The organism is Rhizobium rosettiformans W3, from assembly GCF_004912135.1.
Taxonomy (GTDB): Bacteria; Pseudomonadota; Alphaproteobacteria; order Rhizobiales; family Rhizobiaceae; genus Allorhizobium; species Allorhizobium rosettiformans.
This window is the reverse complement of sequence record NZ_STGU01000011.1, coordinates 109,128-156,698: the sequence shown is the minus strand read 5'-3', so window position 1 is coordinate 156,698 and position 47,571 is coordinate 109,128. Positions and strand designations below refer to the sequence as shown.

At 61.5% G+C, this 47,571-nt stretch carries 48 protein-coding genes, 3 tRNA genes and 1 riboswitch; of the genes, 30 read left to right on the top strand and 21 right to left on the bottom strand.

The annotated features are described in order from the left end of the window. A partial coding sequence (locus FAA86_RS18680; protein WP_136542620.1) for a tyrosine-type recombinase/integrase occupies positions 1-1,254 on the bottom strand: 1,254 nt, incomplete at its 3' end. A gap of 396 nt (positions 1,255-1,650) precedes the next feature. On the opposite strand from FAA86_RS18680, the gene FAA86_RS18675 reads away from it, so the two are divergent. Next, positions 1,651-2,667 carry an extracellular catalytic domain type 1 short-chain-length polyhydroxyalkanoate depolymerase gene (locus FAA86_RS18675; protein ID WP_136542619.1) on the top strand — a complete coding sequence of 339 codons (1,017 nt, stop codon included), beginning with the start codon at positions 1,651-1,653 and terminating at the stop codon, positions 2,665-2,667. 23 nt (positions 2,668-2,690) lie between these two features. Here FAA86_RS18675 and FAA86_RS24655 read toward each other — a convergent pair whose 3' ends face one another. The 6 genes from FAA86_RS24655 to FAA86_RS18650 all read right to left on the bottom strand — a co-directional run bounded on the left by FAA86_RS24655 (position 2,691) and on the right by FAA86_RS18650 (position 7,896). After that, positions 2,691-2,840: a hypothetical protein gene (locus tag FAA86_RS24655; RefSeq protein WP_167495032.1), complete on the bottom strand. Its 150-nt coding sequence runs from the start codon at positions 2,838-2,840 to the stop codon at positions 2,691-2,693. 77 nt (positions 2,841-2,917) lie between these two features. Next, the gene (locus FAA86_RS18670) at positions 2,918-3,211 is read right to left on the bottom strand and encodes a hypothetical protein (protein WP_136542618.1); all 294 of its coding nucleotides are present in this window, start codon (positions 3,209-3,211) and stop codon (positions 2,918-2,920) included. Positions 3,212-3,280: 69 nt separating this feature from the next. Continuing rightward, entirely contained in the window at positions 3,281-4,516 is a 1,236-nt protein-coding gene (locus FAA86_RS18665) for an O-antigen ligase family protein (RefSeq protein ID WP_136542617.1), read from the bottom strand. After that, a complete protein-coding gene (locus tag FAA86_RS18660) occupies positions 4,513-6,066 on the bottom strand; it encodes an undecaprenyl-phosphate glucose phosphotransferase (RefSeq protein WP_136542616.1) in 1,554 nt (517 codons plus the stop codon). Before FAA86_RS18660 ends, FAA86_RS18665 begins: the two co-directional genes overlap by 4 nt. 108 nt (positions 6,067-6,174) lie before the next feature. Then, entirely contained in the window at positions 6,175-7,317 is a 1,143-nt protein-coding gene (locus FAA86_RS18655; protein WP_136542615.1) for a glycosyltransferase family 4 protein, read from the bottom strand. 3 nt (positions 7,318-7,320) lie between these two features. Continuing rightward, positions 7,321-7,896, bottom strand: a complete 576-nt coding sequence (locus tag FAA86_RS18650) for a polysaccharide biosynthesis/export family protein (RefSeq protein WP_113459361.1) — start codon at positions 7,894-7,896, stop codon at positions 7,321-7,323. A gap of 183 nt (positions 7,897-8,079) precedes the next feature. On the opposite strand from FAA86_RS18650, the gene FAA86_RS18645 reads away from it, so the two are divergent. After that, positions 8,080-10,272: a GumC family protein gene (locus FAA86_RS18645; RefSeq protein WP_136542614.1), complete on the top strand. Its 2,193-nt coding sequence runs from the start codon at positions 8,080-8,082 to the stop codon at positions 10,270-10,272. A 28-nt stretch (positions 10,273-10,300) separates the two neighbouring features. Here FAA86_RS18645 and FAA86_RS18640 read toward each other — a convergent pair whose 3' ends face one another. After that, positions 10,301-11,563, bottom strand: a complete 1,263-nt coding sequence (locus tag FAA86_RS18640) for a GNAT family N-acetyltransferase (RefSeq protein ID WP_136542613.1) — start codon at positions 11,561-11,563, stop codon at positions 10,301-10,303. 113 nt (positions 11,564-11,676) lie between these two features. Next, complete coding sequence (locus FAA86_RS18635) at positions 11,677-11,904, bottom strand: DUF2842 domain-containing protein (RefSeq protein WP_136542612.1); 228 nt, start codon at positions 11,902-11,904, stop codon at positions 11,677-11,679. A 116-nt stretch (positions 11,905-12,020) separates the two neighbouring features. On the opposite strand from FAA86_RS18635, the gene FAA86_RS18630 reads away from it, so the two are divergent. Next, positions 12,021-13,124 carry a COX15/CtaA family protein gene (locus FAA86_RS18630; protein WP_136542611.1) on the top strand — a complete coding sequence of 368 codons (1,104 nt, stop codon included), beginning with the start codon at positions 12,021-12,023 and terminating at the stop codon, positions 13,122-13,124. Between the two features lie 41 nt (positions 13,125-13,165). Here FAA86_RS18630 and FAA86_RS18625 read toward each other — a convergent pair whose 3' ends face one another. The 5 genes from FAA86_RS18625 to rplM all read right to left on the bottom strand — a co-directional run bounded on the left by FAA86_RS18625 (position 13,166) and on the right by rplM (position 17,113). Further along, positions 13,166-13,951 (bottom strand): DODA-type extradiol aromatic ring-opening family dioxygenase, encoded by a 786-nt coding sequence (locus FAA86_RS18625; protein ID WP_342774144.1) that lies wholly within the window; start codon positions 13,949-13,951, stop codon positions 13,166-13,168. Positions 13,952-14,095: 144 nt separating this feature from the next. Continuing rightward, on the bottom strand, positions 14,096-15,028 hold the full coding sequence (gene argC / locus FAA86_RS18620; protein WP_136542610.1) for an N-acetyl-gamma-glutamyl-phosphate reductase: 933 nt from the start codon (positions 15,026-15,028) through the stop codon (positions 14,096-14,098). Between the two features lie 68 nt (positions 15,029-15,096). After that, positions 15,097-16,050: an agmatinase gene (gene speB, locus FAA86_RS18615; RefSeq protein WP_136542609.1), complete on the bottom strand. Its 954-nt coding sequence runs from the start codon at positions 16,048-16,050 to the stop codon at positions 15,097-15,099. A 131-nt stretch (positions 16,051-16,181) separates the two neighbouring features. Beyond that, entirely contained in the window at positions 16,182-16,646 is a 465-nt protein-coding gene (rpsI, locus tag FAA86_RS18610) for a 30S ribosomal protein S9 (RefSeq protein ID WP_113378149.1), read from the bottom strand. Positions 16,647-16,648: 2 nt separating this feature from the next. Next, entirely contained in the window at positions 16,649-17,113 is a 465-nt protein-coding gene (gene rplM / locus FAA86_RS18605; RefSeq protein ID WP_136542608.1) for a 50S ribosomal protein L13, read from the bottom strand. A 435-nt stretch (positions 17,114-17,548) separates the two neighbouring features. Here rplM and FAA86_RS18600 point away from each other — a divergent pair, with 435 nt between their 5' ends. Together FAA86_RS18600 and FAA86_RS18595 are read left to right on the top strand one after the other, a co-directional pair. Continuing rightward, positions 17,549-17,980, top strand: a complete 432-nt coding sequence (locus FAA86_RS18600) for a VOC family protein (RefSeq protein ID WP_136542607.1) — start codon at positions 17,549-17,551, stop codon at positions 17,978-17,980. Positions 17,981-18,094: 114 nt separating this feature from the next. Next, on the top strand, positions 18,095-18,559 hold the full coding sequence (locus FAA86_RS18595) for a CoA-binding protein (RefSeq protein WP_136542606.1): 465 nt from the start codon (positions 18,095-18,097) through the stop codon (positions 18,557-18,559). A 15-nt stretch (positions 18,560-18,574) separates the two neighbouring features. Here FAA86_RS18595 and FAA86_RS18590 read toward each other — a convergent pair whose 3' ends face one another. Then, positions 18,575-18,919 carry a hypothetical protein gene (locus tag FAA86_RS18590; protein WP_136542605.1) on the bottom strand — a complete coding sequence of 115 codons (345 nt, stop codon included), beginning with the start codon at positions 18,917-18,919 and terminating at the stop codon, positions 18,575-18,577. A gap of 115 nt (positions 18,920-19,034) precedes the next feature. Between FAA86_RS18590 and FAA86_RS18585 the strand changes: the two genes are divergently transcribed. Continuing rightward, positions 19,035-19,466, top strand: a complete 432-nt coding sequence (locus tag FAA86_RS18585) for a CoA-binding protein (RefSeq protein WP_136542604.1) — start codon at positions 19,035-19,037, stop codon at positions 19,464-19,466. A gap of 4 nt (positions 19,467-19,470) precedes the next feature. Here FAA86_RS18585 and FAA86_RS18580 read toward each other — a convergent pair whose 3' ends face one another. Then, positions 19,471-19,902, bottom strand: coding sequence for a DUF6455 family protein (locus tag FAA86_RS18580; RefSeq protein ID WP_136542603.1), 432 nt, complete (start codon positions 19,900-19,902; stop codon positions 19,471-19,473). A 170-nt stretch (positions 19,903-20,072) separates the two neighbouring features. Between FAA86_RS18580 and FAA86_RS18575 the strand changes: the two genes are divergently transcribed. The 4 genes from FAA86_RS18575 (at position 20,073) to FAA86_RS18560 (ending at position 22,855) form a co-directional block, all read left to right on the top strand. Beyond that, positions 20,073-21,359 carry an O-acetylhomoserine aminocarboxypropyltransferase gene (locus FAA86_RS18575; RefSeq protein ID WP_136542602.1) on the top strand — a complete coding sequence of 429 codons (1,287 nt, stop codon included), beginning with the start codon at positions 20,073-20,075 and terminating at the stop codon, positions 21,357-21,359. Between the two features lie 96 nt (positions 21,360-21,455). Further along, positions 21,456-22,067: a flavodoxin family protein gene (locus FAA86_RS18570; protein WP_136542601.1), complete on the top strand. Its 612-nt coding sequence runs from the start codon at positions 21,456-21,458 to the stop codon at positions 22,065-22,067. A gap of 104 nt (positions 22,068-22,171) precedes the next feature. Beyond that, the gene (locus FAA86_RS18565) at positions 22,172-22,516 is read left to right on the top strand and encodes a cupin domain-containing protein (protein ID WP_113459375.1); all 345 of its coding nucleotides are present in this window, start codon (positions 22,172-22,174) and stop codon (positions 22,514-22,516) included. Between the two features lie 102 nt (positions 22,517-22,618). Further along, a complete protein-coding gene (locus FAA86_RS18560) occupies positions 22,619-22,855 on the top strand; it encodes a hypothetical protein (RefSeq protein WP_167495031.1) in 237 nt (78 codons plus the stop codon). A 25-nt stretch (positions 22,856-22,880) separates the two neighbouring features. On the opposite strand, the gene FAA86_RS18555 is transcribed toward FAA86_RS18560, so the two are convergent. Continuing rightward, positions 22,881-23,537: a glutathione S-transferase family protein gene (locus tag FAA86_RS18555; RefSeq protein WP_136542600.1), complete on the bottom strand. Its 657-nt coding sequence runs from the start codon at positions 23,535-23,537 to the stop codon at positions 22,881-22,883. Positions 23,538-23,655: 118 nt separating this feature from the next. Between FAA86_RS18555 and FAA86_RS18550 the strand changes: the two genes are divergently transcribed. Continuing rightward, entirely contained in the window at positions 23,656-24,639 is a 984-nt protein-coding gene (locus tag FAA86_RS18550; RefSeq protein WP_136542599.1) for a helix-turn-helix transcriptional regulator, read from the top strand. Here the strand turns inward: FAA86_RS18550 and FAA86_RS18545 are convergent. Continuing rightward, positions 24,629-25,873: a cytochrome P450 gene (locus FAA86_RS18545; protein WP_136542598.1), complete on the bottom strand. Its 1,245-nt coding sequence runs from the start codon at positions 25,871-25,873 to the stop codon at positions 24,629-24,631. The genes FAA86_RS18550 and FAA86_RS18545 overlap by 11 nt on opposite strands. A 48-nt stretch (positions 25,874-25,921) precedes the next feature. Then, positions 25,922-27,166 (bottom strand): GGDEF domain-containing protein, encoded by a 1,245-nt coding sequence (locus FAA86_RS18540; RefSeq protein ID WP_136542597.1) that lies wholly within the window; start codon positions 27,164-27,166, stop codon positions 25,922-25,924. Positions 27,167-27,536: 370 nt separating this feature from the next. On the opposite strand from FAA86_RS18540, the gene FAA86_RS18535 reads away from it, so the two are divergent. The 6 genes from FAA86_RS18535 to FAA86_RS18510 all read left to right on the top strand — a co-directional run bounded on the left by FAA86_RS18535 (position 27,537) and on the right by FAA86_RS18510 (position 36,716). Next, a complete protein-coding gene (locus FAA86_RS18535; RefSeq protein WP_113459380.1) occupies positions 27,537-28,172 on the top strand; it encodes an ATP-dependent Clp protease proteolytic subunit in 636 nt (211 codons plus the stop codon). Positions 28,173-28,459: 287 nt separating this feature from the next. After that, complete coding sequence (gene clpX, locus FAA86_RS18530) at positions 28,460-29,737, top strand: ATP-dependent Clp protease ATP-binding subunit ClpX (RefSeq protein WP_113459381.1); 1,278 nt, start codon at positions 28,460-28,462, stop codon at positions 29,735-29,737. Between the two features lie 448 nt (positions 29,738-30,185). Then, positions 30,186-32,603: an endopeptidase La gene (gene lon / locus FAA86_RS18525; protein WP_113459382.1), complete on the top strand. Its 2,418-nt coding sequence runs from the start codon at positions 30,186-30,188 to the stop codon at positions 32,601-32,603. A 206-nt stretch (positions 32,604-32,809) separates the two neighbouring features. Beyond that, entirely contained in the window at positions 32,810-33,085 is a 276-nt protein-coding gene (gene hupB / locus FAA86_RS18520) for a DNA-binding protein HupB (protein WP_006727558.1), read from the top strand. A 141-nt stretch (positions 33,086-33,226) separates the two neighbouring features. Next, positions 33,227-33,380, top strand: a riboswitch (FMN riboswitch). Between the two features lie 136 nt (positions 33,381-33,516). Continuing rightward, positions 33,517-34,419: a DMT family transporter gene (locus FAA86_RS18515; protein ID WP_136542596.1), complete on the top strand. Its 903-nt coding sequence runs from the start codon at positions 33,517-33,519 to the stop codon at positions 34,417-34,419. A 98-nt stretch (positions 34,420-34,517) separates the two neighbouring features. Continuing rightward, complete coding sequence (locus FAA86_RS18510; RefSeq protein WP_136542595.1) at positions 34,518-36,716, top strand: esterase-like activity of phytase family protein; 2,199 nt, start codon at positions 34,518-34,520, stop codon at positions 36,714-36,716. Positions 36,717-36,796: 80 nt separating this feature from the next. On the opposite strand, the gene FAA86_RS18505 is transcribed toward FAA86_RS18510, so the two are convergent. Next, positions 36,797-37,783 (bottom strand): aldo/keto reductase, encoded by a 987-nt coding sequence (locus FAA86_RS18505; protein WP_136542594.1) that lies wholly within the window; start codon positions 37,781-37,783, stop codon positions 36,797-36,799. 136 nt (positions 37,784-37,919) lie between these two features. On the opposite strand from FAA86_RS18505, the gene FAA86_RS18500 reads away from it, so the two are divergent. The 7 genes from FAA86_RS18500 to FAA86_RS18470 all read left to right on the top strand — a co-directional run bounded on the left by FAA86_RS18500 (position 37,920) and on the right by FAA86_RS18470 (position 44,679). Continuing rightward, positions 37,920-38,084 carry a DUF2256 domain-containing protein gene (locus FAA86_RS18500; protein WP_136542593.1) on the top strand — a complete coding sequence of 55 codons (165 nt, stop codon included), beginning with the start codon at positions 37,920-37,922 and terminating at the stop codon, positions 38,082-38,084. 31 nt (positions 38,085-38,115) lie between these two features. Then, the gene (locus FAA86_RS18495) at positions 38,116-39,441 is read left to right on the top strand and encodes an MFS transporter (protein ID WP_136542592.1); all 1,326 of its coding nucleotides are present in this window, start codon (positions 38,116-38,118) and stop codon (positions 39,439-39,441) included. Positions 39,442-39,647: 206 nt separating this feature from the next. Beyond that, positions 39,648-40,964, top strand: a complete 1,317-nt coding sequence (locus FAA86_RS18490; RefSeq protein WP_136542591.1) for a UDP-glucose dehydrogenase family protein — start codon at positions 39,648-39,650, stop codon at positions 40,962-40,964. 2 nt (positions 40,965-40,966) lie between these two features. Further along, positions 40,967-41,983: an NAD-dependent epimerase/dehydratase family protein gene (locus FAA86_RS18485; RefSeq protein WP_136542590.1), complete on the top strand. Its 1,017-nt coding sequence runs from the start codon at positions 40,967-40,969 to the stop codon at positions 41,981-41,983. 89 nt (positions 41,984-42,072) lie between these two features. Then, positions 42,073-42,804: a GntR family transcriptional regulator gene (locus FAA86_RS18480; RefSeq protein WP_136542589.1), complete on the top strand. Its 732-nt coding sequence runs from the start codon at positions 42,073-42,075 to the stop codon at positions 42,802-42,804. Positions 42,805-42,902: 98 nt separating this feature from the next. Beyond that, positions 42,903-43,805: a dihydrodipicolinate synthase family protein gene (locus FAA86_RS18475; RefSeq protein WP_113459391.1), complete on the top strand. Its 903-nt coding sequence runs from the start codon at positions 42,903-42,905 to the stop codon at positions 43,803-43,805. Positions 43,806-43,956: 151 nt separating this feature from the next. Next, positions 43,957-44,679: an NYN domain-containing protein gene (locus tag FAA86_RS18470; RefSeq protein WP_136542588.1), complete on the top strand. Its 723-nt coding sequence runs from the start codon at positions 43,957-43,959 to the stop codon at positions 44,677-44,679. Positions 44,680-44,698: 19 nt separating this feature from the next. On the opposite strand, the gene FAA86_RS18465 is transcribed toward FAA86_RS18470, so the two are convergent. Then, positions 44,699-44,774: transfer RNA gene (locus tag FAA86_RS18465), tRNA-Val, on the bottom strand. A gap of 337 nt (positions 44,775-45,111) precedes the next feature. Between FAA86_RS18465 and FAA86_RS18460 the strand changes: the two genes are divergently transcribed. The 6 genes from FAA86_RS18460 (at position 45,112) to FAA86_RS18435 (ending at position 47,547) form a co-directional block, all read left to right on the top strand. Beyond that, positions 45,112-45,188: transfer RNA gene (locus FAA86_RS18460), tRNA-Asp, on the top strand. 62 nt (positions 45,189-45,250) lie between these two features. Continuing rightward, positions 45,251-45,327, top strand: a tRNA-Asp gene (locus FAA86_RS18455). A 231-nt stretch (positions 45,328-45,558) separates the two neighbouring features. Then, complete coding sequence (locus FAA86_RS18450) at positions 45,559-45,924, top strand: NADH-quinone oxidoreductase subunit A (protein WP_069043838.1); 366 nt, start codon at positions 45,559-45,561, stop codon at positions 45,922-45,924. Continuing rightward, positions 45,915-46,496, top strand: coding sequence for a NuoB/complex I 20 kDa subunit family protein (locus FAA86_RS18445; protein WP_136542587.1), 582 nt, complete (start codon positions 45,915-45,917; stop codon positions 46,494-46,496). The genes FAA86_RS18450 and FAA86_RS18445 overlap by 10 nt, the downstream gene beginning before the upstream one ends. A gap of 18 nt (positions 46,497-46,514) precedes the next feature. Next, positions 46,515-47,117, top strand: coding sequence for an NADH-quinone oxidoreductase subunit C (locus FAA86_RS18440; RefSeq protein WP_136542586.1), 603 nt, complete (start codon positions 46,515-46,517; stop codon positions 47,115-47,117). A gap of 52 nt (positions 47,118-47,169) precedes the next feature. Continuing rightward, a complete protein-coding gene (locus FAA86_RS18435; protein ID WP_281281755.1) occupies positions 47,170-47,547 on the top strand; it encodes a four helix bundle protein in 378 nt (125 codons plus the stop codon). Positions 47,548-47,571: the final 24 nt, after the last annotated feature.

The window sequence follows — 47,571 nt, the reverse complement described above, 5'->3', positions numbered from 1 at the left end:
GGAAGCTTGGCCATCGCCGCCTCCAATGGCACTCGCGATCTGATTCGCGATTAGGTCAGCGGCTCGCCGCGCCGGGTCGTCTGCGATATGGGCGTATCGTTGTGTTGTCTTGGCGTCGGCATGACCTAGGAGCTTCCCGATGACGGGAAGCCCTAGACCAGACCACGCTCCGACACTTGCGAACGAATGTCTGAGGTCGTGAATCCGAAGGCCATCCAATTCAGAGCGTTTGCAAATCGCAGCCCATGGCCGCTTAAGGTCAGCGCGCGGCTTTTCGTTTTTTTGTCCCGCAGATTCACTGGCGATAACAAATTGCCCGATGCGCGGAATGTCTTTCAGCACTGAAACCGCAGCAGTGGAGAGGATAACCGCTTTTTTGCCGGTTTTGCTGTCAGGGAGAAAGGCGATACCCCTTTCAAGATCCACCTCCGACCACCGCAAATGCAATATCTCGCGCAATCGGCATCCAGTGAGCATTATGAGACGAATAGCGGCGGTCACAGAAGAAGAGAATACTACACGCTGCCCCTTCGGTGCATGCTTTGAATCAGTCACGTTCGCCGCGAAACCAACTGTCTCCGCTTCTCTCAATGCCTCACCAAGCCTGACCATTTCCGCCTCGGTAAGGTATCTCTCGCGAGCGCTCTCCTTGTTCAGGTCCACCCCTTGCGCAGGGTTAAGCCCCTCCGGAATGTGTCCATTCTTCGAGCCCCACGAATAAGCGGCGGCGAGCAGTTTCATGGCTCGATTGGCGGAAATCCGAGCCTCTTTTGACATCACGGCATGAGCGCGTTGCACTTCGACGCGGGTGAGTGTTAGCGCTCGTGATGAGCCCAAGGTTGGCGCAATGTGCTTCTTCAGCATGGTTCGGTAAAACTCTGCCGACGACGCCTTCTTCTTCTCCGCTACGGACTCTTCAATGTAAGCGGCGACGAGATCTTTCACGGTGATTGACGCCCGCTGATCAGCGCGATCTTTGGCTAGATCTTTGCCTAGTGCGGCGTTGGCGATTGCACGTCTTGCAGCTTCGCGAGCGTCGTTCGCCTTGAGTGTGCCCACGCGGCCGAGTTTTATGCGTTTTTTTGAGCCGCCAGCAATTGGTCGAAATTCAGCAAAAAATGTTCCGACGTTGCCAGGCGTTCGGTAGAGGCCAAATCCGGCAATGTCCTCGTCAAAGAAATAGGTGGTTTTGTCCGGAGCCGGCGAGGCCATAACCTCGGCAACGGTCGTCGCGGTAATCTTAAGGCTTGCCATCTTGAGTTCCCGTGTAGCCACTATATAGCCAGAATATTGTCGGCTGCGGCGCGATAGTCAAGTGGACGCCGGTTTCTTTATGTTTCCAAGTCAGTAGGTTGCGCTCTGGATGGAAACATGAGAAATAGCCAGGATACGCCTATTTCTTGACTGGGGGTCAAGGGGTCGTGGGTTCGAATCCCGCCATTCCGACCATTTTCGTAGACACGTCAACACGTTGACCACGTCGAACGATCTCGAGGACCGGGTGTCGTAAGACATCCGGTCTTTGTTTTTGGTCCCGGCTCGACCGTTTCCTCGAATTCATCCTCGACGACCGCTTTTCTCAATCCATGTCCTATGATTGCTGCAATGCAGCATTATATTGGGAGAAGGTTCGAAGGGAGCCGGTTTTCCATGCGCTTCAAGTTCTCGATGTCACCGCTGTCTGCCTTTCTCAAGGGACAGAGACGCCTGCAGCGCCGGCTGGAAAAGGCGTTGCCGAAGATGCGCCTTCCCGATCCGCCCAAGGCGGCAAAGCCGCGCAACCCGCGCTCGGGCCTCGTGCAGGTGCATGCCTTCGGCAGCAATCCCGGGCGCCTGCGGATGATGGAATATGCCCCGCCCACGCGACGTGAGCCTCAGACACTGGTGGTGGTCCTCCACGGCTGCCTGCAGACGGCTGTGCAGTTCGACCGGGGCAGCGGCTGGAGCCGGATGGCGCGGGAGAAGGGTTTCGTGCTGCTCTATCCGGAGCAGACCAAGGCGAACAACCACAATCTCTGCTTCAACTGGTTCCGCCCCAGCATGGTGGCGCGTGATCGCGGAGAACTGATGTCGATCCGCCAGATGATCGAACATGCCATCGATCGACATGGGATCGATCGGAGCCGGGTCTTCATTCAGGGACTGTCCGCCGGCGGCGCGATGGCGAACGCGCTGCTGGTGACCTATCCTGAGCTCTTCGCAGCAGGACAGGTGGTGGGGGCCTTGCCATATGGTGCAGCCCGCGACGCGATGACGGCCCTGCAGGTCATGAAGTCGGGAAGCCGCCGGAGCCGCAAGGATTGGGGTGATCTGGCGCGCGCTGCCGCCAGTGGGGAGGGGGGCGAAAAGCCTGCGGTCTCCATCTGGCAGGGAAGGGCTGACCGGGTGGTCGCGCCGGCCAATGGCGAAGCGCTTCTGGCGCAATGGCTTGATCTGCACGGACTGGACGAGAATGCCGGGGAACGGGAAAACCGGCTCGAGGGGCCGGTGGTCGTCTGGCGCGGCGGAGATGGCAAAGTGCTGGTCGAGTATCGTCTTCTCGAGACCCTCGAGCACGGCCTCCCGGTGATCGCCCGCCGTGCCGGTGCGGAGCGCCAGCCTTACATGCTTGAGGGCGCCATCGGCGCCCCCCAGCAATTCTATCAGGCCTTCATCAAGCGTCGCTGACGCGGCCGAGAAGCCTCAATGGCTCAGTTTTCCTCGATCGAGACGCCGTTCTCGCCGATCTTCAGCTCGACGCCGCTCGGCTCCTGCTCTTCCTGATAGACGTAGATGCCAAGCCCGATGACGGCAACGACGAGGGCGCCAATGATGAGGTAGAGGCCATTGTTTCGGCTCATGAAAATCTCCTGTCTGACTGTGTCGGACAGGAAAAGCCGCAGCCGCGACTATTGTTCCATCGCCATATTGGAAAAACTCAATCGTCGTTGGCGGCAGTCAGTTCTTCCGGTCGCAGCCCGTCGTCGCTGACCCTCGCAACAAGCCGAAGACCTTCACCCCCATTGCCGCCTTCGCCGGCATCGAGGAAGGCCACGCCCATGCGTTCCAGCGTCAGCTTGAGCGCCGCATAATGTTGTGGGGTGGCATCATAACCATGTCCTGACTCGATCTGCAGGATCAGCAGGGCGGCAACCCCGCTTTCTTGCGACAGCTTGTCGATGGTTATGTCGAGCATCGCGCGTGCGGCGCGGATCTGAGCGGGTGTGATCATATGAAAAGTATGGGGCGCGGCGGCTGAAGATCAACCCCTTGAGATCAACGCACGGCGAACGGGCCTTTGTCACCCCTGGCGACGGGCGCGCTGGTAGCGCCACTCCGCCGCCCCGCAACCCCAGACGATCCCGAGCACCAGATAGAAATGCCGCCAGTGATCGGTGTCGATGACGGCGCCGATCAGCATGTGCCCGACAAGCACGATCCAGGCAATCATCAGATTGGGCTGCCATGGTCTCTCCCGCAGCAGATAGCGGAAGCCCATCGACACGGTCCAGACGATCATCGCGAGGTAGGAGAGGAAGCCGATCCAGCCATAGCTCATCAGCGACTTGAGATAGATGTTGTGCTCGTCCTCGGGGAAGATCTTGCCGAACATCATCGGACCGATGCCGAGCGGCTTTTCCATGGCCATCTCGAAGCCGAGCTTGTGGCGGGCGAAGCGTCCGAGATGGCCGCCATCATATTCCTGCACGAGCTGCGTGCGGGTCTCGAAGAGCCCGCGGACCTTCTCGAACTGCAACGCGATCAGAAGCGCGATCACCATTGCAATGACGGCGGTCAGCGACAAGACAAGGATCTTGAGGCGGAAGGCGTTGGTGCGCTCCTTGAGCAGCATGACGAAGACCAGCGCGACCGCACAGAAGAGAAAGAGCCCCCAGGCGGCACGCGAAAACGACAGGAAGACGGCGAAGGAGAGGATCAGGATGCCGAGGATCCGCAGTGGCGATTCAAGCAGCCGCCCCTTCAGCAGACCATGCAGCAGGTAGAGCATAGGCGCGACCAGGAAGGGGCCGAACACGTTCGGATCCTGGAATGCGCCCATGGCGCGGTCGTAGCGCGTGAAGACTTCCGAACCGGGAAAGGCGTGGAAATAGCCGAGAATGCCGAGCATGCCGGTGATGATGGCGGCTGCCACCCAGGCCTGAAAGATCAGTTTGAGCCGCTGCGGCCTGTCTTCGATGACTGCGGCATAGAATACGGCGGTGAGCGCCAGGAAGAGCGAGACCGCGACATAAAGCACCTGCTCGGTCAGGATGATCGGCATCACGGTCAGCGCCAGAAGCCCGCCGACATTGAAGATAAGGAGCAAAGCGAGAAGCGGCGCGACAGCGCGCGAGATCTTCAGCCCGAACAGGAACCACAGGGCCACTTGGCCCACCATCAACAGTTCATAAGGTGCCGGTTCGGAGATGACGAAACCGGACAGAAACACGCCGAAGGCCATGATCCAGGAGACCATCAGCTGGACGGCGGCCGCCTGCGGATTGAACGGCCGGATCTGGGCGTCGACCGCGCTCAATAGGCGTTTTCCGTGTTGAGGAGCTTGATCGGCGTCAGGAACAGGATCTTCAGGTCGAACCAGAGCGACCAGTTCTCGATGTAATAGAGGTCGTAAGCCGTGCGGAACTTGATCTTGTCGTCGGTGTCGATCTCGCCGCGCCAGCCATTGATCTGGGCCCAGCCGGTGACGCCGGGCTTCACGCGGTGGCGGGCGAAATAGCCCTCGACGATCTCGCCGAAGGTCTTGTCGCGCGTCTGGCCGAGCACGGCATGCGGGCGCGGACCCACAAGCGAGAGGTCGCCACGCAGAACGTTGAAGATCTGCGGCAGTTCGTCGATCGAAGTCTTGCGGATGAAGCGGCCGACCTTCGTCACGCGCGGGTCGTTCTTGGTCACCGCGTTCTTCGCCGTCGGATCGCTCATCTCGGTATACATCGACCGGAATTTCAGGACGTTGATGACCTCGTTGTTGAAGCCGTGGCGCTTCTGAACGAAGAAGACCGGTCCCTTTGACGTCGTCTTCACAGCGATCGCGGTGGCGATGAAGACGGGCCAGAGCAGGACGAGCGCGAGCACGCTGAAGAAGATGTCGAAGGCGCGTTTGGCGACCGAATCCCAGTCGCGGATCGGCTTGTCGAGAATGTCGAGGAGCGGCACGGCGCCGACATGCGAATAGGCGCGCGGCCGGAAGCGCAGATTGTTGGAATGCGCGGCAAGACGGATATCGACCGGTAGAACCCAGAGCATCTTGAGAAGCTGCATGATGCGCGCCTCGGCGCTCAAGGGCAGCGAAATGATCAGCATGTCGATATGGGCAAGACGGGCGAACTCAACGAGTTCCGCAACATTGCCAAGTTTGGGGTATCCGGCAACGACATCCGGCGAGCGCGCGGCGCTGCGATCGTCGAAGATGCCGCAGATGCGGATGTCGTTTTCTGGCTGCTGTTCTAGCGCGCGGATGAGATCCTTGGCAGGCTTGCCGCCGCCCACGATCACGGCGCGCCGCTCCATCACGCCATTGCGGCCCCAGCGGCGAATGCCGAAGCCGATCAGATTGCGCTCCACCAGGAGATAGAGCGCTCCGAATCCAAACCATGCGGCCAGAACGCTTCGATATTGCGGATCGTGATCGACGAAGAGCAGGTTGACGAGCGCGACGAGCCCGACCGAGGCCATCCAGCTTCCGAGCACCCGCGCCATGGATCCCATCGGGGACCTGAGGATCGAGACGTGATAGCAGTCGCTCGCCTGCATGAAGAGCAGCGCCAGAACCGCACCGGCAAAACCGCTGATGCCGGTATCCAGGAGGTGCTCGCCAGGGTTCTGGGCAATGAAATAGTTGGTCGCGAGCGCGATCCCGAGAAGGCTGAAGAATTCGAGGAAACGCAGCTGGCCGATCACGATGGACGGCGAATAATTGGCCATGGCGTATTGGCCGGCAATCTGCCGCGCGAGCGCGCTGATCTCGGCCTTGCGCTCGCCGCCCACCTGGTCGGTTGAAGCGCCAGCCGTCTGACCGCGACGCAAGGCGTCAAGATCGAATGCCTCGGGTTTGTCGACCTTGTTCATGGCAAATCTCGCAGATGAATGGGCGAAGACTAGTGCCAAGGTCCTAAGAAACGCTTTAGGAACCCCTCAGAAACGGGGTGGGACTGGATCAATCCGGGACATTCCGCCTCAAATCCGTGCAAGTTGGGCACGGTAGAGCGCTTCCGCCTCTCTTGCCATCACGACGGCCGAAAAGCGCGAGCGGAAGGCATCCGCCGTCGGCATGGTGCGCTTCGACCAGGATGGATCGGTGAGCGCCTTTGCCATGACCGCGCCGAAGAGATCGGCCCGTCCGGCTTCCACAAGCGCTTCGCTGTCGCTGCCCAGGATTTCGGGAATGCCGCCGACGCGGGATGCAATGACTGTCTTTTCGGCAGCGAGTGCTTCGAGCACGATGTAAGGCATGGCTTCGGCGCGCGATGGCACGGCGACGATGTCCGAGAGCGCAAAGGCCTGGGCGATGGGCATGGCGGGCCGGAAACCGATCCGGCGCCCGAGACCCTTCTGCTCGACCATCCGCTGGTAACGCTCGAGATCGGGTCCGTCGCCGATGATCAGGCCGCTCAAGGGCCGTCCGACGAGCCGTTCTGCCTCTGCAAAGGCGTCGATGAAGACGTCCGGGCCCTTCAGGTCGCGCAGCATGCCGATATAGGCGAAGTCGACGCCGTCTTCCGTGACCGGAATGCGGCCGAAATCCCGCTCGCTGATGCCATTGTAGATCCGCGTCGTCGCACAATGCGGTTTGCCGATCTTGGTCTCGTAGGTCGTGCGCTCGTAGTCGCAGACGAAGGAGATCGACTCCGTCATCCGCTCCAGAATGCGCTCGGCCATGAACACGCCCCGGCCGGACAGGGACCTGCGCGAAAAGTGCAGGCTGCCGCCATGCGGCGAATAAAGGCGGGCGACGCGATACCTTCGAACCCGCAGCAGTGAGCCGATCAACCGCGCGATCACGCCGCCCTTGGCGCCATGACCATGCAGGATATCCGGCTGCAATTCCTTGATGAGTTTGTAACTTTCGGCGAGCGCCGCCATGTCCTTCAGGCCGACGGACCGGCCGATCGGAAAGCGCGTCACGCCGAGCTTGAGAAACGGCATGATCTGGTCGAACAGCCGGTCCTCATGTGCGCCGCCCGTCGAGCTGTCACAGAGGATGCCGACCTCGTGACCGGCCGCGCTGTGCAGTTCCGCCAGATCGCGCACATGGCGGAATATTCCGCCGATGGGCGATCGGAAACAATGCACGATCCTCAGGGTTTGGGCGTCTGCCATCGATCAGAACAGCCGCTCGCGAACATAAACGGTGTCGCCGGCGAGAATCGGATCGGTAATCGGCACGCGGCCCGTGATGATCTGTCCGTTGATCTTGCGGGTCACGTCGACATCGCGCTGGTTGGCGCGGCCGTTGAAGCCGCCGGAGACGGCGATGGCGTTGAGGATCGTCATACCCGGCACATAGGCATACTGACCGGGCTGGCCGACCTGACCCATGACGAAGATCGAGCGGTAGCGATCGACTTCGATGGAGACATCCGGATCGCGCAGGAAGCCCTGCTTCAGCTTCTGGGCAAGCGCGCCTTCGAGCTGGGTGAGGGTGGCGCCGCGTGCGGCGACCTGGCCCACCAGCGGGAAGGCGATGTAGCCCGCCTGGTCGACGGTATAGGTGTTGGTCAGGCTCGGCTGCTCGAACACGGTGATGCGCAACCGGTCACCGCTGTCGAGCCGGTAGGGCTGGATCGTCGCCTCGTGAAAGACCTTCGGGGCAGGGCGGTAGCTTGCGCATCCGGAGAGCCCGAGCGACAGGACCGCACTCGCGACCAGAACCATCGCCTGTTTTCCGACCATCGACATGCGCCGCTGCGCTCCCAATAAATTCGTAATCCTTGCCCTGTTATCGAATGGTTAGGGTTAATGCCGGGTAAACGACCGGTTGCCTTTTGGCTTTTGCTGCGGGCAAAACCGGGGGGATCAGGATTAACCCTTGAGTTACCATGATCCTTTACTTTCTCGGGCGAGATGTACCGGGAGTCTGTAATGTCGAGTGTGGACCGCGATCAACATGACGTCGATATCGACCTGGCCCAGCTCTTTCGTGCCGTATGGCAGCGGAAGGGGAGGATCCTTGCGGCGACCGCGCTCGTTGGCGTCCTGGCTTTCGTTGGCGCCAATGCCATTTCCCCGAGCTACAAGAGCGACGCCAAGCTGTTGATCGAGCCACGGGAACCCAATTTCTCCGCGTCCGGCACAGGTTCTGCGACCGCTGAACCCTTGCCCGACGAGCTCAATATCGCGAGCCAAGTCCAGCTTCTCCAGTCCGTCGACCTCATCAAGCAGGTCGCCCGCGACCTGAAACTGCATGAGCGGACCGAATTCGACCCGGACTCCAGCCCGTCGGCCATAACGGATTTCCTGGTTCTCTTCGGCTTGAAGAGCAATCCGCTGGAACTGCCGCCGGAAGAGCGCGTCATCAACGCCTTCAAGGAAAAGCTCAGTGTCTATCAGGTCGACAAGTCGCGCGTGATCGGAATCGAGTTCACCTCGAAGGATCCGAAGCTTGCTGCCGCCGTGCCGAATGCGATGATGGACGTCTATCGCTCGCTCCAGAGCGGCGCCAAGCTCGACAGCAATTCCGATGCGGTGCGCTGGCTGGAGACGGAAATTGCAAACCTGCGCGAAAAGGTGCGGGATGCCGAGCAGAAGGTCGCCGAGTATCGCTCATCTGCCGGGCTGATGTCGCTCGGTTCGGACCAGAGCTCCTTTTCCGGGAAACAACTCTCCGACATCTCGACCGAACTCGCCCGCGTCCGCGCCGAGCGCGCCAATGCTGAAGCGACGGCGGAAAACCTGCGCGCCAGCATCAAGGCCGGCAAGTCGACCGACACGCTCGATGCCATCGCGCGCTCGGAATCGATCCAGCGCCTGAAGGCGACGGAATCGCAGATCCGCGCGCAGATCTCCGACCTCTCCACGCGCCTGCTCGATGGTCATCCCCAGATGAAGGCGCTGCGCGCCCAGCTCGCCGGCATCCGCGAGCAGGTGCAGTCCGAATCGCTGCGGGTCGCCGCCAGCCTCGACAACCAGGCCGCCGTTGCGCGCGAGCGCGAAACGCAGCTCCTGGCCCAGCTGAACACGCTGAAGGCCGATACGGCGCGGGCTGGGGAAGACGAAGTCGGGTTGAAGTCCCTGGAACGCGAGGCGACGGCGCAGCGCCAGCTGCTGGAAACCTATCTCGCCCGCTATCGCGAGGCGTCTTCCCGTCTCGACAAGGATGCAAGCCCCGCCGATGCGCGCGTGATCTCGACGGCCATCGAGCCGCAGGAGCCGAGCTTCCCCAAGGTTGTGCCGATCACCATCGTTGCCACACTCGCGACGCTGATCCTCTCTGCCGTCGCGGTTATGCTGGCCGAACTTTTTAGCGGCCGCGCCCTGCGACCGACGGGTGCTGTAGTGCCTGTTGCAACACGTCGGGAAGACGCTGAAGCGGAAGACATGGAGACGGCGAACGAGGCGCCGCGTGCCCGTCCTGCGCAGGATGTGCCGGCAAGCCTCCTCGACGTCGCACCCGATGCCGATCTGGTGGAGGAGATGGAGCAGGCCGTCGCTGAAGATGTGCCAGCCTCTGAGCCGACCGAGGAGCCGGACGAATTCTCCGTCGCTTCCGTGGCCGATTACCTTGTCGAGCAGCAGACGCGGATTGCCTTTGCCATCTCGCCCTCGGGTGACGATGGCTCGGCCGGTACCGTCGCGCTGGCCCGTGAACTCGCGGACCGCGGTTCCCGAACGGTACTCGTCGACATGACCGGCTCGGCCTGCCCGACGAGGCTCATGGCATCCTGGCGCGATCTCCCGGGCATCACCGACCTGTTGACTGGCGAGGCAGCCTTTGCCGATTGCATTCATCCGGACCGCCTGTCCGCCGCCGACATCGTGCCGCAGGGCAATGCCGATATCCGTCAGGCCATGCGCGGTGCCGACCGTCTCTCGATGATCGTCGACGCGCTCTCCGACGTCTATGATCTGGTGCTGGTGGAATGCGGTCCGGCTAAGGCCGAAGGCGTGGCCCGACTGAGCCGCAACGACCGCCACGAGATCATCCTCTCGGCGCCCGAGCCGGAAGCGAAGGAACTGGCGGAGATCATGATGGCGTTCGAGGATGCAGGCTACAACGACCTGATCCTTCTCTCGATGAAGACACCGCCGGCGCGAAACACCCTGAACGCCGCCTGAGAGTCTCGGAACAGTTCGATCCGGGCGCTCAGTCTTCCGGCTTGGCTGCTGCCGTCGTACCGCCTTGGGCGCGCAGCCGCTGGATCAGCGCATAAAGATGTGGGTTGCCCTTGATCAGGGTCTTGGTCCGCGTAACGCCCCGATGCGTCATCGCCGCGAGATGCCCCGCAGGCCGCAGCGGCAGAAGGATGTCGTGATGGGCGGTTTCGATCGTGCACCAGCGGCGCTTGTAGTCCTGATCCCCGATGCCGAAGTCGAAGAGCGTAGCACCGTTTAGCGCGCTGCGTTCGATCACCAGCCAGAACAAGAGCTCCCCGGGGCTCGCCTCGGCCATCAGGCTGTCATCGATCGAGCCGAACTGGCAGATGACGTGATCGCCCTTGCGGGAAAGACCGGTGATGGCCGCGATCTTTCCTTCGTGCTCGCCCTTCAGCCGAATTGCATGCAGTTCCAGAGGAACGTCATCCGCGCCACGGTCATGTTCGAGAAGCATGTGGAAGAAGGCCTGGGTCTCCGCCGCCTGGAAGACGTTGGGCAGGCCACCGGCTGCGAACCGAGCGGCTTTCTGGCGGAAGAAACATTCGAGCAGCGCCTTCTGCTCGGAAAGAGAAACCGGTCGGATGTGCTCGAAGCCGCCGGCGGCCTCCAGCTTCCGGACTTGGGCGCGATACTTCTTGCGGCGGCTCTTCGCGTTGAGCGGTGCGATCGTCTCTTCCATGGTCGGGGCGAGCGGCAGCTGGAAGGAGGCGTTCTGGTTGCGGATGCTGGGCAGGCCGGCAAGCGGGTGACGCTCACCTCGCCAGTCGAAGGGCACGTTGGTCAGGCTGAGCAGATCGGCATGATCGCCCAAGGTCTTCGCCAAAAGCAGTTCAAAATCTCTGCCGGGGATGTCCGCTGCGATCTGACGGAAAGCGGCGCTGAAGAGGCCGCTGTTGAAATTGGTGAAGGCGGAGGCGATGAACTGGGCGCTCCGCACCAGGAAGTGACGCTCGATCTCCAGCGGAAGAAGGAAGGCGATCTCGCCGTTTAGCCGGCCTTCGACGATGGCCAGGGGATTGCCGTGGGTCTCGACCCAGGCTCGGCACCACTCGAAACCTTGATGCAGCGAGTTCCACGGATCGGTTTCGAGCTTGCGCCAGGCCCGTTCGGCCGGCGCCATGCGCGTGTGCACGGTCAGGTCGAGCCGTCCGGCCGCAATATCGAGCGAGGCTTGACCGGTGCTGAGGTCGGCACCGCTATCTGGCAGCTTCTCGGCATATGCCATTGCATCATGGCGCAGATGGGTCCGCATTACCCTGTCCCGGCTGGTTTCAGACACGTGCGGGAGCTTAAACCGTCCCTTCCAACAAACGGTTATCGTTCAAATTTTCGCTTGTCCCGATCGAAACAAGGGTAAAGACGGGGTTAATCCGCGTCCTTCTTCTTCAACGGCCCGGCCATCCATTTGATGACCAGCATCGCCGGGACGACCCAGAGCAGGCCGGTCAGCAGGAAATAGAGGAGATGGGCCCACCAGGGAGCGGTGGCGAGCGTCGCCGTGGCGATCGTGGTCGCGAGCAGGGCATAGATCGATACGATCAGGATGATCAGAATCGTTCCGATAAAGGATCTCAGCTTCGGGCGCTTGGTCATGCCTTTTTCCTACTCGACGTCGCTGCATCCTGCGACGCGACCGCTTGCCGCAAACCGGCGGGCTTGTTTTGCACGGCTGACTGATGCAAATCAACGGGCGAATAGAGGATTGACTGATGACAGCTGTGTTGACCGGAACCGAGTTGCAGGTGCGCAAGGACATTGCCCGTGTGGATGCCGACCGAAAGGCCATCCGCATCTGGCTCGGCGTGGTGATCTTCGCGCTCTTCTGTCTCGTGCTGGTCGGCGGCGCCACGCGCCTGACCGATTCCGGTCTGTCGATCACCCAGTGGAAGCCGATCCACGGCGTGATCCCGCCGCTGACCACCGAAGAGTGGGAGCAGGAGCTCGAGCTCTATCGCCAGATCCCGGAATACCAGCAGATCAACAAGGGCATGAGCCTCGACGAGTTCAAGTTCATCTTCTGGTGGGAATGGGCGCACCGTCTGCTCGCCCGCATGATCGGCCTGATCTTCGCTCTGCCGCTCGCTTACTTCTGGATCCGTGGCAAGGTCGAGCCCGGCCTGCGCGCCCCGCTGGTGGGACTACTGGCGCTGGGTGGTCTGCAGGGCTTCATCGGCTGGTGGATGGTCTCCTCGGGCCTCAGCGAACGTGTCGATGTCAGCCAGTATCGCCTGGCCGTGCATCTGATGATGGCCTGCTTCATCTTCGCAAGCTGCGTGTGGATCTTCCGCAGCCTTCATCCCCACACGGACGATGCCGCCCCGACGGACAAGAGCCGTCTGTTCGCGGGCATCCTGCTGATCATGACCTTCGTGCAGATCTATCTCGGTGCCCTCGTGGCGGGCTTGGATGCGGGCTTCAGCTACAACACCTGGCCGTTGATGGATGGAGCACTCGTGCCGCAGGGGCTCTTCGTTCAGGCGCCCGCCTGGATCAATGTCTTTGAGAACCCGAAGACCGTTCAGTTCATCCACCGCATCGGTGCCTATGTCCTGTTTGCCGCAGCCCTGGCCCACATGATCCAGTGTCTGCGGGCGGCCCCCCAGACCACCCATGCGCGCCGCAGTGTGGTGCTCTTTGGCCTGATCAGCCTTCAGGCGGTCATCGGTATCGTGACGCTGGTCACGCAGGTGCCGCTGCATGCCGGTGTCACCCATCAGGGCATGGCGCTGGTGGTGTTGGCCTTTGCCGTTGCCCATCTGCGCGGCTTCTACGGCGAGCGTCCCAAGCCGGTTCTGGTCGAAGTCAGGGACTGATCTAGCCGAAGCGATAGGCGGAATAGGGCTTTCCGAGGAACTCACCCCGGAAGACTTGCCGCCCGCCATCGCTGCCGGCAGCCCCCCGATGCCACGAAGAGCGGCACGAGATGGTCGTGGTCCGGCACATGGCACGCCAGCGCATCCGGGTTCTGGTTCCAGGTCGAAAGAACCTTGGCCCGCGTGTCGCTGTCCGGGTCGGCGACCGCCTTGCTCAGCCAGTCGTCGAAGCGGATCGCCTGCTGCACATGGTTCGGTTCGGCTTGCCGGAACATCCGCATGTTGTGGTAGCTCATGCCAGACGCAATGATCAGCACGTCTTCGTCGCGCAGCGGCGCAAGCGCCTTGCCGATCTCGACATGGCTTGCGACATCGAGCGTATTCTTCAGCGAAATCATGGTGACCGGCACATCCGCCTGCGGATAGACCAGCATCAGCGGGATGAAGACGCCGTGGTCGAAGCCGCGTGTATCATCTTCGGCGCTCTCGATCCCGGCCTCCGCCAGCAGCGTCCGCGCGCGGGCCGCAAGGTCCGGAGAGCCCGGGGCAGGGTAGGAAAGCTCGTAGGTGTGCGGCGGGAAATTGTAGTAGTCGAAGAGCATGCCAGGCTTTGCAGCCGTGCTCACAGTCGGTACAGGCTCCTTTTCCCAATGGCCGGAAACCACCAATACGGCCTTCGGCCGGCGCCCGATTTCGGCATCGAGGCCTTCGAGGAAGGCGCGCAGATCGTCCCAAGGCGCCCTGCCTTCGGCATCGCGCGGAAACTCCATGAACGGCCAGGGACCGCCGCCGTGGGGGATGAAGTAGACGGGGAAACGCTTGCTCATGGTGTGCCTCACTTTCGCGAAGCACCCTAGCACTACCGATCGTCATCCATAATCTGGCACATGATCGACATTTCGTTCGGCAATTGTGAACGACAGAGGAGCGAGGTCAGACACGCCGACCTCGCTTGGCATCACAATGGCTGCTTACGCAGAGAGCATCAGATCCATGTTCTGTACGGCAGCGCCTGAGGCACCCTTGCCGAGATTGTCGAGCAGGGCGACCAGGTTCACGTGCGCGCCACCGGGCGTGCCGAAGACGAAGAGCTTCATCGTGTCCTTGCCGACGAGTTCCTCGGCGTCGACGCGCGGCAGCTTGGCGCTTTCTGCAATCGGAACCACGCTGACGATGTCCTGGCCGGCGTAATGCGCAACGAGCGCCTCGTGAATGCTCTCGACCGTCGTGCCTTCAGCGAGATCGTCCAGGAAGAGCGGTACCTGCACGATCATGCCCTGGGCGAAGCGGCCGACGGAGGGGGCAAAGAGCGGCGGGCGGTCGAGCAGGCCATGCGTCTGCATCTCCGGCACATGCTTGTGCTTGAGCGTCAGGCCGTAAAGGAAGTTGTTGGCGGCAAGATGCTCGGGATGACCAGCGTCTTCCATCTGTGCAATCAGCTGCTTGCCGCCGCCGGTATAGCCCGAGACGGCGTTGACCGAGACGGGATAGCCGTCGGGCAGGATGCCGGCGGCGCGCAGCGGCCGGATGAGGCCGATCGCACCCGTCGGATAGCAGCCGGGATTTGAGACGTAGCGCGCGCTCTGGATCTTCGCCTTCTGCGCCTTGTCCATTTCGGCAAAGCCATAGGCCCAGTCCGGATGCACCCGGAATGCCGTGGAGGCATCGAGCAGGCGGACATTGTTGTTGGCAGCCGTCATCTCATAGGCCTGCTTCGATGCATCATCGGGCAGGCAGAGGATCGCGATATCGGCGCTGTTGAGCATATCCTCGCGCATCTTCTCGTTCCGCCGCTCGGCTTCCGGGATCGACAGCAGTTCGAGATCGCGGCGATCGGCCAGGCGCGTGCGGATCTGCAGACCCGTTGTGCCGTGTTCGCCGTCTATGAAGATCTTCGCTGCCATTTGTCTAATCCCGTCAGAGGTTTGGATGAGAATGCGGACTCTGTTTCTGAGTGTGTTGAATCAATGTGTCAGGCGCGTGTCGCAAGCTTCTCGGCGCGCAGGCCCAGCATATACATGGCAACCGTCGCACCGGCAATTGCGGTAATATCGGCATGGTCATAGGCCGGCGCCACTTCGACGATGTCGGAGCCGCGGATGTCGAGAGGCCCGAGTTTGCGCAGCACCGACAGCATCTTGGCGGAGGATGGGCCACCGGCGACCGGCGTGCCAGTGCCAGGCGCATAAGCCGGATCGAGGCAGTCGATGTCGAAGGTCAGGTAGGCCGGCGCCTGGCCGACATGGGCGAGGATGGCATTCGCGATCGCCTGCGCACCCATGTCCTCGACCTCGTAACCCGGGATGATCCTGATGCCGAAATCCTCCGGTGCCTCGGTGCGGATGCCGATCTGGATTGACTTCGTCGGGTCTATCACGCCTTCGCGCACTGCACGGCAGACGAAGGAACCGTGGTCGATCCGCTGGCCATCGTCATCCCAGGTATCCTGATGCGCATCGAAATGCACGAGCGCGAGCGGGCCATGCTTGGCCGCATGGGCCTTGAGGAGCGGCCAGGTCACGAAGTGATCGCCACCGAGGCCGAGCAGATAGGCGCCCGACGAGATGATCCTGGCTGCTTCCTGTTCGATCAGGGCAGGGGTCTTCTGATGGTTGCCGTAGTCGAGCAGCACATCGCCGTAGTCGATGACGGCCATCTCCTCGAAGAGGTCACGGGCAAAAGGATATTGCGGGTCGTTGTCGAAGATGGCGGATGCGCGCCGGATCGCCTGAGGCCCGAAGCGTGCGCCCGGCCGGTTCGAAACGGCGGCGTCGAAGGGAATGCCGAGCACGACCGCGTCAACGTCGGAGAGATCCTTCGAGTATTTCCGGCGCATGAAGGAGAGCACGCCGGCATAGGTCGGGTCCGTCGCGGCCCCACGCACGGCCTTGGCGGTGAAGGCGTTGTCGATCGTCTTGCTGGCCATGATGCTCTCCGTTGGAAATTTGATCAAATTATAGGCTGAGCTGCTGCGGTCAAGCTGCGGTGTGGAGCCGCGAAACGAAAAAAGGCGGAGCCGAAGCCCCGCCTTGATTTCCGTTTCCGGTCGTCCAGCGATTAACGCTTGGAGAACTGGAACGAACGACGGGCCTTGGCCTTGCCGTACTTCTTACGCTCGACGACGCGGCTGTCGCGGGTCAGGAAGCCGCCCTTCTTCAGAACGGAGCGCAGGCCCGGTTCGAAGTAGGTGAGGGCCTTCGAGAGACCGTGACGAACTGCACCGGCCTGGCCGGAGAGGCCGCCGCCGTGGACGGTCGCGACGATGTCGAACTGGCCGTCACGGGCAGCTGCGACGATCGGCTGCTGCAGGATCATCTGCAGGACCGGACGGGCGAAGTAGGTGCGGAATTCGCGGCCGTTGATGGTGATCTTGCCGGTGCCCGGCTTGACCCACACGCGGGCAACAGCGTTCTTGCGCTTGCCGGTGGCGTAGGAGCGACCCAGAGAGTCGACCTTGCGGACGTGAGCCGGAGCTGCGTCCTGTGCCGGGGCAAGGTCCTTCAGGGAAGAAAGATCGGCCATACTTAGGCGCTCCTTGTGTTCTTGGCGTTCAGCTTGGCAACGTCGAGAGCGACGGGCTGCTGAGCTTCATGCGGGTGGTTCGTGCCGGCGTAGACGCGCAGGTTCTTCATCTGGCGACGACCGAGCGGGCCGCGCGGGATCATGCGCTCGACGGCCTTCTCGAGAACGCGCTCCGGGAAGCGGCCTTCGATGATCTGGCGAGCCGTACGCTCCTTGATGCCGCCCGGATAACCGGTGTGCCAGTAGTACTTCTTGTCGGCATACTTCTTGCCGGTGAAGACGACCTTTTCGGCATTGATGACGATGACGTTGTCGCCGTCGTCAACATGGGGGGTATAGGTGGCCTTGTGCTTGCCACGCAGGTGCATGGCGATGATGGTGGCGAGGCGGCCGACAACGAGCCCTTCGGCGTCGATGAGGATCCACTTCTTCTCCACCTCTGCAGGCTTCTGAACGAAGGTAGACATTGAGGTCTCTTTCCGTGTGATCCCGCAGTCCGCTATTGCGGTAACTGCAGGCGTTTCTTGTTGCTTGTTTCACGCCGTTTTCGACGCAAAAAAGAAAGCGGTCCCGAAGGGCCGCATTCCGGGGCCGGGTATAGATCTGGCGCCTCGAAAGGTCAATATGCCCGTGCCGTGCGACTCTGTCGAAGACGCAAGCAAAAACAATGGCTTGAGAATGGGGTAATATTTTACCGCATCGCTTATGCGTCTGCGGAGGCGGAATTCACGTCCTAGACCTGCAAGATGCGGCAAAGAATGGAAATATTCCAATGTTTCGTTGAAATAGAACGGGGGTGTTGTGGCTGCACATCTCAACCTATGAGATTGCTAATATTCGCATGAACATAATGAAAACATAAACCGAACGTAATCGGCGGACATCCTCACACGGAGATCGCCATGTCGCTTGAACGTCGTATTTCGCTTGTCACTCTCGGCGTTTCCGACGTCGCCCGCAGCACCGAATTCTACGCCAGGCTCGGCTGGTCGAAATCCTCAGCTTCCAACGACAACGTCACCTTCATCCAGCTGAAAGGCGTCGCGCTCGGTCTCTTCTCCCGAGCAAGCCTGGCCGAGGACGCCCATGTCGAGGACACGCCGCCCGGCTTTTCCGGCGTGACGCTTGCCTACAATGTCTCGAGCGAGATCGGCGTCGATGCCGTCGTGAAATTCGCTGTCTCCTGTGGCGCAAAGCTCGTGAAGGCACCGGAGAAAGTTTTCTGGGGCGGCTATTCCGGCTATGTCGCCGATCCCGACGGCCACCTCTGGGAAATCGCTTTCAATCCGTTCTTCCCCCTGGATGAACATGGGCACGTGGTCTTGCCGGACTGATGATCGGCATTTGAGCGATTTGGGTGCGGGGTCGTTAAGCGGACTTTGCTACGCTCGGCTTGGGACATGTTGGACGGGTAGACCAGAGGCCCTTGCGGGCTGGGAGGAACGTCCATGAACCATGACACCTACCTGAACAGCTATCTCGCCGACATCCTTGCGGCCGCCAAGACCGTCGCGGTCTTGGGCGCATCGCCAGACGACAAGCGTCCGAGCCACTGGATTTCCGGCTTTCTGCTGGGGAAGGGCTACCACGTCTTTCCGGTCAATCCTTCACATCGCGGCGAACGCATTCTCGGCCAGCATGTCTATGGCTCGCTCGCGGAAATCCCCGAGCCTGTCGACCTGGTCGATGTCTTCCGTCGCCCGGAACATCTGGATGCCATCGTCGACGAAGTACTGGCGATGGCACCACGCCCGACCGCTATCTGGTGCCAACTCGGCATACGCAACGACGCGGCCGCCGCCAGGGCGGAAGCCGCAGGCCTCAAGGTCGTGATGAACCACGCGCTGGTTTCCGAATACCCACTGGTCTACGAGCGCCTGCACGCGCCGTCCGTCCAGGGGCACGCAGCCTGAGCCGGCCCGCGGAAATCAGAACCGGACGATCGGCTTGCCGAAGTTGAAGCGGCGCGATTCCGGATCGTAATCCTGGCAATTGAGGACCGGGCATCGCGCGGTGTCCTTGGTCGGGACATAGGCACGCTCGGCATATTCATGCGGATCGCAGAGAGCCGTTCGGGTCACGTAGCGATCGTAAAGCGTCATGTTCTTCACGCGTGTCGACGGGTAGCGCAGGATGGCCGCCCCCTCGTTGATGACGCGCTGGCGAACCTGGTCGCAGGTGAGCTGGGTGGTGTTGTAGCGGGAAATGGCGAGCGCCGGCTGGGCGAGCAGGCTGGCGGATATCGTCATGATGGCAAGCGATGTCGGGCGCATCTCGGTCCTCCTTCTGGTGGTCGCTCAACGTGGAGCCGGGCAGGGCGGTTCCGCCTTGCAGCCCGCAGATGCTACACCATCTAAGTCTCATCATAGGATGGACAAGGAGACGCAGATGGCCGATCACGATCATTACAGTGCGGAGTATCTCAAGGAGATCCTCGCCTCGGTGAAGACCATCGCGCTGGTCGGGGCCTCGCCGAAGCCGGATCGCCCGAGCTTCGGCGTCATGCGCTTCCTGCTTTCCAAGGGCTACAAGGTTCATCCGGTCAATCCCGGACAGGCCGGCAAGGAAATCCTCGGTCAGACCGTCTACGCGACCATGGCCGATATTCCCGAAGCAATCGACATGGTCGATGTTTTCCGGGCGCCGGAATATCTCGGGGAAGTGGTCGCCGATTCGCTCGCGCTCAAAGATCGCCCCAAGGTGATCTGGGGCCAGTTGTCCGTTCGGGACGACGAAGCGGTGAAGCCGGCCGAGGAAGCCGGCATCAAGGTAGTCATGGACCGCTGCCCGGCAATCGAAATCCCAAGGCTCGGTCTTTAAGACCTCACGCTTCGATCAGAACATCCGGATTGGCTCTCAGCGCATTCAGCGTGTCGGCATTGCCGCAATAGTCCATGAAGGTCTGCTCGGCCTTGCCCTGGCGCAGGTGCTGCTTGCACATGTCCTTCGACGAACATTGTGCACAGGTGATCTGCATGTCGCGGAAGAGCCGGCGCATGCGATACTCCACCTCAGCCGGATCGATGTTGAGCGCGCGCATCATGGCCGGCATCTCGTCGGCGGCATGGGGGCCGGCCTTTACCAGCGCCAGCAACTGATGGGCGCTGATCCCGCAATCCTCGGCAAGCGCCTCCACTTCTGTATCCGAAAGGGCTGCCAGCATGTCGCTTTCGGTGGTGTTTTCGAAACCCTGGGCGAACCAGGAGAGAATCTGCTGCACGGTGTGGCGGACCGGATCGGCAATCGTGAGTGTCATGGGGGCTCTCCTTCGACTGGCGACAAGAATGCCACCGCGCCACCCCTGCGCATTGACCTCGATCAAGCAGGAAATTCCCCAATCGGTGCTTCTCTTGGAATAATCCGGGGCTGACATCGGGCAGCGAGCCTTTATGATCCGGCCCGACGTCATCAAGGGAGGACAACACAATGTCGGAAAACAATCCGGGTTTCGCAACGCTCGCCATTCACGCCGGTGCCCAGCCGGACCCTACGACAGGCGCGCGCATCACACCGATCTACCAGACCACGGCCTATGTCTTCAACGACAGCGACCATGCCGCAAACCTCTTTGCACTCAAGGAGTTCGGCAATATCTACACGCGCATCATGAACCCGACCCAGGGCGTTCTGGAAGAGCGCGTGGCAGCTCTGGAAGGCGGCACGGCAGCACTCGCCGTTGCCTCGGGTCACGCCGCGCAGCTCCTGATCTTCCACGCTCTGATGCAGCCGGGCGACAACTTCGTCGCGGCGAAGAAGCTCTATGGCGGCTCGATCAACCAGTTCGGTCATGCCTTCAAGAACTTCGGCTGGCAGGTCCGCTGGGCCGATCCCGCCGATCCGGAGAGCTTTGCCGCCCAGATCGATGACAAGACCAAGGCCGTCTACATCGAGAGCCTGGCCAATCCCGGCGGCACCTTCGTCGATATCGCAGCCATTGCAGAGGTTGCGCACCGCCACGGCCTGCCGCTGATCGTCGACAATACCATGGCGAGCCCCTATCTCATCCGCCCGCTGGAACATGGCGCCGACATCATCGTGCATTCCGCCACCAAGTTCCTCGGCGGCCATGGCAATTCCATGGGTGGCATCATCGTCGACGGCGGCACCTTCGACTGGTCGGCCAAGCCGGGCAAATATCCGATGCTCTCGGAGCCGCGTCCGGAATATAATGGCGTTGTCCTGCACCAGACCTTCGGCAACTTTGCCTTCGCCATCGCCTGCCGCGTCCTCGGTCTGCGTGACCTTGGGCCCGCGATTGCGCCAATGAACGCCTTCCTGCTCCTGACCGGCATCGAAACCCTGCCGCTCAGAATGCAGCGCCACTGCGATAACGCCATGAAGGTGGCGACCTGGCTGAAGAGCCACCCGAAGGTCGCCTGGGTGAACTATGCGGGCCTAGCTGACGATCCAAACAATGCGCTGCAGAAGCGATACTCGCCGAAGGGCGCCGGATCTGTCTTCACCTTCGGCATCAAGGGCGGTCTCGAAGCCGGCAAGGCGCTGGTCGGTGGCTTGAAGCTCTTCTCGCATCTTGCCAACATCGGCGACACCCGTTCGCTCATCATCCACCCGGCGTCGACCACCCATGCGCAGCTCTCCGAAGAGCAGCAGATCGCAGCCGGCGCGGGACCCGATGTCGTGCGTTTGTCCATCGGTATCGAAGACGCGGAAGACATCATCGCGGATCTCGAACAGGCGCTGTCGCTCGCCTGATAACGCGTGACCTCTGTTAGCCCGGCCGTGGCTCCGCGGAACCACGGCCGGGCTTTGCTGTTGGACTTCTCTCATCCCCAAGGAAGGAGATTTCCAATGAAGCTGAAGGCCATAGCCTTGAACGCCACGCTGAAGGGCAGCACCGGCGAGCCATCCTCCACCGACCGCATGTTGAGCCTGATCGCCGCTGCCATGGGCAAGGAGGAGGTGGAGACCGAAACCGTCCGGCTTGCCGATCACGACATCCGCCCAGGCGTGACGTCAGACGAGGGCCCCGGCGACGCATGGCCTGCCATCCGCGAAAAGATCCTCGCCGCCGACATTCTTGTGCTCGGTACGCCCATCTGGCTCGGCCAGCCGTCGAGCGTCTGCAAACGCGCGCTCGAGCGGATGGATGCCTTTCTGTCCGAGACCGATGATGAGGGGCGCATGGTCTCCTATGGAAAGGTCGCTGCCGTCGCGGTCGTTGGCAACGAGGACGGCGCGCACCACGTCTCAGCCGAACTCTACCAGGCCCTGAACGATGTCGGCTTTACCATTGCTTCGAATGCGGTCGCCTACTGGGTTGGAGAAGCGATGGGCAGCACCGACTTCAAGGATCTCGATCCGATGCCGGAAAAGGTGACGACAACCGTCGGCATGGTGGCCCGCAACACGGTGCATTTGGCCCGCCTCCTGGGAGACAACCCCTATCCGCCGCAGAAATGAGACCGGCCGCGTGGATTTTGCGCGCGGCTTGAGGCAAGACTGACGGGCCGGCATCCGAGGATGCCCGGCCCGTTGCCGCATTTGTCTTCGCTCAGGAGCCCGCCATGTCTGCCGCCCTCGCTTTCGATCCGTCGACCGTCACCCCGGAAGAGGGCGCGCCCGCACCGGACCGCCTCATCTCAGGCGATCCGCGTTTCACCACCTGGAACCTGGAAGAGGCAGAAGGCGGCGTCTATGCCGGCATCTGGCAGTCGACGCCGGGCAAGTGGCGGATCGTCTATGACGAGTGGGAGTATTTCCACATTCTCGAAGGCCACTCTGTCGTTACCGAAGATGGCGGTGACCCGATTCACCTGAAGGCCGGCGACCGCCTGATCCTCAGACCGGGCTTCAAGGGAACCTGGGAAGTCCTTGAAACGACTCGCAAGGATTACGTCATCCGGCTCTAGTCTGCGGGGCGTCACCTGCCTCGAATGTGCGGCAGATCACTGACGGTCCATCACCGATCAGGCTAGGACGCCGCCCTTACATTGCAGCGCCGGATAACCTGAATGACCATTGTTCGCTTCGCCCTCATCGTCATCGTCGGGCTTTTTGTTGTCGTCGGTGGCCGCTGGTACGCCTATGTCAGCAATACCAGCAGCCCCTATGACGAAGTGGGAATCGAGATCAACAGCCGTCTTCCGCATGGTCTCCGGAAATGGGGATGCGATCGGCTGCAACAGTCTTTTCCGGAGAGTGTCCCGCCCTATGGCTGCGGCGCTCCGGATAGCCGGAGTTGGATCTGAGCACCTGCGCCGGACAAGGAAGTGATTAGCCCGCTCTCAGACGGGCCGCTGCCGCCTCGTGTTCGGCGACCAAGGTCGCATCCTCGGCCGAGACTTTCTGGATGCTCGCGCGGCTGCCGATGCGGTCCATATAGGCCTGGAAAGCGGGCCGAGCCTCGACCAGCCCGAACATCGTCGTCCAGCGCAAGGCGATGCCCCAGAGCAGGTCGGCGGCTGTGAAGCGCTCGCCGAGCAGATAGGGGCCTGTCTTCAGCGTCTCCTCGAGCAGATCGATGAGCGACTCATAGCTCGCATACGGCGTCTCGTTCATCGAACCCTGCTCGCGCTTCAGATGGCGGTCCACGACGGCCGGCTCGAAGCAGCTCCCATAGATGAACAGCCAGCGGACATAGGCGCCACGATCGGGGTCGGTCAGCGCCGGGGCAAGACCCGCTTCGGGAAAGAGATCCGCGAGATAAAGATAGATCGCGCCCTGTTCCGTGATCAGCGTTTCGCCGACACGCACGGCCGGCACCTTGCCGAGCGGATTGATCGCGAGATAGGCCGGCTGGCGCTGCTCGCCCGTCTTCATGTTCAGCACATGAAGCTTATACGGCACGTCCAGCTCCTCCAGAAGCACGCGCGCGCCGGTGGCGCGGGTCTGCGGCGAATAGAAGAGGGTGATCGGCAGGTCCTGGGTCATCGAATTCTCCCTTTGAAATGAGTGGCGCCCTGAGGCGATGGGGAGAGAATGCGCCACCATACCTGTCAGATTGTGTCAGGTTGGTTTAGCATGATGCGGGAAAGAGGATTTTTTCTCCATGCGTGCGAGCCGGCTGATCAACATCCTGACCACCCTTCAGGCCAAGGGCCTGGTCACGGCGGAGGCGCTCGCCGACGAAAACGACGTCTCGGTGAGAACGATCTACCGCGACATCGATGCGCTCTCGCTGTCCGGCATCCCCGTCTATAGCGAGCGGGGATCCGATGGCGGCTACCGGCTCTTGGACGGCTATCGGGTTCGCCTGAATGGCCTCACGCCGGCTGAGGCCGAAGCCATGTTCCTGTCGGGCATCCCCGGTGCGGCTGCCGACCTCGGCCTCGGTTCCCTCATGGCCGGCGCGCAGAAGAAGCTGACCGCGGCTTTGCCCGAGGATCTGCGGGAAAGCGCCCGGCGCATGCAGTCGAAGTTTCATCTCGATGCGCCTGCCTGGCTCGCCGAGGGTGAGCAGCCGGTCTATCTGCAGGCCATTGCCGATGCTGTCTGGAATTCGAAGCGTATCCGCATGCGCTACCGGTCTTGGAAGGCGGAGAAGAACCGGCTCGCAGACCCGCTCGGCATCGTGATGAAGGGCGGGGCCTGGTATCTCGTCGCCCGGGTCGACGGCACGCCGCGTACCTATCGCATCTCGCGCGTCCTGGACCTGATCGTGACCGAAGAGCGCTTCGACTGGCCGCGCGACTTCGACCTTGCCGCCTACTGGAGCGAGAACACCCGCCGGCTCGAGCTGGAGCTTTATCCGAACCGGGCAATGATCCGCCTCTCTCCCTGGGGCCTCAAGGAGATCGAACATATGGCGCCGCCCTATGTGCGCGCCAATCTCGAACTGCTCGGTGAGCCTGATGCTCTCGGCTGGCGCACCGCAAGCCTTCCCGTAGCGCATGAGCGCATGGCGGTGTCCGAGTTCCTGAAGCTCGGCATCGAGGTCGAGGTTCTCGATCCGCCGGAACTGAGAGAAGCCATGCGCCGGGCCGCGCACGCTCTGACGGAGCGCTACGCCGGCCCGCCGGCAGTCACCATGTAAGGTCGAGCCGCTCCAGCCCGTGGAAGTGATAGACGTCCTTCACGCGGGGCGTCTCGGCGATCTTCAGCCCCGGCAACCGCTGGAAGAGCAGGGGCAGGACGATGTTGAGCTCGAGCCGGGCGAGCGGTGCCCCGATGCAGAAGTGAATGCCGGCGCCGAAGGAAAGATTGGCGCCCTCATCACGCGAAGGCTTGAATTCGAGCGGTTCGGGAAACTTCTGCGGATCGAGATTGGCGGCTGCGAGAATGAGGCTCACCTTGTCGCCGCGCTTGAAGCTGACGCCATCGATGTCGCAGGGCTCCAGGCACCAGCGCTGGAAGATATGGACCGGCGCACAGATGCGAAGCGTCTCCTCGACCGTCCGCTCGGTCGTCTTCTCGTCGGTGAAGAGCGTCGCCGGATCGATGCCGCTGTCGAGGATGACCCGCACCGAATTGCCGATCTGATGCACGGTCGCCTCGTGCCCGGCATTGAGCAGCACGATGGTCGTCGAGATCAGTTCGTCCTCGGTGAGGAACTGGCCTTTGTGCTCGGTGTGGATCATGTGGCTCAGGAGATCGTCGCGTGGCTCGGCCCGACGCTCCGCAATCACCTGCCGCACATAGTCGGCAAACTCCTTGGCCGAGCGATCCGCGGCTTCCTCGTCGGCGCGGCTGCGCTTGAACATGTACATGCCGACATAGTCGTGGCTCCATTTCAAAAGCTGCGGGCCCATCTCTTCGGGAATACCGATCATCCGGGCGATCATCGTCACCGGAATGATGTCGGCGAAGGTCGACAAGAGCTCCGTCTCGCCATCTTTCTCGAAGTCGTCGATCAATCGATTGGTCAGTTCCGTGATCTCCGGCGTCATCTTCTCGACATGGCGGGAGACAAAGGCGCGGTTCACGAGGGTGCGAAGCCGCGTGTGCTCCGGCGGCTCGATTTCGAGCAGCGAGTGCTCCTCAGCCTTGTCGAAGTGGCGGGTATGCGCCGCAGGCTCCGGCATGCCCAGCTCCTCGCGCGTCGCGATATGCAGGATCTGTCGGCCGAAGCGGCGATCGCGCAGAAGCGCATTCACATGGTCATAACCGGTGAAGAACCACTGCTTCTGCTCCTCCCAATAGAAGCTCGGACAGCTGGCATGCAAGGCAGCATACGTCTTGTTTGGGTCGGTGTAGAAGGCCGGGTCGCGGGCGTCGAGAGAGACGCGGCGGGTGACGGGATCGATGGAGAGGAAGGATGTCTGTGTCATGCCCTCTGTTTATCCCCTCGACACCGTTCCGCAAGGGGAGGGGCCGCATCAGTCGTGGAGATTGTTCCCGACCGCTGCGATGCGCTTGAGGATCGCCACCTGCCGGTCGGCCTGGGCGTCGAGATTGTCGCTGCGGGCGGGCGGAACGGTCACGACCTTGCCGTTGGCATTGACGGATGTGCGGTTGCGGCCTTCCGCCTTGGCGGCATAGAGAGCCGTGTCCGCCTGCGCCATCATGCTCTCGAGATCGGCGATGGCGAGTGGCGCGACCGCAATGCCGACGCTGGTCGTGACGTGGATGCGCTGGGTTTCTGCATCGATCGCTCGCTCGGCAAAGGCCATCCGGACCGTTTCCGCAAAGAGCGCTGCATCCTTCGGTTCATTGACCGCAAGCACGGCGGCGAATTCTTCGCCCCCCGTTCTGCCGAAGGCGGCCCGTTGCGGCAGATGCGCCTTGCAGGTCGCCGAAAATTCGAGAAGCACCCGATCGCCCACCTGATGCCCGTGCCGATCATTGATGTGCTTGAAGTGGTCGAGATCGAAAATGATCATGGCAAGCCCGGCCGAGGGCGCGGAATCGACGAGGTGCTGAAACGCATCCGAGAAACCCCGCCGGTTGAGCGCGCCGGTCAGCGGATCGGCGCGCACCAGCGCCTGGAGCCGTTCCTCCGAGCGATCCATCATCATCTTGGCGATCAGCGTCATGGCCGTGATGAAGGCGATGAGCCCAACGATGCTGACGGCGACGGCGAGGGTCATCTCGGTAAAGCTCCGCGGCATGATACGCGTGGCTATATAGGCGAAGACGAGACAGGCGCCAGCCTGCAGAAACCAGACCGTCGCGAGCATCACGCGATACCGCCGGGTCGAAAAGGTGCCCGTGAGGACGATCACCCCGAGTGCCGCCAGCCCGGCCGCTGCCGCGACATTGTAGATCGCCATCCGGTAGCCGATCTCGGCAGTTAAGGCGGGCACAGCATTGCCCGCTACCCAGATGAGGGCGGGCAGGGCGACATAGGCAGGCGCCCGACGGTCGTCGAAGGCGCAAAGCGCCTGACCCCAGCAGATGAAGCCGAGAAGCGAGAGGATGTTGCCGGCATGAATGGAGAGGACATCAGGGATCTGGTCCCTTAGACCGACCATGCCGAGGCCTGTGGCCTGCAGGCCGAACCCGAGGCCGAACCAGAGAAAATGGCGCTGGTCGCGGGCATGCAACCATATGGCAATCAGCAGAATCGCCAGCGTTCCGGCCTGGATGACCCAGAGCAGAAACGCAGTCTTCACGTCGATCACGATCCGCAGTCCTGAAATAATGTCTAAGAATATCCCCGGGACAATGGCTGAGAGTGGTTAACCAGTCCCTAGGATGGAAGGGCCACAAACGGCCATCCAGGCCACCCTGCAATCAGAGGCATCGCGGGCCGATTACCGAAATTTCACCATGTTAGCATCATCTTGTGTATGGATGGGTGCCGCGCGACGCCCCTTGCCGAGAAATGCCCGATCTCCCCGGCCTTGGCGCTGTCCGACCCGTGTTCCGACCATTAAGGATATCCCGTCCTCGTGTCTTGAATGTCGGGGTGCGGACACTCTATGTAGGGGTTGACAGATTTTGTGTGATTCCCGCCACGGACGTGCCGGGGAGAGGCTGAAAAGGACCGACATGACAAATCCCGTTGATACCGCTCTCGCTCTGGTGCCGATGGTCGTCGAACAGACCAATCGTGGCGAGCGCTCCTACGATATCTTCTCCCGACTGCTGAAGGAGCGGATCATCTTCCTGACGGGCCCGGTCGAGGACACGATGGCCTCGCTCGTCTGCGCGCAGTTGCTCTTCCTCGAGGCTGAAAACCCGAAGAAGGAAATTGCCATCTACATCAATTCACCGGGCGGTGTCGTCACCTCCGGCATGGCGATCTACGATACGATGCAGTTCATTCGTCCGGCCGTTTCGACGCTGTGCATCGGTCAGGCAGCCTCGATGGGCTCGCTGCTGCTCGCCGCTGGCGAAAAGGGCATGCGCTTCGCCACCCCGAACTCCCGCATCATGGTGCACCAGCCATCCGGCGGCTTCCAGGGTCAGGCTTCCGACATTGAGCGCCACGCTCGTGACATTATTAAGATGAAGCGTCGCCTGAACGAGGTCTACGTCAAGCACACGGGCCGGACCTATGACGAAGTGGAAAACACGCTGGATCGTGACCACTTCATGGAATCGAGCGAGGCAAAGGAATGGGGTCTGATCGACCGTATCCTCACCTCGCGCGCCGAAATCGAAGGCGCTGCACCATCGGCTTGATCCGGGCCGAGTTGGTCGGCATCCCCAAGATGCCGGCAGACGTGATGGGCGCCGGGGTTTAAACTCGGCGCAAAAGCGCTAATACTAGGATTAAGGCTATGTTGAATCTTTGTGACATAGTCTGCCGAGAACGGGAGTTTTCGTTGCCGCCGCTCCGACAAGGTCGGGTCGGCTAGTAGCTCCGGATCGGAAAGAGGTTTTCACCAAAGGCGGCGGTGGAAGCTTATCAGTGTGAGTGACCGCCCTGCCGTGACTGCGGTGGCGCGGCGTGCTGGAAGGATAAAGACATGAGCAAGGTCAGCGGAAGCAACGGCGGTGACTCCAAGAATACCCTTTATTGTTCCTTCTGCGGCAAGAGCCAGCACGAGGTCCGCAAGCTGATTGCCGGACCGACGGTGTTCATCTGCGATGAATGCGTCGAACTCTGCATGGACATCATCCGCGAAGAGAACAAGTCTTCGATGGTCAAGTCCCGTGACGGCGTTCCCACGCCGCAGGACATCATCAAGATCCTCGACGAATACGTAATCGGCCAGAAGCAGGCGAAGAAGATCCTGTCGGTGGCCGTGCACAACCACTACAAGCGCCTGTCGCACGCTTCCAAGGGCGGCGACGTCGAACTGGCGAAGTCGAACATCATGCTCGTCGGCCCGACCGGCTGCGGCAAGACCTATCTTGCCCAGACGCTCGCCCGCATCATCGACGTTCCCTTCACCATGGCGGATGCCACGACGCTGACTGAAGCCGGTTACGTCGGTGAAGACGTCGAAAACATCATCCTGAAGCTGCTCCAGGCGGCCGACTACAATGTCGAGCGCGCCCAGCGCGGCATCGTCTACATCGACGAAGTCGACAAGATCTCCCGCAAGTCGGACAACCCCTCGATCACCCGCGACGTGTCGGGCGAGGGCGTCCAGCAGGCACTGCTGAAGATCATGGAAGGCACGGTTGCTTCCGTTCCGCCGCAGGGCGGCCGCAAGCATCCGCAGCAGGAATTCCTGCAGGTCGACACGACGAACATCCTGTTCATCTGCGGCGGCGCCTTTGCCGGCCTCGACAAGATCATCTCTGCCCGTGGCGAGAAGACCTCGATCGGCTTCGGTGCAACCGTCAAGGCAGAAGACGATCGCCGCGTTGGCGAAGTCCTGCGCGAACTCGAGCCGGAAGATCTGGTCAAGTTCGGCCTCATCCCGGAATTCATCGGCCGTCTGCCGGTTCTGGCAACGCTCGAAGACCTCGATGAGGATGCGCTGATCCAGATCCTGTCGGAGCCGAAGAACGCGCTCGTCAAGCAGTACCAGCGCCTGTTCGAGATGGAAGACGTCGAACTGACCTTCCACGAGGACGCTCTGCGCGAGATCGCCCGCAAGGCCATCACCCGCAAGACCGGTGCGCGTGGCCTGCGTTCGATCATGGAAAAGATCCTGCTCGACACGATGTTCGAACTGCCGGAGCTCGAAGGCGTTCGCGAAGTCGTCATCTCCGACGACGTCGTCAACGGCAGCTCGCGTCCGCTCTACATCTATGCGGATCGCCAGGAAGAAAAGGCCAACGCCTCGGCCTGATCCTGACCGCAGAAGAAGCATTGAGAGCCCGCCCGACAAAGGCGGGCTCTTTCTTTTTGGGCTGGCTGTGGTTTTCCCCGACCAAAGCACCAGATTTACCGCATGATCTGTTGAAAGGCCTGCTGATTGGGCTAGAACAGAAGCGAGAGTGAACGCCTGTGTGCTGCGTTGCCGTCACCGCGTATCCGCGTCCCCGATCAGATCATGCATCAACATTCGCCGGCCGGGCGACGAAGTGACGCGCATGGTTCGCATCAGGTCCGCACCCTAGTGTGAAAGTTGAGAGTGTCTGTCATGCTGATGTCACAGATTCGGGTGCGGCCCGGGCGCAAGGCTTGAATTGGCGGGAACGCCACTCCACTTGTTGGAGGAACGAAAAATATGCCTGACGCCTCTTTTGGGTCGGCATGAAGTCCCGGTTTCCGCGGGACGTTTGAAAGGAAGTGAAATGACGAATACGTCAGCTGCAAACGAGGTGAACACCTATCCGGTGCTTCCTCTGCGCGACATCGTGGTGTTTCCGCACATGATCGTCCCGCTGTTCGTCGGCCGCGAGAAGTCCATTCGCGCTCTCGAAGAGGTGATGGGCTCGGACAAGCAGATCATGCTGGCCACGCAGATCAATGCGAGCGATGACGACCCAGCTCCGGATGCCATCTACGACGTGGGCACCGTGGCCAACGTCCTGCAGCTCCTGAAGCTGCCCGACGGCACCGTGAAGGTACTGATCGAAGGCCGCGCCCGCGCGAAGGTCGAAAGCTACACCGGCCGCGAAGATTATTACGAAGCCAAGGCACGCGTTCTCGCCGAACCCGCCGAAGACGCCGTCGAAATCGAGGCTTTGTCCCGCTCGGTGGTCTCGGAGTTCGAGAACTACGTCAAGCTGAACAAGAAGATCTCTCCCGAGGTCGTTGGCGCCGCAAGCCAGATCGAGGACTACTCGAAGCTCGCCGATACGGTCGCCTCGCACCTCTCCATAAAGATCACCGAAAAGCAGGAAATGCTGGAAACGGTGAGCGTCAAGACGCGCCTTGAAAAGGCGCTCGGCTTCATGGAAGGCGAGATCTCGGTTCTGCAGGTCGAGAAGCGCATCCGCTCGCGCGTCAAGCGCCAGATGGAGAAGACCCAGCGCGAGTACTACCTCAACGAACAGATGAAGGCGATCCAGAAGGAACTCGGCGACGGCGAAGACGGCCGTGACGAGATGGCCGAACTGGAAGAGCGCATCGCCAAGACCAAGCTTTCCAAGGAAGCCAAGGAAAAGGCGGATGCCGAGCTGAAGAAGCTGCGTCACATGAGCCCGATGTCGGCGGAAGCCACAGTCGTGCGCAACTATCTCGACTGGCTGCTCGGTCTGCCCTGGGGCAAGAAGTCCAAGGTCAAGATTGACCTGAATGCTGCCGAGAAGGTTCTCGACGAGGATCACTTCGGTCTCGACAAGGTCAAGGAGCGCATCGTCGAGTATCTCGCCGTACAGGCGCGTGCGACGAAGCTCAAAGGTCCGATCCTCTGCCTCGTCGGCCCTCCGGGCGTCGGCAAGACCTCACTTGCCAAGTCGATCGCCAAGGCGACCGGCCGCGAATATGTGCGCATGGCGCTCGGTGGCGTCCGTGACGAAGCCGAGATCCGCGGTCACCGCCGCACCTATATCGGCTCGATGCCCGGCAAGATCGTGCAGTCGATGAAGAAGGCTAAGAAGTCCAACCCGCTCTTCCTGCTCGACGAGATCGACAAGATGGGCATGGACTTCCGCGGCGACCCGTCTTCGGCTCTGCTCGAGGTGCTCGATCCGGAACAGAACTCGACCTTCATGGACCACTATCTTGAAGTGGAATATGACTTGTCGAACGTCATGTTCGTGACGACCGCTAACACGCTGAACATCCCGGGTCCGCTGATGGACCGCATGGAGATCATCCGGATCGCCGGCTACACCGAGGATGAAAAGCTCGAGATCGCCAAGCGGCACCTGCTGCCGAAGGCCATCAAGGAACATGCCCTGCGTCCGGAGGAGTTCTCCGTATCCGACAAGGCAATCCTGGCGGTCATCCAGCAATACACCCGCGAAGCCGGTGTTCGCTCCTTCGAACGCGAACTGATGAAGCTCGCCCGTAAGGCCGTCACCGAGATCATCAAGGGCAAGGTCAAGTCGGTTGAAGTCACGGAGAAGAACATCTCCGACTACCTCGGCATCCCGCGCTTCCGCCATGGCGAAGCCGAGGGCGAGGACCAGGTCGGCGTTGTCACGGGTCTGGCCTGGACGGAAGTCGGTGGCGAGCTCCTGACGATCGAAGGCGTCATGATGCCCGGCAAGGGCCGCATGACGGTCACCGGCAACCTGAAGGACGTCATGAAGGAATCGATTTCGGCAGCGGCATCTTATGTCCGCTCGCGCGCCGTCGATTTCGGCGTCGAGCCCCCGCGCTTTGATAAGTCGGACATCCACGTGCACGTGCCGGAAGGCGCAACGCCCAAGGATGGGCCGTCTGCCGGTATCGCCATGGCAACCGCCATCGTATCCATCATGACCGGTATTCCGGTCTCGAAGGATATCGCAATGACGGGCGAAGTGACGCTGCGCGGTCGGGTGCTTCCGATCGGCGGTCTCAAGGAAAAGCTGCTCGCAGCGCTCCGTGGCGGCATCAAGAAGGTTCTGATCCCGGAAGAGAATGCCAAGGATCTGGCGGACATTCCGGACAACGTGAAGAACAACATGGAGATCGTGCCCGTGTCCCGCATGGGCGAGGTCATCCGCCACGCTCTGGTCCGTGTTCCCGAGCCGATCGAGTGGGACGGAACCGTTGAAACGCCGGCCATCGGCGTTGTCGAAGGGGCTGACGAAAGCGGCGCAACGGTCGCTCACTGAGGCAATTCTGCCCTAAGTGAGCCATAAAGGCGCAAAACAGACGAAAAGGCTGGCATTTTTGCCAGCCTTTTTTGTGAACAGCCGCTCAAAAGGCTTGTTTTCCGGGGCTTTCGGGTGCTTTTGAGTTGCGAAGGGCAGAAGCTTTCGTATTCTCCGCCCGACTTAATCATTTGAGTCGTTTCATACCAATCAGAAAGGGTGGAAACATGAACAAGAACGAACTCGTATCCGCGGTCGCCGAGAAGGCTGGCCTCACCAAGGCTGACGCCGCCTCTGCCGTTGATGCCGTTTTTGAAACGGTCCAGGCTGAACTGAAGAACGGCGGCGACATTCGTCTCGCTGGCTTTGGCGCCTTCACCGTCGCCCGTCGCGAAGCCTCCAAGGGCCGCAACCCGTCCACCGGCGCTGAAGTCGACATCCCGGCTCGCAACGTTCCGAAGTTCACGGCCGGCAAGGGCCTGAAGGACGCTGTCAACAGCTGATCCGTCGTGACCGTCGCCACCCTTCGGTGCCGATGGTCAGCTGACACCCTGGTGAGCCCGGTCTCTGTGCCGGGCTTTCTTTTTGCCCATCTTGCGCCGCAGCAGCAGCTGTCATATTTCTGCTAAGCCGGATTGTCCGGCATTCGTTCTCAGGGCGGGGTGAAATTCCCCACCGGCGGTAAAGGAGGAAACTCCAAGCCCGCGAGCGCCTGATCTCCCGAAGGGGAGGGCAGGGTCAGCAGATCCGGTGCAATTCCGGAGCCGACGGTTAAAGTCCGGATGAAAGAGAATGAGGTCAGGCTGCGCTTCCTTCCGCCTTCTGCGCGGATGAGGGATGCGTTGCTGCGCAGCGCCGTATCTGTCCGGATACGGCTTTTCGTCGTCCTCATCTGTCCTGATTTGTGTTGGTCCTTTGGAAAAGGAAATATGACATGAATCAGAGCTCCGTATCTGTTCTGCGCTCCCGGGCCGTCGTCGGTGCCGGTTTCATGGTTCTCGCGGGCATTGCCTTCGCGGCTCTCAACGTCGTCACCCAGTGGCTTGCCATGACGCTTGGCTTCCCGCCGGCCTCGACTGCCTTCTGGCAATATGGCTTTGCGCTGGTCCTCTCTCTGCCGCTGCTCTTCCGCCTCGGTCTGAAGGCGATGAAGACGGCTTATCCCGTCCGCCACATCCTGCGCGTCCTGCTCGCCGCCTTTGGCGTTCAGGCATGGGTTACGGGATTGGCCACCGTCCCGATCTGGCAGGCCATCGCCCTGGTCATGACCTCGCCCTTCTTTATCATCATCGGCGCACGCCTTTTCCTCGGCGAAACGGTCGGTCGCGACCGTTGGTTGGCGACGCTGACGGGCTTTGTCGGTGCGATGATTATCCTCCAGCCCTGGTCGGACACGTTCACCCTGGCGGCCCTCCTGCCGGTGCTATCGGCGCTGCTCTGGGGCGGCTCTTCGCTGATCATGAAGAACCTCACCCACTACGAGGCACCCGAGACCGTCACCGTCTGGCTTCTCGTGCTGCTGACGCCGATCAATGCAGGATTGGCCTTTGCCGGCGGCTTCGCAGTGCCGGAAGGACTGGCGCTGTGGCTGCTGCTCGCGGCCGGCCTGCTGACCGCGCTTGGCCAGTATCTGCTGACGCTTGCCTACAATGCGGCCGATGCAGCCTACGTGCAGCCCTTCGATGACCTGAAGCTGCCCTTGAACGTCTTCGCGGGGTGGCTCGTCTTCGGATACGCGCCAAGCGGCTACCTCTGGCTGGGGGCGCTCCTGATCCTCGGCGCCTCGCTTTTCCTGATGCTGCGCGAGGCCGGCAAGGAAGTATCGCCGATATCGTGAAGCGGTGAAAACTGGGTTCAAGCCCGCATTGTCATCCGACTGTCATCGGACTGCCCCAGAACCCTCTTGTTCCATTTTCGGATACTGGAGGTTTCCCGATGACCAATGGTCTCTCCCGCGTCGCCCTGACGGCGGCGCTCTTTGCATCCGTGGCCCTGCCGGCCGCGGCAGAACAGGTTTTCAACCGCATCGCCACGTTCCCGGTCGCCGCCAATCTGCCGGCCGACAAGGAGAAGCTCACCACGACCTCGGCCGAGATCGTGACCGCCTCGGAAGACGGCAATACGCTCATCTATTCCGACAGCCCGCTCGGCGGCATCGGCTTCATCGATATCACCGACGCCAAGGCCCCTAAGGCCGCTGGCGCGGTGATGATGGATGGCGAGCCCACGTCGGTTGCCGTTGCCGGCGGCAAGGTGCTGGTCGGCGTCAACACGTCCGAGAGCTATACCGCGCCTTCGGGCAAGCTCGCCGTCGTTGATATCGCCTCCAAGGCCGTCGATTCGACCTGCGACATCGGTGGCCAGCCTGACTCGGTTGCTGTTGCCAAGGATGGCTCCTTCGTTGCCATCGCGATCGAAAACGAGCGCGACGAAGACGTCAACGACGGCGCTTTGCCCCAGATGCCGGCTGGCGATCTCGTCATCATCTCGCTGACGGACGGTGTGGCCGACTGCGGCACCATCAAGCGCGTGGCGCTGACAGGTCTCGCCGAAATCGCCCCGGAAGATCCGGAGCCGGAGTTCGTGGCAATCAACAGCCTCGGTGAGATCGCCGTCACGCTGCAGGAGAACAACCACATTGCCATCGTCGACGGCAAGACGGGTGAAGTGAAGTCGCACTTCTCCGCTGGCACGGTCGACCTCGCCGGCATCGACACCAAGTCGGATGGCGCTCTGAAGTTCACCGGCACGAAGGAAGGCGTTCCGCGCGAGCCGGATGCCGTGAAATGGCTGGACGACAATCGCATCGTGATCGCCAACGAAGGCGACTGGAACGGCGGTTCGCGCAGCTTCACGATCTTCGACAAGACCGGCAAGGTCGCCTACGACTCGGGCCCGTCGCTGGAAATGGCCATCGCCCAGATCGGTCACTTCCCCGACAAGCGCGCGCGCTCCAAGGGTATCGAGCCGGAAGGCCTGGAAGCTGCTGCTTTCGGTGACCAGAACTACTTCTTCGTTCTGTCCGAGCGTTCTTCGATTGTCGGCGTCTACAAGGACACGGGTGCCGAGCCTGAACTGGCCCAGCTTCTGCCGTCTGGCGTCTCGCCAGAAGGTGCCGTCGCAATCCCCTCGCGCAACCTGCTGGTCACCGCCAACGAGGTCGACCTCGGCGAAGACGGCGGTCCGCGTTCGCACGTCATGGTTTTTGAACTCGCTGAAGGCACACCGGCCTATCCGATGATCCAGTCGGCTATGGTCGATGGCGCACCGATCGGCTGGGGTGCTCTCTCCGGTCTCGTCGGCGACGCCGAGAAGGCAGGCACGCTCTACGCCGTCAATGACAGCTTCTATTCCATGCAGCCGTCGATCTTCACCATCGACGCGACGCAGAAGCCCGCTGTCGTCACCTCGGCCCTGCCGATCATGCGTGGCGGTGCTGCTGCCCAGAAGCTCGATATCGAGGGCATCACGCTCGACGGCGAAGGCGGCTTCTGGCTCGCCTCGGAAGGCGATGCAGCCAAGCTCGTCGGCCACGGCCTCTACCACGTTGACGCCAAGGGCGAGATCAAGGCGGAGATCGGGTTCCCGACCGAGCTCCTCGCCGGCCAGACCCGCTTCGGTCTCGAAGGCATCACCTCCGTCGGCACCGGCGATGACATGACGCTCTGGATGGCCGTCCAGCGCGAATGGGGCGATGATGAGAAGGGCTCGGTCAAGCTCCTCTCCTACAACCCGAAGTCCAAGGAATGGGGCGCCGTGCGTTATCCGCTCGAAGCGGCTGGCGAAGGCTGGGTCGGTCTCTCCGAGATCACCGCCCATGGCGACCACGTCTACATCGTCGAGCGTGACAACCAGATTGGTGACAACGCCAAGCTCAAGAAGCTTTACCGCGTTGCCATTGCCGACCTGAAGCCCGCCAAGATCGGTGAAGAACTCCCCGTTGTCACCAAGGAAGAAGTCCATGACTTCATCCCGGACCTGAAGGCTGCCACGAACGGCTATGTCGTCGACAAGCTCGAAGGCTTTGCCTTCGACGCCGCCGGCAAGGCCTTCGCCGTCACCGACAACGATGGCGTGGACGATAGCTCGGGTGAGACCCTGTTCTGGGAAGTAAACCTGCAGGGCACCAACTGATCGCAAGATCAGGATGCCTGAAACAAGAGAGGCCGGGTGATCGCTCACCCGGCCTCTTCATTTTGTCGATGTCGGCGCGTTTACCAGCGGTGATGGACATGCGGCGCGATCAGCCGCTCGTAGACATCCCGGGATGCTGCCATCACGTCGGCGGAGAGCGCGGCCAAATCGGACGCCGCAGCGTTGGCCTTGGCCTGCTCGCCATTGCGGGCGCCAGGGATCACCACCGTGACGGCCTCGTGCATCAGGATCCAGCGCAGCGCAAACTGCGCCATGGAGGCGCCTTCCGGCACGAGCTTGCGGACTTCCTCGACTGCTGCGAGGCCGGTTTCGAAGGGAACGCCGGCAAAGGTTTCGCCCACATCGAAGGCTTCGCCATTGCGGTTGAAATTGCGATGGTCTTCCGCAGCAAACTGTGTCGATGCCGTGATCTTGCCCGACAGCAGGCCGCTTGCCAGCGGCACACGGGCGATGACGGCGACGTTGCGGCGCTTGGCTTCCTGGAAGAACAGGCCGGCCGGGCGCTGGCGGAACATGTTGAAGATGATCTGCACCGACGTGACGCCCGGATATTCGATCGCCTTCAGCGCTTCCTCGACCTTCTCGACCGACACACCGTAATGCTTGATCTTGCCGGCCTTGCGGATCTCTTCGAGCCCCTCGAACATCTCCTGGCGGTAATAGACGTCTGTTGGCGGGCAATGCAGCTGCACGAGATCGAGGCTGTCGACCTCGAGGTTTTTCAGGGAGCGGTCGATGAAGGCTTCGATATTGGCCTTGGTGTAGCCGTCGGCCACATGCGGGTTGAGCCTCCGGCCGGCCTTCGAGGCCACCATCGGCCGCTTTCCGCCGCGGGCCTTCAGAACCTCCGCGATGATCTTCTCCGAGCGACCGTCGCCATAGACGTCTGCCGTGTCGATGAAGGTCATCCCGGCGTCAAGCGCTGCGTTCAGCGCCGCCCGACCGTCGGCTTCCGATACTTCGCCCCAGGATCCACCGATCTGCCAGGCGCCGAAGCCGATATCGCTGACGGTGAATTCTGTCCGGCCGAAGGAATGTTCTCTCATGCTGATCTATCTCCCGTGATTGCGGTTTCGAGCTAGCAAGTGGGGCAGGGGGTGGCAAGCTTCAACTGCTTGATTGTTCTGCGGTGATCCGGGCGGGCCTCCAATGCGAATAGGCCACGAGAAGTGAGAGATCAAAATGCCGAAGATGATCCGCAAGGGCGATTTGCCCCAGAAGACATGTCCTGTCTGCCAAAAGCCCTTCGCCTGGCGCAAGAAGTGGGAGCGGGACTGGGAGAATGTCGTCTATTGCTCGGAGCGTTGCCGCCGGACGGGCAAAACCGCAAGCCCGGCGAAGCCGTAGAGGTCTCAGACACACCAGCGATCGGGATCCCATGACAGAGCAGGCTCCGGCGTCCACACGCCTTGCATTCTACGCACTTCCGGCAATTCCCATGGCCGCGATCGCGCTGCCCTTCTACATCGTGCTCCCCACTTTCTACGCCGATCATTTCGCCATCTCGCTGGCAACCATCGGCACCCTGCTGCTCGGCATCCGGCTGATCGATGCCGTCACCGATCCGCTGTTCGGCTGGCTCTCCGACCGTGTCCGGTCCCGCTATGGTCGGCGCCGCTTCTTTTTCGTCATCTCCACACCGCTGACCGCACTCGCCGCCTTCATGGTCTTCTGGCCGCCCGAGGATGCCGGTGTCGGTTATCTGGCCGTCTGGGGCGTGGCGCTTTCGATCGGGGCGACCTGGTCGCTTCTGCCCTACACGGCCTGGGGAGCGGAGCTCGCGACAGGCTATCAGGCGCGGGTCAGGCTCTCCGCCTTTCGCGAGGGCGCAACGCTTGTCGGCTCCCTGATCGCCATCACGCTGCCCTTCGTCGGCGGCCTTGATACGGCTGTTGGTTTCCATGGCCTTGCCTGGATTGCCGTCTTCATCGCCGTCATGCTGCCGGTCGCCGGCCTGCTTGCGGTCGCCACGGTGCCGGAGCCTGTCGACCTCTCGCAACGGAAGCTCTCGTTGCGGGAAGGCTTTGAGCATCTGCGCGCCAATGGCCCGTTTCTGCGCCTTGTCTCCGCATTCCTGCTCAACAGCTTCGCCAATGCCATTCCGGCGTCGCTCTTCATCTATTTCGTCGGCCAGCGCCTCGGCGCACCGGCCATGCAGGGACCCTTGCTCTTCACCTATTTCCTCTGCGCCATCGCCGGCGTGCCGCTCGCCGTTGCCACTGCCAAACGTCTTGGCAAGCACCGTGCGTGGTGTCTGGCGATGATTCTTGCCTGTGCCGTTTTCTCGGTCGCGGGATTCCTGGGTGAAGGCGACGTCATCGCATTCACTGTGGTCTGCGTCATCACCGGCCTGCTGCTTGGCTTCGACCTCACGCTCCCGCCCGCCATCCAGGCCGATGTCATCGACAACGACACCGTCTCTTCGGGCGAGCAGCGCTCTGGCCTCTACTTTGCCGCCTGGAGCTTCATCACCAAGCTTGCGGTGGCGCTGTCCGCCGGTGTCGTCTTCCCGCTGCTCGACCTCGCGGGCTTCATCGGTGACCAGACCGCGACGCAAACACCGGAGGCGCTGACAGCGCTTGGCGCCCTCTATGCCTTCCTGCCGATTCTCCCCAAACTCGCGGCAATCGCGCTGATGTGGAATTTCTCCCTCGACGAGGCCGCCCATCGAAAGCTGCGCGAGAGCCTGGCTTCGAATAGCTGAAGACCGCCCCTTTTTGACAGAGCCGTCATCGGCAGCTAGACCGGCATGGAACGGCTGGCTCCCTGTCACATCGCGCTGACTTTATTCAGTTTCAGCGGCGAACAGGATGCGGGCTCACAGGTTTGTCATCTCGGCGTCATGTTTTATGTTCCAGAACCGGAACGGACGACGGCGTCAGATGCAATCATGATCAGGATAGGTGTTGAATGCGCATAGTGATGATCGGTTCGGGTTATGTCGGCCTTGTGTCGGGAGCCTGCCTCGCGGATTTTGGTCACGAAGTGATCTGTGTCGACAAGTCGACGGAGAAGGTCGAGGCCCTGGAGCGGGGCGAAGTGCCGATCTTCGAGCCGGGGCTTGAAGCCATCATCGCCCATAACCGCGCGGCCGGTCGCCTGAGCTTTTCGCTCGATCTGGCAAAGCCGGTCGCAGCCGCCGACGTCGTCTTCATCGCTGTCGGTACGCCCTCCCGTCGTGGCGACGGCCATGCCGACCTTTCTTACGTTTATGCCGCCGCCCGCGAGATTGCCGCGGCGGTCACCGGTTTCACCGTGGTCGTGACCAAGTCCACGGTGCCGGTCGGCACCGGCGACGAAATCGAGCGGATCTTCCGCGAAGAATTCCCGGACAAGGACATCGCTGTCGTCTCCAATCCCGAATTCCTGCGCGAGGGTGCGGCCATCGCCGACTTCAAGCGGCCGGATCGCATCGTCATCGGCTCTGGCGACGAACGCGCCACTGAATTGATGCGCGAAGTCTACCGCCCGCTCTATCTCAACGAAGCGCCGCTCTATTTCTGCGAACGCCGCACCTCTGAGCTGATCAAATATGCGGCCAACGCCTTCCTGGCGATGAAGATCACCTTCATCAACGAGATCGCCGACCTCTGCGAGCAGATCGGTGCGGACGTGCAGAAAGTCGCCAAGGGCATCGGCATGGACAAGCGCATCGGCGACAAGTTCCTGCATGCCGGGCCGGGCTATGGCGGCTCCTGCTTCCCGAAGGACACGCTGGCGCTGGTCAAGACCGCTCAGGACTTCGACAGCCCCTTGCGGCTCATCGAAACCACGGTCGCGATCAACGACAACCGCAAGCGCGCCATGGGCCGCAAGGTGATCGCTGCCTGTGAGGGCAATGTCCGCGGCAAGAAGATCGCCATGCTCGGCCTGACCTTCAAGCCGAACACCGACGACATGCGCGATGCACCCGCCATAACCATCGTCCAGGCGCTGCTCGATGGCGGTGCCGATGTGCATGTCTTCGATCCCGAAGGCATGGACGCCGCCAAGGCCGTGCTCGGTCCCGTCACCTATGGCAAGAACCCTTACGAGATCGCGGCCGGTGCGGAGGCGATCGTCGTCGTCACCGAATGGGACGAATTCCGCGCGCTCGATTTCCGCCGGCTGAAGCAGGAGATGAAGGCGCCCGTGATCGTCGACCTGCGCAACATCTACAAGCCGGAGGAGATGGAGAAATACGGCTTCAGCCATTTCCCGATCGGCAAGCGCACGGCAAAGGCCTGAGCATGCATTACTTCATCACCGGCACCGCCGGCTTCATCGGCTTTCACCTTGCCCGCCGGCTGCTCGCCGACGGGCATCAGGTGACCGGCTTCGATGGCATGACGCCCTATTACAACGTCAAGCTCAAGCAGATGCGCCATGCGGCGCTCGCCCAGTATCCGGCGTTCACGCCTGTGATCGCCATGCTGGAGGATCGCGCTGCGGTGGAAGACGCGATGGCGGCTGCCACGCCGGACGTAGTCATCCATCTCGCGGCCCAGGCGGGCGTGCGCTACAGCCTTGAAAACCCGCAATCCTATCTCACGTCCAACGTCACCGGCTCCTACAACATCATCGAGCTTGCCGAGCGTCACAAGGTCAAGCACCTGATGCTGGCTTCGACCTCCTCGATCTATGGCGCCAATCCGACGGTGCCCTTCCGCGAGACGGACCGCGCCGACGAGCCGCTCACCATCTATGCCGCGACGAAGAAGTCGATGGAGCTGATGGCCCATGCCCATGCCCATCTCTACAAGACGCCAACCACGGCTTTCCGCTTTTTTACCGTCTACGGCCCCTGGGGCCGGCCGGACATGGCGCTCTTCAAGTTCGTCGATTTGATGCTGAATGACCAGCCGATCGAGATCTATGGTGAGGGCCAGATGAGCCGCGACTTCACCTATATCGACGATCTCGTCGAGGCGATCATCAGGATCTCGCATGTCATTCCGGACGAATCGAATCGCGTTGCCAATGAGGACATCGAGACGCTGTCCCGTCAGGCACCGTTCCGCCTGGTCAATATTGGCGGTGGTCAGCCGGAAAATCTGATGGACTTCGTCGAACTGGTGGAGAAGGCACTCGGCCAGCCGGCGATCCGCAAGATGCTGCCGATGCAGAAGGGTGACGTCCCGCGCACCTATGCCGCCCCCGATCTCCTGCAGGCGCTGACCGGATATACCCCGAGCACCAGGCTCGAAGACGGCGTGAAGGCCTTCGTTGAATGGTATCTCGAGGCTCGCCGCGAGCTGCAGGGCTGAACCTCCCGATCGTTCATCAATGCCAGCCTTGACTTTCGAAGCCGTTCGCCGCTGTGCTGAACGGGAACGGACAGGATGAGAGAGCAGGCATGGACGACGTACGCGACGCAGAGACCGAGACCGTAAAGGGCGAGGGGGCACGCACCCGCGGCTCCGGCACCGAATCGGTCTACAAGGCGCTGCGCCACGAGATCCTGACCATGGAGCGCGCGCCCGGCAGCCCGCTCGACGAAACGCGCCTGTCCGAACACTTCGGCATGTCGCGCACGCCGATCCGCGAAGCGCTGCTCCGGCTGACCTCCGAAGGTCTCGTCACCAGCCTGCCGAACCGCAACACCATCGTTGCGGTCATCGACTTCTCGAGCCTGCCCACCTATTTCGAGGCGCTCTGCCTGATGTATCGCGTGACGACCCGCGGGGCCGCCCAGCGCTCCGGCGATGCCTGGATGGCGGAGATCGTTCGCCATCAGGAGAGCTTCGCAAAGGCCGTGGAGGCCCAGGATGCCTTCGCCATGATCGAGGCCAACCGCGACTTTCATGTCGCGATCGCCGAACGCGCCGGCAATCCCTATTACACCGCCTTCTTCGCGCGCCTTCTGGACGAGGGGCGCCGGATCCTCAGGCTCTACTACCAGACCTTCGATGACCGGCTGCCGCGCCGTTATGTCGAGGAGCACGAGAAGATCATCGAGGCAATCCGATCGGGGGATGTGGAAGAGGCGGACAGGCTGTCGATCGCCCATGCCGACCAGATCGTCCGCCAGATCCAGGACTACGTGGCACGCAACATCACTGCTGCCGCCAAACTCCCCAACCTCTGACCCTGCAAAGCAGCCGTTTCAGCGATCTCTGAAGCACACCTCTTGCGTTTGTCGACAAACTGTATACGATGAACTCATCTCATCAACAGGAGCTTCCCATGACCACCGGCTGGCACGGCGTCTTCCCCGCCGCAACGACTCAATTCCATGAAGATCTCTCGGTCGACATCGACGCCACGCAGCGCGTGCTCGACGCCCTCGTCAATGACGGCGTCAATGGCCTGATCGTCATGGGCACCTGCGGCGAGAACAACTCGCTCGATCCCGAAGAAAAGCGCACCATCCTGAAGGCCGCCGTCGAAGTGGTGAATGGCCGCGTGCCGGTCGTCACGGGCGTGTCGGAATTCGACACCCGCCGCGCGAGCGCCTATGCTCGCGACGCCGAGAAGATCGGCGCCGATGGGCTTATGGTCCTGCCAGCCATGGTCTATGTGCCGAAGCCCCATGAGCTGGTCGCGCATTTCAAGACGGTGGCCGAGGCGACAGGCCTGCCGATCATGCTCTACAACAACCCGCCGGCCTACCGCGTCAACATCGGCGCGGAAGTCCTGGAGGCCCTCGATGGCGTGAAGAACATCAAGGCCGTCAAGGAAAGTGCGCCCGATCCGCGCCGCTTCACCGACCTGATCAACGCTTTCGGCGACCGCTACGACATCTTCGCCGGCCTTGACGACGTGGCGCTCGAAGGCCTGATGCTCGGCGCCAAGGGCTGGGTCTCCGGCCTCACCAGCGCCTTCCCGGCCGAATCGGTGGCGCTGGTCGCCGCCGCCGACCGTGGCGACTGGATGGAAGCCCGCCGCATCTACCGCTGGTTCATGCCGCTTCTGCATCTCGATGCCGAACACGACCTGGTCCAGTCGATCAAGCTCGCCGAACAGATCATGGGCCGCGGCTCCGAGCGCGTCCGCATGCCGCGCATGCCGCTGGAGGGCGCCCGCCGCGCCGAGGTCACGGCGATGGTCGAGAAGGCGGCGGCAACACGGCCTGTGGGCGGGAAGTAAGCTGCAGAGAAAGCGATGCGAAGAAGGCCCGCCGGAGCGATCCGGCGGGCTTTTTGGTTTCTGGCCACCCTTGCCAATGCGGCGATACTCGGGGAGGCTGTGGTCTGAAGTTCGACCGCAGCCTTAACTGGCTGTTGCAGGGGAGGCTGAAGTGGCAGCGAATGATCGTTTGAAACGTCTCGCCGTTCTGATCGATGCAGACAATACGTCGAGCAAGATCGCCGATGGCCTATTCGAGGAGATCGCGCGGCTCGGAGAAGCGAGCGTCAGGCGAATCTATGGCGATTTCGCCAGTCCTCGATCGCGGGGCTGGATCGATACGCTGACGCGGCACGCAATCATTCCTCAGCAGCAGTTTGCCTACACCACAGGAAAGAATGCCTCGGACATAACTTTGGTCATCGATGCTATGGATTTGCTGTTGAGCGGTCGCTTCGACGGCTTTTGCCTCGTCTCGTCTGACAGTGATTTCACTCGGCTCGCGTCTCGAATTCGCGAGCAAGGCGTGGACGTCTACGGATTCGGCGAGCAGAAGACTCCCGAAAGTTTTCGTCAGGCCTGCAGAAGGTTCATCTACACGGAAAACATCGGCGTGCAGGCATCTTCTGACGGAGAGGCGAAGCCGGTGGCCTCACTCAAATCACCCAGCGCCGCCGTCCCGATCATCAGGCGCGTCTTGGCGGACATCGACAGCGAAGATGGCTGGGTCGCGCTGTCTGCGCTCGGGACCCAACTCTCCAATCTCAAATCCGATTTCGATTCGAGAACCTATGGCTCGTCGAAACTGAGCGACTTGATCCGCAAGACAGGCGTCTTTGACGTCGACCAGTCCGACGGCAAGGCAATGCGCATCAGACTGCGCAAGAAGAACTAGAAAAATCGGAAGGAAAAAATGGTGGGCGATGAGAGACTCGAACTCCCGACATCTTCGGTGTAAACGAAGCGCTCTACCAACTGAGCTAATCGCCCGTGCGCTGATCGGATCATGTCCGCCGCGTCGGTGGCCGTGATCTATGCGGATCGCGGAAAATCTGCAAGAGCGTTTGTGCAGATTTTTTGTTTTTTTGTCATTCGCCTCTCAGGCGCATGTGGAAAAGTGAGCAGAATCCTTGTTTTGCGCCTGCGGCGCGTTGTCGCGAACCAGATGCCTTCAGCTGGGTCGGAGGAGGGGTCCCGGCAAAAAATCGAGTGGTCACGGTTTTGTCTTGAAACCTGCTTGACACCTCCGGATGAACCCCGTAGAGAGCCGCTCATCGAACGGCAAGCCGCTCGACGGGGATCGCCTTGAACCCCGATTTGGAAATGCGCGGGTGTAGCTCAGTCGGTTAGAGTGCCGGCCTGTCACGCCGGAGGTCGCGGGTTCGAGCCCCGTCACTCGCGCCATTCCAAGCCTTTCAGGGCAGGCTGCTCAGGCAGTCGAGACGTAGGCCAGGCCTACTTTATGCGCGGGTGTAGCTCAGTCGGTTAGAGTGCCGGCCTGTCACGCCGGAGGTCGCGGGTTCGAGCCCCGTCACTCGCGCCACTTCTCTTGTCCACATCAACATCGCTGTGTCTTTTTGCACTGCACGCGCGATTGCGCGAGACACGCATTTTACCCGCTGGTAAGGTGGCTGCGGGTATCGAGTGAAAAGGCTTTGGTTGGACTTGCGCTGGGTGGCTGCCTGCGCTAACCACGGCGCGTTGCAACTCTCTTTACGGCTTGTCGCCTCCGCCCTAGATGCCCCATGGCATGCGAGACAAGCAGGGTGATATGATGACTGATCTGCTCAGTTCTTACCTTCCGATCGCCATCTTTATCGGCATATCCTTGATCATCGGTATTGCGCTCCTGGTGGCGCCGTTCGCCGTGGCCTACAAGGCGCCCGATTCGGAGAAGCTGTCGGCCTACGAGTGCGGCTTCAACGCGTTCGACGATGCACGCATGAAGTTCGACATCCGCTTCTATCTGGTGTCGATTCTTTTCATCATCTTCGACCTCGAAGTCGCCTTCCTGTTCCCCTGGGCAGTTTCTTTCGGTGAGATCGGCTGGTTCGGCTTCTGGTCGATGATGGTTTTCCTCGGTGTTCTCACCGTCGGCTTTATCTATGAATGGAAGAAGGGGGCGCTCGAATGGGAGTGATCCAGTCCAACACCACGCTGGTGGCGCCACAGGCCAAGAGCATCATCGATCCCAACACCGGCAAGCCGATCGGCAGCGATGACGCCTTCTTCGGCGAGATCAACAACGAACTGGCCGACAAGGGCTTCCTCGTCACCTCGACCGACGAGCTCATCAACTGGGCCCGTACCGGCTCGCTGATGTGGATGACCTTCGGTCTCGCCTGCTGCGCCGTCGAAATGATGCAGCTGTCGATGCCGCGTTACGACGCCGAGCGCTTTGGCTTTGCGCCGCGCGCTAGCCCACGCCAGTCCGACGTCATGATCGTCGCCGGCACGCTGACCAACAAGATGGCGCCCGCACTCCGCAAGGTCTACGACCAGATGCCGGAGCCGCGTTACGTGATCTCGATGGGTTCCTGCGCCAATGGCGGCGGCTACTACCATTATTCCTATTCAGTCGTGCGTGGCTGTGACCGCGTCGTGCCGGTCGATATCTACGTGCCGGGCTGTCCCCCCACGGCAGAGGCTCTGCTTTACGGCGTGATGCTCCTGCAGAAGAAGATCCGGCGCACGGGCACGATCGAGCGGTAAGGCGAAGGGACTGATATCATGAGTGAAGCCCTGAACGAGCTCGCTTCCTACCTCGCAGAGGTGCGCGGTGCGTTGATCGCGTCGAGCGAGATCCGCTTCGGCGAACTGACGCTGACGGCGAAGTCCGAAAACCTGATCCCGCTGTTGACCTTCCTGCGCGACGACGTCCAGTGCGGCTTCGTCAACCTGATCGACATCTGCGGCGTCGACTACCCAAAGCGCGAAGACCGCTTCGACGTGGTCTACCACCTGCTGTCGCCGCGCCAAAACCTGCGCATCCGCGTGAAGGTCGCAACCGGCGAGTTCAAGCCCGTGCCGTCGGCCTGCCCGGTCTTCCCCGGCGCCGACTGGTTCGAGCGCGAGGCCTGGGACATGTACGGCATCCTGTTCACCGATCACCCGGACCTGCGCCGTATCCTCACCGATTATGGCTTCGAGGGGCATCCGCTGCGCAAGGACTTCCCGACGACCGGCTTCGTCGAGGTTCGCTATGACGATAGCGCCAAGCGCGTCGTCTACGAGCCCGTCGAACTGAAGCAGGAATTCCGCAATTTCGACTTCCTCTCGCCCTGGGAAGGCACGGACTACGTGCTGCCTGGCGATGAAAAAGCGGCGAAATAGGATTTAGGCAATGGGCAGTAGCCAATAGACGAGAAGGAGCAGGCAGACGACGATCAACTCCTACCAAGATCTGAAGGTGTGGCAACGCGCAATGGATCTTGCGGTGGAGAGCTATGAGGTCACCAAGGACTTTCCGCGGGAAGAGGTGTATGGCCTCGTCTCGCAGATCAGGCGGGCAGCAATTTCGGTTCCCGCTAATATCGCGGAAGGTCACGGTAGGAATGCAACGGGCTCATACGTCCAGCATTTGAAGATTGCTCAGGGTTCTCTGAAGGAGTTGGAAACGCATTTTATTCTGAGTTCGCGCCTTGGGCTCCTATCGAAAGACAGAATCAAACCTGTCATGTCCATGAGTGAGGAAGTCGGAAAGATGTTGAGATCGCCGATCCGCAGCTTGCAGGAAGAACGCAATGGTCGAACCACGGAATAAAGCCCTACTGCCTACTGCCTATTG

Bases quoted from the DNA above. Each gene is read 5' to 3' on its own strand.
- FAA86_RS18675 (WP_136542619.1), top strand. From the start codon at position 1,651: ATGCGCTTCAAGTTCTCGATGTCACCGCTGTCTGCCTTTCTCAAGGGA.
- FAA86_RS24655 (WP_167495032.1), bottom strand. From the start codon at position 2,840: ATGAGCCGAAACAATGGCCTCTACCTCATCATTGGCGCCCTCGTCGTT.
- FAA86_RS18670 (WP_136542618.1), bottom strand. From the start codon at position 3,211: ATGATCACACCCGCTCAGATCCGCGCCGCACGCGCGATGCTCGACATA.
- FAA86_RS18660 (WP_136542616.1), bottom strand. From the start codon at position 6,066: ATGAACAAGGTCGACAAACCCGAGGCATTCGATCTTGACGCCTTGCGT.
- FAA86_RS18655 (WP_136542615.1), bottom strand. From the start codon at position 7,317: ATGGCAGACGCCCAAACCCTGAGGATCGTGCATTGTTTCCGATCGCCC.
- FAA86_RS18650 (WP_113459361.1), bottom strand. From the start codon at position 7,896: ATGTCGATGGTCGGAAAACAGGCGATGGTTCTGGTCGCGAGTGCGGTC.
- FAA86_RS18645 (WP_136542614.1), top strand. From the start codon at position 8,080: ATGTCGAGTGTGGACCGCGATCAACATGACGTCGATATCGACCTGGCC.
- FAA86_RS18640 (WP_136542613.1), bottom strand. From the start codon at position 11,563: ATGCGGACCCATCTGCGCCATGATGCAATGGCATATGCCGAGAAGCTG.
- FAA86_RS18635 (WP_136542612.1), bottom strand. From the start codon at position 11,904: ATGACCAAGCGCCCGAAGCTGAGATCCTTTATCGGAACGATTCTGATC.
- FAA86_RS18630 (WP_136542611.1), top strand. From the start codon at position 12,021: ATGACAGCTGTGTTGACCGGAACCGAGTTGCAGGTGCGCAAGGACATT.
- FAA86_RS18625 (WP_342774144.1), bottom strand. From the start codon at position 13,951: ATGAGCAAGCGTTTCCCCGTCTACTTCATCCCCCACGGCGGCGGTCCC.
- argC (WP_136542610.1), bottom strand. From the start codon at position 15,028: ATGGCAGCGAAGATCTTCATAGACGGCGAACACGGCACAACGGGTCTG.
- speB (WP_136542609.1), bottom strand. From the start codon at position 16,050: ATGGCCAGCAAGACGATCGACAACGCCTTCACCGCCAAGGCCGTGCGT.
- rpsI (WP_113378149.1), bottom strand. From the start codon at position 16,646: ATGGCCGATCTTTCTTCCCTGAAGGACCTTGCCCCGGCACAGGACGCA.
- rplM (WP_136542608.1), bottom strand. From the start codon at position 17,113: ATGTCTACCTTCGTTCAGAAGCCTGCAGAGGTGGAGAAGAAGTGGATC.
- FAA86_RS18600 (WP_136542607.1), top strand. From the start codon at position 17,549: ATGTCGCTTGAACGTCGTATTTCGCTTGTCACTCTCGGCGTTTCCGAC.
- FAA86_RS18595 (WP_136542606.1), top strand. From the start codon at position 18,095: ATGAACCATGACACCTACCTGAACAGCTATCTCGCCGACATCCTTGCG.
- FAA86_RS18590 (WP_136542605.1), bottom strand. From the start codon at position 18,919: ATGCGCCCGACATCGCTTGCCATCATGACGATATCCGCCAGCCTGCTC.
- FAA86_RS18585 (WP_136542604.1), top strand. From the start codon at position 19,035: ATGGCCGATCACGATCATTACAGTGCGGAGTATCTCAAGGAGATCCTC.
- FAA86_RS18580 (WP_136542603.1), bottom strand. From the start codon at position 19,902: ATGACACTCACGATTGCCGATCCGGTCCGCCACACCGTGCAGCAGATT.
- FAA86_RS18575 (WP_136542602.1), top strand. From the start codon at position 20,073: ATGTCGGAAAACAATCCGGGTTTCGCAACGCTCGCCATTCACGCCGGT.
- FAA86_RS18570 (WP_136542601.1), top strand. From the start codon at position 21,456: ATGAAGCTGAAGGCCATAGCCTTGAACGCCACGCTGAAGGGCAGCACC.
- FAA86_RS18565 (WP_113459375.1), top strand. From the start codon at position 22,172: ATGTCTGCCGCCCTCGCTTTCGATCCGTCGACCGTCACCCCGGAAGAG.
- FAA86_RS18560 (WP_167495031.1), top strand. From the start codon at position 22,619: ATGACCATTGTTCGCTTCGCCCTCATCGTCATCGTCGGGCTTTTTGTT.
- FAA86_RS18555 (WP_136542600.1), bottom strand. From the start codon at position 23,537: ATGACCCAGGACCTGCCGATCACCCTCTTCTATTCGCCGCAGACCCGC.
- FAA86_RS18550 (WP_136542599.1), top strand. From the start codon at position 23,656: ATGCGTGCGAGCCGGCTGATCAACATCCTGACCACCCTTCAGGCCAAG.
- FAA86_RS18545 (WP_136542598.1), bottom strand. From the start codon at position 25,873: ATGACACAGACATCCTTCCTCTCCATCGATCCCGTCACCCGCCGCGTC.
- FAA86_RS18535 (WP_113459380.1), top strand. From the start codon at position 27,537: ATGACAAATCCCGTTGATACCGCTCTCGCTCTGGTGCCGATGGTCGTC.
- clpX (WP_113459381.1), top strand. From the start codon at position 28,460: ATGAGCAAGGTCAGCGGAAGCAACGGCGGTGACTCCAAGAATACCCTT.
- lon (WP_113459382.1), top strand. From the start codon at position 30,186: ATGACGAATACGTCAGCTGCAAACGAGGTGAACACCTATCCGGTGCTT.
- hupB (WP_006727558.1), top strand. From the start codon at position 32,810: ATGAACAAGAACGAACTCGTATCCGCGGTCGCCGAGAAGGCTGGCCTC.
- FAA86_RS18515 (WP_136542596.1), top strand. From the start codon at position 33,517: ATGAATCAGAGCTCCGTATCTGTTCTGCGCTCCCGGGCCGTCGTCGGT.
- FAA86_RS18510 (WP_136542595.1), top strand. From the start codon at position 34,518: ATGACCAATGGTCTCTCCCGCGTCGCCCTGACGGCGGCGCTCTTTGCA.
- FAA86_RS18505 (WP_136542594.1), bottom strand. From the start codon at position 37,783: ATGAGAGAACATTCCTTCGGCCGGACAGAATTCACCGTCAGCGATATC.
- FAA86_RS18500 (WP_136542593.1), top strand. From the start codon at position 37,920: ATGCCGAAGATGATCCGCAAGGGCGATTTGCCCCAGAAGACATGTCCT.
- FAA86_RS18495 (WP_136542592.1), top strand. From the start codon at position 38,116: ATGACAGAGCAGGCTCCGGCGTCCACACGCCTTGCATTCTACGCACTT.
- FAA86_RS18490 (WP_136542591.1), top strand. From the start codon at position 39,648: ATGCGCATAGTGATGATCGGTTCGGGTTATGTCGGCCTTGTGTCGGGA.
- FAA86_RS18485 (WP_136542590.1), top strand. From the start codon at position 40,967: ATGCATTACTTCATCACCGGCACCGCCGGCTTCATCGGCTTTCACCTT.
- FAA86_RS18480 (WP_136542589.1), top strand. From the start codon at position 42,073: ATGGACGACGTACGCGACGCAGAGACCGAGACCGTAAAGGGCGAGGGG.
- FAA86_RS18475 (WP_113459391.1), top strand. From the start codon at position 42,903: ATGACCACCGGCTGGCACGGCGTCTTCCCCGCCGCAACGACTCAATTC.
- FAA86_RS18450 (WP_069043838.1), top strand. From the start codon at position 45,559: ATGACTGATCTGCTCAGTTCTTACCTTCCGATCGCCATCTTTATCGGC.
- FAA86_RS18445 (WP_136542587.1), top strand. From the start codon at position 45,915: ATGGGAGTGATCCAGTCCAACACCACGCTGGTGGCGCCACAGGCCAAG.
- FAA86_RS18440 (WP_136542586.1), top strand. From the start codon at position 46,515: ATGAGTGAAGCCCTGAACGAGCTCGCTTCCTACCTCGCAGAGGTGCGC.